The organism is Maribacter litopenaei (assembly GCF_025244665.1).
Classification (GTDB): Bacteria; Bacteroidota; Bacteroidia; order Flavobacteriales; family Flavobacteriaceae; genus Maribacter; species Maribacter litopenaei.
On sequence record NZ_CP104205.1, the window covers coordinates 173014 to 230191 of the forward strand.

Consider the following 57178-nt stretch of genomic DNA (forward strand, 5'->3'; position numbering starts at 1 on the left):
GGATCATCAGGCAATATGCAGGGTTTTCTACGGCCGAGGAAAGCAACGCATTTTATAGAAGAAACCTGGAGGCAGGACAAAAAGGCTTGTCGGTGGCCTTTGACCTTCCCACCCACCGAGGGTATGATAGTGATCACGAACGGGTCATGGGCGATGTTGGAAAGGCTGGGGTAGCCATCGATTCGGTGGAGGATATGAAGGTTTTGTTCGATGGCATTCCCTTGGATAAAATGTCGGTTTCCATGACTATGAACGGTGCCGTGATTCCCATTATGGCATTTTATATTGTGGCAGCCGAGGAGCAGGGCGTGTGTAAGGAGGAATTGGCGGGAACCATCCAAAACGATATCCTAAAGGAATTCATGGTTCGTAATACCTATATCTATCCTCCAGGTCCTTCCATGCGATTGGTGGCCGATATATTTGAATACACCAGCCAATACATGCCCAAATTCAACAGTATAAGTATTTACGGGTACCATATGCACGAGGCGGGAGCCCCTGCCCATATGGAATTGGCCTACACACTGGCAGATGGCTTGGAGTACATTCGTACAGGTCTCGGAGGCTGGTCTTAAAATTGACGATTTTGCACCAAGGCTTTCCTTTTTCGGGGGATTGGCATGAACCACTTTATGGAAATTGCCAAGTTAAGGGCCGGTCGCATGTTATGGGCTAAATTGGTAAAGAAGTTCAGCCCACAAAATATAAAGTCACTGATGTTACGGATCCATTGCCAAACCAGTGGTTGGAGTTTAACGGAGCAGGATCCTTTTAATAATGTGGCCCGGATCCACAATAGAGGCCATGGCTGCGGTATTTGGTGGAACTCAAAGTCTACATACCAATGCCTTGGATGAGGCGATTGCCCTACCTACCGATTTTTCCGCACGGATTGCTCGGGAAACCCAATTATTTCTCCAAGAGGAAACAAAAATCACTAGGGTGGTGGATCCTTGGGGAGGTAGTTATTATGTGGAGACACTCACGCATGAATTGGCACAAAGGGCTTGGGCCCTTATAGAAGAAGTGGAGGAACTCGGAGGAATGACAAAGGCCATTGAGGCAGGAATCCCAAAAATGCGCATTGAGGAAGCAGCGGCTAAAAAACAGGCCCGATTGGATAGTGGAACCGATGTACTGGTAGGGGTAAATAAATATCGATTGGCACAAGAAGATGAGCTGAGTATTTTGGAAGTGGATAATGAGAAGGTTCGGACGCAACAAATGACCCGACTTAAAAAATTGAAAGACCAGCGCTATGAAGGGGAAGTACAAGAAATTTTGACACGTATAACCCTCACCGCAAAAGATTCCCTTGAAGAAAACAAACAGCGCGATAATTTGCTAGCTTTAGCAGTAGAAGCTGCCAGGGCTAGGGCGACGTTAGGTGAAATCAGTACGGCACTTGAGAAGGCCTATGGCAGGCACACGGCAAAAACAAATACGATTACAGGAGTGTATTCCAAGGAAATCAAGCAAGACGATAGTTTTAAAAAGGCAGTCAAGTTAGCGGATCCAACTAGCGGAACAAGAAGGTCGTAGGCCGCGAATTATGGTGGCGAAAATGGGTCAGGATGGACATGACCGTGGAGCCAAGGTGGTGGCTACCGCGTATGCCGATTTAGGGTTTGATGTAGATATAGGACCTTTGTTTCAAACACCGGGCGAGGTCGCTAAGCAGGCTATAGAAAACGATGTGCATATTACGGGCATTTCCTCTTTGACGGCGGGGCATAAAACATTGGTGCCTAAAGTTATAGAAGAACTTAAATCCTATGGTAGGGAGGATATATTTGTAGTTGTTGGGGGTGTAATTCCAAAACAGGACTATGCATTCTTAAAGGAAAAAGGAGTTACCGCCATTTATGGGCCGGGAACTAAAATTAGTGAAGCCGCCATAGAGGTTTTAGAAATGTTACTTCACTGATTTTATAGTGGTATATACAAAAAGGAACCTATTTAGGATCCCTTTTTAATTTTGTATTTATTGGTTTAGGCAGTAGCGACTTCTTTCGATTTTTTGCCCTTCATCCGGAAGTATAACAAAGTGAATAGTACAATTAGTATGATTGGGAACATCATCATAGTTCCTATCGTAGCCTGTCCGGCTACCATTTCCAATTCATCACCCATTAAACCTTGCTCTGCTGCCATTTTCTGATCTGCATCGATCCACCCTCCAATAATAGGCTGAAAAATGGAAGAAGAAAACATTCCTACGGCACCAACGATTGACAATCCTAGAGCGCCACTTTTAGGGATTTTATCAGCTACGAAACCTAACATGTTCGGCGAGAAATAAGCAATTCCCAAAGCAAAGAAAATAGCAGCTACGTAGGCCATAGTTCCTGTTTGCGAGCTGAAAAGATATAGTCCTATAGTGGCCAATACGGCAGATCCCAACAATACCCCGGTTTGGTCAAATTGTTTTACCATATCACCACCAAAATATCGAGCGATGGCCATCAAACCTGAGGTTAATGCCAAAATTAACATAGGATGTGCACCACTTTTTGCGAGTATCAAGCCTACCCATTGGTTTGGACTAAATTCGGTAATGGCTGTCAATGCCATACAAATAATCATAAAAATAAACAGTGGCGTCAACATGGCCTTTAGGTTACCTGAAAGGGTTGCCGCTTCCTCTACCTTGGCTTTTGGCCAATCTTGTCCAAAGAATAAAAAGGCATAGATAACCGCGGGAATCAATAGCAACCAAACTTGACTTTGGCCTAAGATGCCCATGTTGGTCATCAGTCCGGAAAGCAAACTTCCAATGGCGATACCCCCTGGGAACCACATGTGGAACCTATTCAACATTTTACTCATTCTAGTACCTTGATAGGCATCCGCAATCATTGGGTTGCAAGCGGCTTCCGTACATCCGTTTCCTAATCCAATGAGCAAGTTGGCAACCAATAGCAAGCCATAGCTTCCGAGAGAAAATAAGAAGCAAAATACCAACGGTATGCGCAAAAAAGGCAAATTGCATGATGGCTTTTCCTCCTACCTTATGATAAATAAGACCACCAATAACCATGGAAATTGGGAAACCCAAAAACCACATGGAAGAAATAAGACCTGCTTCACCGGCGGTTAGTTCCAGTTCTGTTTTTAATTGATCCAAAATACCCGCCGCGATTGCAAAGGAAAACGCGGTAGTAATCAAAGCGAAACAACTGGCATAGAACAGTCTGTTTGCATTTACGTTTGAAGTTGCTGTTGAACTCGTCATATTTGTTGGTTTTGTTAATTTGTTTTTTTGGTTAGCACGCTAAACTAATAAAATTGCGATAATTTCCCTTGTTTTTTATGAAAATCATAGTTTAACGGTATCATTATATGAGATTATGAGGTTTTCAAAAGGTTTGTCTGAATTTTAAATAGTTGTAAAACAGGCTATATTCCTATTTGTAAACTACATTGTTAAAGTTTACCTTGGAGGAATATTGATTCTCTTTTATTCCATACATATGAAAAAAGTTTGGCCCCTAATTTTTTTATGGATTGTATTTGGTTGTAAAAATGAACAACCATCCGAAGTGGAAGCGGAACATTCCCCCAAGGATGAAAATTATGACCCGGAATCCAGCTTGAAAGAATTGGGCATTACATTAAGGCCTATAGGAAAACCTGTAGCCAACTATGTACATGCGGTGCGCACGGGTAATTTGTTGTTTCTTGCCGGAAAAGGTCCTAAACAGGCAAATGGAGAAAATGTAGTGGGCAAACTCGGGTTGGATTTGACCGTGGAAGAAGGTTATAATGCGGCTTGGGAAGCGGGCATCAATCAGTTGTCAGTACTTAAGGAGGAGCTCGGTGATTTGCGTAAGGTAAAGCGCATAGTCAATGTAAAAGGTATGGTCAATGCCTTACCGGAATTTACGGACCAATCCAAGGTCATCAATGGCTATTCGGATCTTATGGTACAAGTCTTTGGGGAAATGGGGAAGCACTCAAGAGCTGCCGTGGGCATGGGATCACTGCCAGGGAACATGGCCGTGGAGGTAGAAATGGTAGTTGAAATTCAGGATTATTAAATATTGGAATATGGTAAAGCGAAGTTTCTTTTGGATTTTGATGATTTGTATAGGGATTCCGGCATTTGCACAGGAAGTAACCTATACCCTAGAAGAGAATATTAATTATTATGAAGACCTAACCGAAACGCAAACGGACTATCAAAAGGAAAGATGTAAACTGGACGTATATTATCCTCAAGGGATGGAGAAGTTACCTGTAATAGTTTGGTTTCATGGAGGAGGTCCGGAGGCCGGTGAAAAACATATTCCGGACGGATTGAAGGAAAAGGAGGTTGTAATTGTAACTGTTAATTATCGCTTACATCCCAAAGTTCAACACCCGGTGTATATAGAGGACGCAGCTGCCGCCGTTGCCTGGACATTTAAGAATATTGACCAGTATGGTGGAGATAAGAACAAGATTTTCGTCACCGGTCATTCGGCGGGTGGATACTTGGCAAGTATGGTAGGCCTGGATACCAGCTATCTTTCCAAATATGATATTGATACCAATGATATCGCCGGACTAATTCCCTTTAGCGGGCATACCATCACCCATTTCACCATCCGTAAGGAAAATGGAATCCCGGGAACTCAGGCGATCGTGGATAAATACGCTCCGCTGTACCATGTTAGAAAAGATACACCTCCCATGTTGTTGATAACTGGAAACAGGGAAATGGAAATGCTTGGGAGGTATGAGGAGAACGCCTATTTCTATAGAATGATGAAGGTAGTTGGGCACGAAAACATAGAACTCATGGAATTGGATGGCTATGGTCACAATATGGTCTATCCTGCTGTACCACTTTTATTGAATTTCGTCAAGGAAAAATCCCAAGGGGAGTAGTTCGTTCAATGGAAATAGCAACGGTATATCCGCATAAAAGCGAATTGGGAGAGGGTCCTTTTGGGATGCACAGAAAAATGCCATTTGTTGGGTGGATATTCTAAATGGGCATATTCACGAATATGTTGTAGATGCGGATTCGTACAAACGATATGACACTCAAAAAATGGTTGGATGTGTTAGGATATGCAAGGATTGGAATTTTATTCGGCCACCACGGAAGGTATAGGGTTTTTGAATAGGGAATCGGGAGCGATAACCTATGTGCACCATCCTGAAAAGGGAATAACCGGAAATAGGTTCAACGATGGCACATGTGACCCCGCTGGGAGGTTTTGGATCGGCAGTATGGCGCTTTCAGAGGAAACGGGAGCAGGTTCGGTCTATATGTTCGAGAAGGGGAAAAGTAGCAAAAAAATTGACCATACGACCATTTCCAATGGATTGGCATGGAACGCAGATCATACGCTCCTATATTTTATAGACACGCCTACAAAATCAGTGGTCGCTTATGATTATCAACTTGAGAATGGTGCTATATCCAATGGCCGGACGGTAATTTCAATAGATGAAACAGAGGGATTTCCGAGACGGGATGACCATCGATTCTGAGGGTATGCTCTGGATTGCCCACTGGGGCGGATGGCAAGTGACCCGTTGGAACCCGGAAACTGGGGAATTATTGGCCCGAATTAAATTGCCGGTAGCGAAAATCACCTCGTGTACCTTTGGAGGAAAAGATTTAAAGGATTTGTATGTGACCTCAGCAAAAGTTGATTTGACCGAAGAAGAATTAAAGGAGCAACCATTGGCAGGGTCCTTATTTGTAATACGAAACACCGGGTATCAAGGTGTACCGGGATTTTTATATAAGAACTAAATAATTCATAATGAAACTAATACGATTTGGAAAGCAAGGAGCGGAGAAACCGGGCATGTTGGATAAACAGGGAAAAAGAAGGGATCTTTCCATTGAATTTTCAGACTGGAATCGTTCTTTTTTTCAAAATGGGGGACTTGAGAAACTTCGTGGGCTGAATCCTGAAAAGTATCCGAGAGGTAGATGCCAAGGAACGTCTAGGCTCCTGTGTTTCACGTCCTGGTAAGGTAATTTGTATTGGATTGAATTACTCGGACCATGCTGCCGAATCCGGTATGGCCATTCCCGACGAGCCCATCATTTTTCAAAAAGGAGCAAATACAGTGGTTGGGCCCAACGATGACATCCTGATCCCAAGAAACAGCCAAAAAACAGATTGGGAAGTGGAACTTGGCATTGTCATCGGGAAGGACGCTAGGTATCTGAATTCCATTGAGGATGCCAAAGAGTATATTGCGGGCTATTGTATTTCCCATGATGTATCTGAAAGGGCTTTTCAATTGGAAAAGGGTGGGCAGTGGACAAAGGGCAAGTCCTGTGACAACTTTAATCCCTTGGATTATTTTTGGCCACCCAGGATGAAATTGATGATGTACATAATCTAAAAATGAAGCTTTGGGTCAATGGGGATAAAATGCAGGATGGAAATACCAATACCATGATTTTTGATTGTTATTATGTGGTACATTACCTATCACAATTCATGACGTTGGAGGCAGGCGATTTGATTTCCACTGGAACACCCCCGGGAGTAGGTTTAGGAATGAAACCACCCGGATATCTTAAGGCCCGTGATACCGTGGTGTTGGAAATAGAACAGTTAGGTCGTCAAGAGCAAGTATGCCGAAACGCTTAATCGATAGTCAAAATTAAAATTGGGATGTTCAGTTTAAAAGGAAAGATTGCGGTCATAACGGGAGCTGGAAGTGGCATTGGAAGGGCTATTGCCACACTGTTAGCAGAACAGGGCGCCATAGTTCATGTCATAGAAGTCGACGAGGACGCCGCTAAGGAAACAGTGCGATTGGTCGGTGACTTAGGTGGTAAGGGTTTTTTGCACATTTGTGATGTGAGTAATCAATCGGCCGTCCTAGAAACCTTTAAAAAAATTGACAAGATTGATATTTTAATCAATAATGCGGGAATTGCGCATATTGGTACGGCGGAAAATACCAATGAAGCTGATTTCGACCGGATTTGTCAAATAAATATTAAAGGTGTTTATAATTGTCTTCATGCCTGCATTCCACAAATGAAAAAGCACGGCGGTGGTCGTATCTTGAACATGGCGAGTATTGCGGCAACAGTCGGGCTGCAAGATCGATTTGCCTATTCCATGTCCAAAGCGGCTGTTTTGAATATGACCTTAACCGTGGCCAAGGATTTTATAAAGGACAATATTACTTGTAATTCCATTTCACCTGCGAGGATCCATACGCCATTTGTAGATGGCTATTTGGCCAAAAACTTTCCGGACAATCAAAGGGAGATGTTTCAGAAATTATCGAATACACAACCTATTGGGAGAATGGCACAACCCAAGGAAATTGCTGGATTGGTATTGTATTTATGTAGCGATGAAGCCCAATTTATTACGGGTACTGACTATCCCATCGATGGAGGTTTTATTAAACTAAATAGTTAAGAATGAGACTCGAAAACAAAATTGCATTGGTAACGGGTGCCGGTAAAGGTATTGGCAGGGAAATAGCGGAAGGGTTTGCCGCCGAGGGCGCTACTGTAATAATTAACGATTTGCCGGGAACCGCCTATGCAGAGGTTGTAGTAGAGGAAATCATTAAAAATGGAGGCAAAGCCGAGTTATACGAAGGGGACATGTCTAAGGTGGCTGAAATTAGGAAAATGTTCGCCTATATCCGTCAGGAATATCGTCGTTTGGATGTTTTGGTCAACAACGCAGGTATTACGGGATGGAGCGATTTTTTTGATACCGATGAAGCCTTATTCGATAAGGTAATTAGCTTGAATATCAAAGGCACCCTATTTTGTTCCATTGAGGCGGCAAGGCTGATGAAGGAAAATGGGAACGGAGGTAGTATTATCAACATATCCTCTATCTGCTCCGTTCTAAGTGTAAAGAATCTTATTTGTTATTCCACAAGTAAAGGGGGCATAGAGGCGATGAGCAAACAAATGGCAGTGGAGCTGGCACCATATAACATTAGAGTAAACACATTTGGGCCGGCCCCATTAACACCCAGCGAAATTTGGAAGAGGACCCTGATTATAGGGAGAATTGGGGCCGAGTGGTGCCCATGAAACGTACAGGTGAACCCGAAGAAATGATCGGTCCAGCTATTTTTTTGGCCTCGGATGAGTCGAGCTATGTAACGGGCCAATTATTTTATGTAGATGGGGGATGGAGCGTACAGGGCAAATTTGCAGAAGACAGTATGGACAGCCAGTTGAAGAACAGTGGGTCCAAAAAGTAAAAGTTGAAAAACAAAAAGGGACGAATTGATGGTTCGTCCCTTTTAATTTCTGTAGCCTCGGCAAGAGATAACGTCGTTGTTCTTTAGTGGCTCATGTTGAAAATGCATACAGATGGCTATCGCTTTACAAACCTCAACAAAAAAAGGACTAGCAAGCTATCCTTTTTTTAGTTTCGGTTGTAACACCTTCGGTGAACTTATATGCATTTATTTGTAGCCTCGGCAAGAATCGAACTTGCATCTAAAGTTTAGGAAACTTCTATTCTATCCATTGAACTACGAGGCCATGTGGAAATATACAGCACTATGAAAATTTGGTAATAAGTTTTTGTCCTATCTCGGGATATTTAGCCAAGTTAATCAGGTAACGACGACTTTTCATCTTTTTGATATGGTTTTCAATTTTTCCAGCGACCAGAGAATCGGCGACAGCTAAAGTGAAAAAATATTCCCAAGGGATTTTTCCTTTGGTGAAGCCTATGTTACGTTCAATATCATTGTGAAATGCCAAGCGGCTTTCCAAATTTGCGGTCTTTCCTATGTAAAAAGTACCGTCTTTTATAGAACGAATAACATAAACAAAATACATTCCCTTTGGAATTTACTTAGTGATGTAATTTCAAAATTTCATTAGAACGTACCTGAGTTATGAAACTTCCCCCGATAGCTATCGGGGCTATCCATTGAACTACGAGGCCAAATAGGCTGGCAAAAATAGGGTTTTTTGTGAATTGTATGCAATAAGTATTATATCAATTTCTTCTAGACCAAATTTCATACATAGGTTCTCCCTTACTATTTTGCCCCGTATGATGCCAATCGTCTCCCTTAATTTCATAGTTGAATTGAAGACTGGCACCTACACGGTCGTTATCTCCGGAAAAAAACTCGATATTTTCAGTGTAAACCCCGTCCTTGGAAGTAAAACTACCTCCACCTGTTCCCGAAAACGCCATGGTTTCCGTTTGATAAGCAATCCATTGGAAACGGCCATCCATTAGAAATTTCAACGTTTTTCTTGGGTTTTCCTCACCCCGGCGGTCTTGCCCCGTGTCCGGACCTCTCGTTGCAAATAGCCATTGTCCGTCCAAAGCTTGTTCCATGGGTTCTTTTTTTTCAAAAGTCAGGTCATCATTCATTTGTAGTACGATGTTCTCCCCTTGTATCGAATAAGCCATTTCTATTGCTCTAAGACCATCCTTCTCAAAGTCGGAATTAAATTCGAGTTGCACAGTCAGCATTTTCCCATCCGTGGTATAGAACCCTCCAACCGTTTTTATAAACTCGGCGGGATTGGTTTTGTAGACCGTATGGGTCAGGTAACCTTTGTCAACTTTAAGTTCGTGACGTAGATCGTCCTCTCGGGAAATGTAGACTCCGGAAGAAATTTGGGCGTTCGTGGCGAGAATAGATAAGGTTAAAACGGTAAAACAGATGCTTTGTATAAATTTTCGTTGTTTCATCTTCATGATTTAATAGTCCATCTAATAATTTAAAATATTGAATATAAGTAGTTTGTAAAATTAAAACAACCTAAAAAAGCACTCTATTGATGTTTTTTTAACCCTTGAACGTATTTTAATTCAAAACCGTTGTTTTTTCATTTTTTTTGTTTTCATTTGTGCCCTAAAATAAGAGGAAAACTCTATTTAAGGCCCTGGCCTTTAGCTGAACATAATGCAATTTGTTTCTATGTTCGGATTTTTGGGAATTAGGAAGTCAAACCCAAAAATAGCTTATAAGATAAGCAGCCGAATTTTAAAGCTAACTTCCGATTTTAACCCCTCGATCGTGCAAAGTCAGCACATCTACTTCTTTATTCCTACCACACAGAAACAAATTCTTGTTTGATTAGAAAATACATTATGTTTTCTTAACATGAAAACAGCATTAATTTTTAAATATTAAAGCGTATTTTCAATCATCAAATACAATATCTTACATGAATACTAAATATATTGATCTAATAGATCAAACCTATTTTTTTCCCCAAGAGGAATTTACCCTTGAAGGAGACCACTTAAAATTTCACAACATCCCTCTGAACGACTTGGTAGAGGAGTACGGCAGCCCTTTGAAATTTACCTATTTACCTAAGATTTCAGAGAATATTGCACGGGCCAAGAACTGGTTTGTGAACGCCATAAAAAAGAACGACTATAAGGGCAAGTACCATTATTGCTATTGCACCAAGAGCTCACACTTTCAGCATGTTATGCATGAGGCACTGAAAAATGATATTCACATGGAAACTTCTTCCGCTTTTGATATCAACATTGTGGAACAGTTGAAGAAGGACGGAAAGTTGAGGGATGATGCCTATGTTATCTGTAACGGTTTTAAAAGGGAACAGTATATTGAGAATATTGCACGATTGATCAATAACGGACATGATAACTGTATCCCCATAATTGACAACTATGAAGAAATAGACTTGTTATCGGATAGCATCAAGAACACCTTTAAGGTAGGTATCCGTATTGCTTCGGAAGAAGAGCCAAAATTTGAATTTTATACTTCGAGATTGGGTATCGGGTATAAAAACATTGTCCCCTTTTACGAAAACCAGATCAAGGATAACGATAAGGTTGAACTTAAGATGTTGCACTTTTTCATCAATACCGGTATTCGCGATAATGCCTATTACTGGAACGAATTGGTAAAATGTCTTAAAGTGTACGTGCGACTTAAAAAGATCTGCCCTTCTCTCGGACAGTTTGAACATTGGTGGCGGTTTTCCCATTAAGAACTCCTTGGCCTTTGAATACGACTACCAGTACATGGTGGAAGAAATCCTAAACCAGATCAATATTGCCTGTGCGGAGGCAGAGGTGCCTGTTCCCAATATATTTACAGAGTTTGGAAGCTTTACCGTAGGAGAAAGTGGCGGGGCCATTTATGAGATTCTTTATCAGAAACAACAAAACGACCGGGAGAAATGGAATATGATAGATTCCTCCTTCATTACCACCTTGCCGGATACATGGGCCATCAACAAGCGCTTTATCATGTTACCCATTAACCGTTGGAACGATGAGTATGAAAGGGTTCTTTTGGGAGGGTTGACCTGTGATAGCGACGACTATTATAACAGTGAACAGAACATGAACGCCATTTATCTGCCCAAGTACAAGCGTGATAAACCTTTGTACATAGGATTCTTTAACACAGGTGCCTATCAGGAAACCATTGGTGGTTTTGGTGGCTTGCAACATTGCCTTATTCCCCAACCCAAGCACATCCTAATAGATAGGAATGATAAGGGAGAATTGATAACTACATTATATAGTCCACAACAGACCGCCGAAGATCTTTTGGAGATTTTAGGGTATGGGGACTATCAAAAAGAAAAAAGAAAAAATCGGCGAAGGCCAAGAAACAACTATCAAATTAATTTGTTCTAATTTTTAAATCAGATGAGTACATCAAAGAATTATGCAGGTATACCTGACAAATTCGCCCAATTGGAAACCGCTAAGGTTATTTTGATTCCATTCCTTATGAGGGTACCACAACTTGGGGCAAGGGAACGGTGAACGGACCCAAGGCCTTTTTGGAAGCTTCCGAAAATATGGAACGCTATGATATTGAGACCGATACCGAGGTGTACGAACAAGGTATATACTTGGCGGATGCTATAGAGGGTCATACCTCTCCTGAAGCTATGGTGAGCGCTGTTCATAAAACTACCAAAGATTATATAAAACGTAATAAGTTTGTAACCTTGGTGGGTGGGGAACATTCCATTTCCATTGGTACCATTCGTGCCTTTAACGAGTGTTTTGATGACTTAACTGTATTGCATATAGATGCCCATGCTGATGTAAGGGAATCCTACGCGGGTTCAAAATACAATCATGCCTGCGCCCTACATGAGGCAAGCCAAACCACCAATTTGGTTCAGGTAGGCATACGTTCTATGGATGCCATTGAAAAAACGATCATTGATGAGGAAAAGACCTTTTTCGCCCACGAAATGGTGGCCGATGAATATTGGATGGATAAGGTAATTGAGGCGATGACCGATAATGTTTTCATTACTTTTGACCTAGATGCCTTGGATCCTTCCATCATGCCTTCCACGGGAACCCCGGAACCCGGTGGTCTATTATGGTATGAGACATTGGAGTTTTTAAAGCAGGTTTTTGAGGAAAAGAATGTGGTTGGTTTTGATTTGATGGAGCTTTGCCCAAATCCTTCCGCTAAATCCTCGGATTTTGTGGCCGCAAAGTTGTATTATAAAATGTTGAGTTATAAGTTTATGGGACAGGACGCTGATGAGGAGTATGACAACACCTATGACGTGGACTATAAATCGGGTAACAGTTTAAAGTTTAATGATGACGAAGAATAAGGGAGCTATCTCCAATTTTATTGAAAAATACTATTTACACTTCAACGCCGCAGCCTTGGTGGATGCCGCCAAGGGGTATGAGGAGCAACTGAACAACGGGGCCAAGATGTTGGTCTCCTTGGCGGGAGCGATGAGTACAGCGGAGTTGGGAAAGATTTTTGCGGAAATGATCCGTCAGGACAAGGTGCAGATCATTTCCTGTACCGGTGCCAATCTTGAGGAGGATATCATGAATCTGGTGGCGCATTCACACTATAAACGCGTCCCAAATTATAGGGACCTAACCCCGCAAGAGGAGTGGGATTTGTTGGAAAAGGGTCTAAACAGGGTTACGGACACCTGTATTCCGAGAGGAAGAGGCCTTCCGTAGGTTGCAGAAGCATATCTTTAAGATTTGGAAGGATGCAGATGATAAGGGAGAACGCTACTTGCCACATGAATTTATGTACAAAATGTTGCTTTCGGGTGTGTTGGAAGAATACTATGAAATCGATTTGAAGGATTCATGGATGTATGCGGCTGCGGAGAAAAACCTACCTATTATTTGCCCAGGTTGGGAGGACAGTACCATGGGGAATATCTTTGCCTCGTATGTGCTAAAAGGGGAGTTGAAAGCCAGCACCATGAAATCGGGTATTGAATACATGACCTTTTTGGCGGACTGGTATACCGATAATTCAGAAAACGGTATCGGGTTCTTTCAAATTGGAGGAGGAATCGCGGGCGATTTCCCAATTTGTGTGATTCCTATGCTATATCAGGATATGGAGCGTACAGATACCCCTTTCTCGAGCTATTTCTGCCAGATCAGTGACAGTACCACCAGTTATGGTTCCTATTCCGGGGCCGTACCCAATGAAAAGATTACCTGGGGCAAGTTGGATATAGACACCCCAAAATTTATTATAGAAAGTGATGCGACCATTGTTGCACCTTTAATTTTTGCTTATCTTTTGGACTATTAATTATTTATGGACAAGAACGCACATTTAAAAAGAGTCATTGTAGATTTTAAGAAGTTGACCCCCGAAGTGTTGAAGCTTTTAGTGGAGCGATATCCTGATGGGTATGATGATCGTAACATCATCTCCTTCAAAAATGCCCAAGGCGAGCGCATAGAGGCCGTGGAGGTGTTGACGGAGGATACCAAATATTTGGTAAAGATCAGCGCCAAGTTGGAGTACACCATGGAAAACTATGATGAGGACGACTACGAGGATTTTGATGACGATGATCCGGATGCAATCATGGAACCGGATCCTAAGGATATGGTGGATGGGGACGAGGACGATGATTAGTATCAGGCCGTTGCTAGTATAAAGGAAGTCAATTACATAGACGATATTGGGTTTGGGTTTTTAGGATTCAAACCCATACTTTTTTATCCAACATAGTCTTTTGAATATCGGATATCCCCTTTAATGTTATGAAAGTAGAGGAAATTGAAAATATTGAACTGGAGTACCTAAGCCTTTCCGACTATAAGGAATTGAAAGAGGCAATGGTCACCTCCTATCTGAATGTTCACGATGCCGCCTGGACGGAAAAGGAAATAGATCGTTTGATCAAGAAGTTTCCGGAAGGCCAGGTAGTGATCAAGATCAACGGGAAGTTGGCCGGTTGCGCCCTTTCCATCATCGTGGATTATGCCAAGTTCGAAAACAGGCATACCTATAAAAAGGTCACCGGCAATTATACCTTCAATACCCATACGGACGAGGGAGATGTGCTCTATGGCATCGATGTGTTCATCGTACCTGGTTTTAGGGGCATGCGCCTGGGAAGACGATTGTACGATTACCGCAAGGAACTCTGTGAGAAACTAAATCTAAGGAGCATCGTTTTTGGAGGGCGTATGCCCAATTACCACAAATATGCGGATGCCCTTACGCCCAAACAGTATATAGAAAAGGTACGCCATAAGGAAATTGAAGATCCCGTCCTAAACTTTCAGATCAGTAACGATTTTCATCCCTCCAAGGTGATGAAAGGGTATTTGGAAGGGGATAAGGATTCCAACGACTTCGCCATTTTAATGGAGTGGGACAATATCTACTATCAAAAACCTACGGATGAGGTAACCACGGCAAAGACCATTGTTCGGTTGGGGCTGATCCAATGGCAGATGCGTCCGTATAAGGATATTGACGAACTGTTGCAGCAGGCCGAATACTTTATCGATTCGGTATCCGGATATCGGTCGGATTTTGCCCTGTTTCCGAGTTTTTCAATGCACCGTTGATGGCAGGTACCAATCATATGAGTACACCGGAAGCCATCAGGGAACTGGCAAAACATACCGAGGTATTGGTCCGGAAGTTTTCGGAATTTTCCATCACCTACAACATCAATATTATTGCGGGGAGTATGCCGGAGGTTATCGATGGTAAACTCTATAATGTAGGGTACCTGTGCCGTAGGGACGGTTCTTTGGAGCGTTATGAAAAATTGCACGTAACCCCGGACGAGGCCAAGGTGTGGGGTCTTCAGGGCGGTACCAAGCTTCAGGCTTTTGATACCGATTGTGGAAAGATCGGTGTACTTATCTGTTATGATGTAGAGTTCCCTGAACTTCCCCGTTTGTTGGCAGAGGAAGGGGTGGATATTCTGTTTGTTCCCTTCTTGACGGATACCCAAAACGGGTATTCCCGTGTGCGCAATTGTGCCCAGGCTAGGGCCATTGAGAATGAATGCTATGTGGCCATTGCAGGCAGTGTCGGGAATTTGCCCAACGTGCAGAATATGGATATCCAATTTGCACAGAGTATGGTGTTTACACCCTGTGATTTTTCTTTCCCCACAAACGGAATTAAGGCAGAGGCGACTCCCAATACGGAGATGATCCTCATTGCCAACGTGGACATCAGTCTGTTGCGGGAATTGAACCAGTTTGGAGCGGTGCGAAATCTTAGGGACCGCAGAACCGATATTTTTGAACTAAGAAAAAAATAACATTGGAAAATTTAAAGATCATAGGTAGCGAGGAATGGTGTGTGTTCAAGGACTTGGGCGTTCCGGCCATTAAGGCCAGGGTAGACTCCGGTGCCAAGACATCTTCCATACAGGCGACCAACCTAAAAATAGTGAACAAAGGGGCCCAGGAATGGGTAAAATTTGAGGTGAACCCGTTGCAGGAAAACCGTAGTATTGCCCTTACCTGCGAGGCCGGATTAATAGACCGCAGAATGGTAAAGAGTTCCAGTGGTATCTCCGAGGAGCGTCACGGTGGTGCGTACGCCCGTCACTTTGGGAGATAATACCTTTGAGATCGAGCTGACCTTGGCCAATAGGGATACCATGGAGTTTCGGATGTTGTTGGGCCGTGAGGCCTTGACGGACCGATACATCGTGAACCCGGCGGTCAACTATCAGGTTCAGGATTTTTCGGATGAGGAAATCAGTGAAAAGTACAAACCCTATTACAAGGAAAAAACGGGATTGAAGATCGGCTTGTTGGCGAGCAATCCCAATCTATACAGCAACAAACGGTTGATGGAAGCGGCCGAGGCCCGGGGCCATGAAATCGTGTTCTTGAACGTGGAACAGGCCTATATGAAATTGGATGCCCATTCCCCGGAGATCCGATATCGTGGGGGGAATATCCTAAAGGACTTTGATGCCGTTATTCCACGGATTAAACCTGCGGTGACCTTTTACGGCTGTGCGGTAATCCGCCAGTTTAATAATTTGGGGGTGTATTGCCGGAATTCCGCGGAATCCATCACCCAGTCTAGGGACAAGCTTTTTGCTTCCCAACTGTTCTCCAAGAACGATATCCATATCCCCATCACCGGTTTTGCCAAATCGCCCATGGATACCAAGGACTTGATCAAAATGGTGAACGGGGCACCCTTGATCATCAAATTGTTGGAAAGTACCCAAGGAAAGGGGGTGGTTTTGGCAGAGACCAATAAGGCCGCAGAGAGTGTGATCAATGCCTTTAAGAGTGTCAATACCAACATCTTGGTGCAGGAGTTCATCAAAGAGGCCAACGGGCAGGACATTCGTTGTTTTGTGGTCAACGGTAAAGTAGTGGCAAGTATGCAGCGCCAGGCGGAAAAAGGCGAGTTTAGGGCCAATATACACCAAGGAGGGAAGGCGTCGATGATCAAGATTACCCAAGAGGAAAAGAAATTGGCCTTAAAGGCCTCCAAGGCCTTGAATTTGGCTGTGGCAGGGGTGGATATCATCCGTTCCAATAAAGGGCCGTTGTTGTTGGAGGTAAACTCCTCCCCGGGTCCGGAAGGCATTGAAAACGCTACGGGCAAGGACATCGCCAACGAAATGATCAAGGCGATTGAAAGGAAGCTGAAGTTTAGTTAAGCACTACGTGTTGTAACCAACTATTTTTTGTGTTTGGAGTGGTGTAACCCGTTCAATGGATTCATTTATTTTATACATTTGGTTTCAATAAAACGATACCTATGTAGTTAAGGTTTTGCAAGTTAAAGCGTGTAATGGTTCACCCCAAGGGAGGTTGGCATCATTACACATCGAGCAAAAATTGATTACTAGTTATGTGTTGTTTTATGAATACTTTTCAAAGTCTCATCAAACATACTTTAAGGGATTGGACCACGAGGACTTTTACGAAAGCCCTAAGATGTGATGTAACCTTTTATCATTTCCTGTAGTCAAAAGCCCTTGCTCAATACGAGGGTATTACTTCAACAAACTTTTATAAAAACTATGAAAAAAATAAAATGGGTATGGATTGCCATACTATTTGTGACGACTGCCAACGCACAGTTTATCAAGGAAAAATCCGTAAATGCCCTGATCGGATACGGTTTAAGCTACCCCAATAATAGTTTGGGAGATGTCTACAATGACGGACTCTATCTCCAAGGCGAATTGGTACTAAAGGCCGCTTCCTGGGTATCCTTTAGGCCATACGCAGGCTTTATTTTCACCGGAAACCAAGGCAAGGATTTTAATGGGGATCCTACGGATGAAAGTGCCTCTTCCAAGGCATTGTTATTGGGAGGAAAGGCACGATTACGTGGACCCATTCCGTATGTGGCACCCTATTTGGAATTGGGTGTTGGAACATCCATAGGCAGCTTTAGGACAATGACCTATTTTGATGATTTTGATAAGACAGGGGTTATCTATCACATGCCTTTTTCCTTTGGCCTGGAGTTGGGGAAAAACCATAACGTGGATCTAGGATTTACGTACTACTTTCAACCAAATGTGGAACAAATGGTGGGTGCCTTTGCCGTGGGGTTGAACATCCCTTTGCGCTCTTAATAAAGCCATAAGCAACTAGTGGAAAGCATTCCTTACAACGGTGGGGAATGCTTTTTTGTTTCGGTTTCGCATTGTAATGATGAGCTGGACCTGTACAGGACTAAATATTCTTAGCAAAAAACCGACCCCGAAAATCCGTTTTTGGTAAAATCTTGGCACCGAATTTCATATTGTCATATTTCTTATCTGCGATTGATTTAAAAAACGGCAATGAGCCTATTTTTTGAATACATTTAGTTATAACAAAATGATAACTATGTAGTTAGGTTTGTTTTAAAGCGGAGATTTTAAGGGTGCACCCTGAGGGAGGCAGCACCCGTTAAAGTCGAACTAAAAGAATCGTTCACTAAAAAAAAAGCATCCTATGAAAGCATTTCAAAAACCCACACAGTACGGAGACAGCAAGCACCTATTTTTTCAACGACCCATTAACCGTTCCGTACGTGATATGGAAGGGAAGGACGATTGTTTCCTTTTTGGCATCCAATCTACCTTGAATACGTTTAAGAACCAGCACATGTACAGCTTTAAGGCTGCGAAATAAAGACAGATAAGCGAATCAAATAGAAAGGCCCTTCCTAGTGGAAGGGCTTTTTGTTTGGTTCTTTTTTAATTCAATCCACAAAAGCAGTACCAAAGAGCTATCGCAATTTGTATTAGCAATACGTTAAAATTCAAGGCTTTATTTGTAGGTACTGATTATTTGTAAGATTTTTAAGTCATATCCTTTCAAGTGCCAAAATGATATGATTCTACTGAAAAAATCTTCGAGTATAACAGTCTTTCTTTTTATCGCAATTTCCTTATCTAGTTTAATTTCCTGCGCTCAGAAAACTGACAAATACAATTTAGGTTTTGAAAAACAGGAGGACACTTCGCGTCTTTCAGACGGATGGATAAAATGGGGAGCATACGAATTAGCTATAGATACAGACGCCCGTTCAGGGAGAAGGTCGGGTAAGATTGCTTCCGGTTCGTCCGAAAAGGGTTTTGGCAGTATAGCCTATGAGATACCCGCTAATTATAAGGGTGAGAGTATCGAGTTGAAAGGTTACATGAAGATTAAAAATGTTTCCGACGGATTTGCAGGACTTTTACTGCGGGTAGATGGGAACGGAAGTACTCGGCCTTTGACAATATGCAAAGACGACAGATTACCGGTACAAGGGATTGGGAGCAGTATGTTATTACTCTGAATTACCCTGAGGATGCCCAAAAAATATTCGTGGCTGGTATTTTGGTAGGAAAGGGAGAAGCTTGGTTCGACGATTTTGTACTATCTATAGATGGAAAGGATGTGCAGAATCTCAAGGAGGTTGAATATAAACCTAGCAAGGCAGAGCTGGATAAAGAATTTATTGATGCTTCCCGCATTGAGCTTAGGGAACCATCACCAAGGCAGATCGAGAGCTTGGAATTGCTGGGTAGGGTTTGGGGTTTTCTTAAATACCATCACTCCGAAATTGCAAAGGGAAATTACAATTGGGATTTTGAACTCTTTCGATTTTTACCCACCTACTTAAAGGCGGCGGATAAGAATGAAAGGAATCGGCAATTAGTAGATTGGATAGCGTCTTTAGGCAAATTGGAAGACTGCACAAATTGTGAACCCACGAATGAAAGTGCATTTCTTAAGCGATTTGAAATGGATATATCAACAGGAAGAAGATTTAAAATCGGTCTTATTGGATGTATATAAAAACCGCTCACAGGGAAAACACTTTTACATTACCATGGCCGCCAATGTAGGTAATCCGGAATTTAAAAATGAGAACTCTTATTATGATATGCCTTATCCAGATGAAGGTTATAGGTTGTTGTCCTTGTATCGTTATTGGAACATGATCAACTACTTTTTTCCATATAGGCACCTGATGGACGAAAATTGGAACACCAAACTGGCCGAATACATTCCTGTCTTCCTAAATGCTAAAAATGAATTGGAATACGAGCTGGCCGCCCTTCAACTTATTGCAGAGATACAGGACACGCATGCCAATATTTATGGTGATATGGAGCAGTTAGATGCTTGGAGGGGAATCAATTATCCGCCTGTGCATGTGCGTTTTATTGAGAACAAATTGGTGGTGACGGACTATTACAATGAGGAGTACGCAAACAAGGACGGATTAAAAATTGGGGACGTAATTTCTGAAATCCAAGGAAAGCCCATTGACGAGATTGTAGCGGAAAAAACGAAATATTATCCCGCCTCCAACGTCCCTACGCGGTTACGGAATCTTTCTGAGGATATATTGCGTTCCAACAACAAGTATTTGGATATAACATTGATCTCGCCGGATAGGGAACCAAGGACACAAAGCTTGACCTTATATCCCAAGGATAGTCTAGATATTTTCAGATGGTACAAAAAAAGAGAGGGAAGTTCCTATAAGATCCTAAATGGCAATATCGGCTATGTAAACCTTCAAAACATTAAAGAATCAGATGTATCCAAAATAAAGGAGGAACTCAAGGATACCAAGGGGATAATAGTAGATATCAGGAATTACCCTGCCATCTTTGTTCCCTTTAGTCTTGGATCCTACTTTGTTTCCCAATCCACACCTTTCGTAAAATTTACTCAGGGCAATACGGATCATCCCGGTGAATTCACATTTACGGATATTTTGGAGATTCCCAATGACGGAGAAGCCTATGAGGGCAAATTGGTAGTATTGGTAAATGAGCTCACCCAAAGCATGGCAGAATATACGACCATGGCCTTAAAGGCAGGGGAAAACACCACGGTTTTGGGCAGTACTACGGCCGGGTCGGACGGCAATGTATCCACCATTCTTCTTCCTGGCGGACTTAGGACTATGATTTCCGGTATTGGAGTCTATTATCCTAATGGGGAAGAGACGCAAAGAGTTGGAATTGTTCCGGATGTAGAAGTAAAACCAACTATAGAAGGCATCCGCCAAGGAAGAGATGAGGTTTTAGAAAGGGCGATTCAAATCATATTAGAGGAATAAGTATAATAGAGGTCATATCAAGAAGAACTGAGTTCAAAAACGTTCTTTTAGTTCACCATAGCTACAAACCTCAAAAAATGAAACAACTACCGACTTTATGCCTCTTAATTTTTTTCAGCTGCAAACCCACGCCCAAAACCGAAGCAACATCTGATGCCGAAATTGACCCTACGGTCTACGAAATTTGGGAGGATTTTACCCAAGTAAATCTAGCATTTAAGGATGAAGAAATGCCTGAGTCTTGGTTTTTTCACGATAATCAAAAAGACGCCGATCGGTTGGCAAAACTGGTTATAGACGGGAAAAAGAGGGCATCATCCGGGCTTTACAAGTGGTATGAGGATGCAGGGGCAGATTTGCCTAAGGTGGGTACCAAGCATATCATCACCAATTTTAACGGTACGGCCCAGGCCATTATAGAAATCGTACAAGTGGATACGGTGCCTTTCAGTGAAATTTCAGTCGCTTATGCGTCTTTGGATATGGGTACGGATGTAGACCCCTTGGTAAAATGGAAAACCGCCCATGAGGCGTTTTTTAAAAGCACCTTGGAAGAAAACGGTCAGAAATTTGACGAGGATATGCTCGTGGTCTGTGAAACCTTTACAACCATTTGGCCAAAGAATCCATAACGGGTGCAAGCCTAAGAGGACTCCTTTTTTCGATTTCATCTTATTCTATAACGTTTATCTTTTGTTTCACTACCTTGGGTACGGAAACCACCTAGCCCATGCTCGCCCAATTTGAACAATTTTATCTGACCATAAAAAGCAACCGCTGGTATTGGTTGTTTTCCATTTTTTGTAGGGTGTCCCTGGCCTTTGCCTTTTTGGTGGCCGGGTGGGTCAAGATCATTGGGGAGCGCTTTGCCAGTGGCTTGTCCGTCATTCATCCCATGGGCGCCTATCCGGAGGCCCTACACCATACGGGTTATTATTACACCTTTATTGGGGTGGCACAGATCGTAGCCGCCATTTTATTGTTGATTCCCCGTACCGTGACCTTGGGAGCCTTGCTTTATTTCCCGATCATTGTCAATATCTGGTTGCTCTCCTATGCGGTACGTTTTGAGGGCCCTATGTCACAGCGCCCCTCATGGTGTGGGCCTGCCTCTTTTTGATCGTATGGAACTATGACCGGATGCGCTATTTGCTCCCCCTGAACCACTTTTCGGATTTGGGAATCCTCCAAAAACCGGAGAAATACAGTTGGAAGTTTCCCTATCTTTTTGCGGGTTTTGTGTTGTTGGTGATGGTGGGTACCGTAGTTTATGCCGAGTTTGGACATGAAGTGATGCCCCATAATTCGATCGGGGATTGTAAAAAGCAATTCACCAATGCCCCCAACCAAGAAGCAGGATATCAATTTTGCGAATGCATCCATACGGCCGGAAACGACTTGGATAGCTGTTTGGAAACCTATGAAGAAGCTGTAAAACAGTAGCTATGAAATTATCCGAAGAAGTAAAGCGATGTATGTCCAAAAGCGTGTTGTGCTGGTTGGCCACGGCATCCAGGGACAACCTGCCCAACGTTTCCCCAAAGGAAATCTTTGCCCTATACCAAGAGGATAGAATCATCGTGGCAAATATTGCCTCGCCCCGGACGGTAAAGAACATAAAGGAAAATCCGCAGGTATGCATCAGTTTTCCGGATATTTTGGTACAAAAAGGCTTTCAAGTAAAAGGCAGAGCTGAAATAATCAAGAAATCCAATCCCGATTTCCCAGCTATGGAAGGGATATTGACTCAAATGACCGAGGGGAAATTTCCTTTTGCGACCATCACGAAGATAACCGTGGATCAGATAAAACCCATCATTGCCCCAAGATATCTACTGTACCCGAAACTACGGAACAGGAACAGATAGAAAGCGCCAAAAGGATCTATGGCTTTTGATAGAAAAATGCCTTCTGTCGGTTTGAGTCTCGGCTAAAAATAAGTACCCATTTCAGGGTTTTACATTCAACTATTAATAAACCACCTTGATTCGTATCTTTAAGTACCGATCAAACCCGTTGTATATGAAACCAAGAATCCCTTTTTCCCATTATAAGCTGTTCCAGTTCCTTGTTGTTGCCATGTTTGCCCCTATGCTGTTACAGGCCCAAGAACAGGATTCCATCACCATTGTGGAAGATGGCTTTATTCAAAAAATGGACGATAAAATCGCCATGGACCTCTCCTTGAACAATGCCTTTGAGGTGTTTGAGGTACGTACGCCCAATCAGAAGTTGGTCATTCACCCCAATGCATCCACCAACCTCAGGTACAACCTCAATTACCGCTTTATTTCGCTGGGTTTCTCCATAGCTCCTGATTTTATTCCGGGCAACGGGGACGAGGATCAAAAAGGGGAGACCAAAAGCTTTAGCTTGGGAACGACCCTAATTTTTAAGCACAGTTTTTTCGAGGTCTCTTACGACAGGGTCAAAGGATATTATTTGGACAATACAGAGGATTTTACCACCCTAATTCCCGGAGACCCCTATATTCAGTTCCCGGATCTTAGATATAAGGGTTTTTCCCTTTCGGCAGGGTACTACAACAATTCCAGGTTTTCCTTTAAGAGCCTTACCTCACAAACGGAGAGGCAGTTAAAGAGCGCCGGTAGTTTTATGCCTACCTTCAACTTAAGGTATTATATTGTGGACGATACCTCGGGAACACCCGGTACGCAGAAGTCCAATAACTGGGAAACGAGCATCGATCCGGGATATGCCTATACGTTTGTGGCCAAGGAAAAATATTATCTCTCCCTGGGTACACAGGCCCATGTGGGGTATCTGCATACCAAACTTACCACCCGACTCAACACCGGGGAGAATATCAGCGATCAGAATAATTTTTTGTTCCGATGGGACGGAAGGGTAGGCGTGGGCTACAATGGCGACCGATTCTATTCCGGCCTGTACGGAACACTTTCGGGAACCCAATACAAACAAGAAAATACGACGGTGGTCAATCATGATACCAGGGTATTTTACCATCTCTTTTTGGGAATCCGTTTGGATGCTCCCGATTACCTGAAACGAAAGGTAGGCGCCTTTGAGGATAAGTACCTCAAATAATGCCAGTGAATCAAAACTATCCCTAAAATGGGGTTCCTAAAATACGGGAAGGTGGTATTTTTGCACTACTCCTTTTAAGTTGCCATGACGAACGAACAAAGCGCCATACGAACCACGTATTTCAGTATCATCGGGAATACGGGTCTCGCCTTAGTAAAGGGATTGGCCGGATTTTTTGGAAATTCCTACGCCCTTATTGCGGATGCCATTGAATCCACCACGGATATTTTTTCTTCCCTGTTGGTGTTGTTCGGTCTCACCTATGCCAAAAAACCTGCGGACGACAACCATCCCTATGGTCATGGAAAGATAGAGCCTTTGGTGACCTTTTTGGTGGTCGCATTTTTGGTAACTTCCGCCACGGTCATCGCCTATGAAAGCATAGAAAACATCCGTACGCCGCACAAAGTACCCAAACCATGAATCTTGATCGTACTGGGTGTCATCATTCTCTCGGAAGGAAGTGTCTTATAGGGTAGTACTTAAAAAGAGCAAACAGACACACAGTTCCTCGTTAAAGGCGGATGCCTGGCACCACCGTAGCGATGCCATTACTTCGGTCATGGCCTTTGTGGGTATTTCCATTGCCCTGATTTTTGGTAAAGGCTACGAAACGGCGGACGATTGGGCGGCACTATTGGCCTCAGGCTTTATTCTGTACAACAGTTACCTTATTTTTAGACCGGCCCTGGGTGAAATTATGGATGAACATCGGTATGACGACTTACTCGATACCATAAAGGAAGAGTCTGTAAAGGTGAAAGGAATCGTAGGAACCGAAAAATGTTATATCCGTAAGGCGGGTATGAAATACCATATCGATCTGCATGCCATGGTAAAGGCCGATATATCCGTTCGTGAAGGTCATGAAATAGCCCATCGGTTACAAGATCATCTCAAGGCGGTCATGCCCAATTTGGAACATGTATTGATCCATATAGAACCGGATGATTTGGCGATGAATGATTAATGTAAGGGGTATAGTCGTCCAAAGCTAGGATTTGGCTTCATTATCCATGGATATGGATACGTTTTAGGGGAGAAACCTGCCGAACTTTGTTAAAACAAAAACAATGACATTATGGGTACGAATAAAATTGCAGTAATTACAGGAGGAAGTAGGGGACTGGGCAAGGATATGGCCCTTCAGATCGCAAAGAAAGGTTTGGATGTGGTGATAACCTATCATACCAATAGGGGTGCGGCCGAGGACGTCGTAGCACAGGTTAAAAAATATGGGATAAAATCTTTTGCCCTGCAATTGGATACGAGCGATGTTTCCACCTTTGATGCCTTTTATGGCCGTTTGGAAGAAGGCCTCGAGGAAACCATGGATAGCACCCACTTCGACTTTCTCATCAACAATGCCGGTACGGGCATTTACAAACCTTTTTTGGAAACTACCGAGGAAGATTTCGACGAAATGATGAACGTCCATTTAAAAGGGGTGTACTTCCTGACCCAAAAAGCATTAAAATACTTGAACGATGGCGGAGGAATCATTAATATTTCCTCCGGATTGGCTCGATTTACCTTTCCCAAATCCTCGGCCTACGCGTCCATGAAGGGTGGCGTGGAGGTCTTTACCCGATACCTTGCCAAGGAATTGGGAGATAGAAAAATCAGGGCCAACGTAGTGGCGCCAGGTGCGGTAGCTACCGATTTTGGCAATGGGGAGAACAAGACCAACGAACAGAAGCGGAAAATGGTGTCCAGTGTTACGGCCTTGGGAAGAGTAGGGGAACCGGAAGACATTGGAGGATTGGTCGCTTTTTTATGTACGGAGGATGCCCGATGGATCAATGGTCAGCGTATTGAGGCATCTGGTGGCACCATGTTGTAACGGTATTTGTATTATTAGATTTGAATATTAGGATTTAAGATTCTCCAACATAGTTTGGGTGGTCAGGTCAGGATCAAATTCGGTTGCCATCCCCAATCCTTCTGTGCGTCGGAATCGTCAATGCTTTTAGGCCAGGAGTCGGCAATGGCCTGTCTAAAATCAGGCTCATAATCGATATTAAAATCGGGAAGGTGCTTTTGAATACTGCGGGCCATTTCCGCCGGGTCAAAACTCATTGCGGAAAGGTTATAGGCAGAGCGCACTTTAATGTTTTCGGCATCTGCTTCCATCAACTCCAAAGTGGCCCTTATGGCATCGTCCATAAACATCATGGGTAAAGAAGTATCCTCCTTCAAAAAACAGGTATAGCGCCCTTGGCTTAGGGCCTTGTGATAAATCTCAACGGCATAATCCGTTGTACCGCCACCGGGCATGGTCTTCCAGCTAATGAGTCCCGGATAGCGAAGACTGCGTACGTCCACGTTGAATTTCTTAAAGTAATACTCGCACCAACGTTCCCCGGATTGCTTACTGATACCGTATACCGTACTAGGTTCCATAATGGTATGTTGGGGTGTATGATCCTTGGGGGTATTGGGGCCAAAAACGGCGATACTTGAGGGCCAAAAGACCTTGTTTATCTTTTTCTCCTTGGCAAGGTTCAGTACGTTGAAAAGGGAGTTCATGTTGAGGTTCCAGGCACGCATGGGAAATTTTTCGGCTGTGGCACTGAGCATGGCGGCCATCAAATAGACCTCGGTGATATCATAGTAGGCCACCACTTCTTCCAAGGCATCATAATTGGTGGCGTCCAGGATTTCAAATGGCCCGGAATTCATCAAGCTATCACTGCCCTCACGGATATCACTGGCAATAACTCGGTTATTCCCGTAACGTTCCCGTAAGGTAAGGGTGAGTTCCGTTCCAATTTGTCCGCAGGCACCAATAATCAAGATGTATTTTTCCATTAAAAAAGAAGTTAAATGACCTATTGGGTAAAGATAACTTTTCTTAAAAGTTGTACCTTCGATCTATGCCAAAATTCCTGTATTTTCTCGTAATTCTGTTGCTTATGGGCTCCTGTAAGGAGGGAGTCCAAGAGACGGCTACCGTGTCGGAATCTAGTTTTGGGGCTATGGCCAATGCTATGCCCAAAGTGGTTTCAGTCAATGCCAAAGCAGAGGCTATTTTGTCCCAATGGAAGGAGTACTATTCCTTTCATCAGAGTTTTGAGCGTCTCTATACCATCGATTTTAGGGAAGATTTGGTCTTGGTCATCGAGGATTTGGTGGAAAAGCAAAAGGTATTGGAGGCAAGTGAATATCCTGCGGAGTTCAATATTCCACAAGTGAAGGGTAGACAAAAGGTGGTAAAAACGTATATACTTAAGACAAAGGGCGATCTGGAATATAGACTAAACCCTGAGAGTTCCATGAAGGAACTGATAACCGCTTACAATGCATTGAGGGAGCAATTCAATGTGACCGTAAACAATACTTTGCCTACAGAACTGATTGAAAATGAAGACATTTAGCTGTATACTTTTTCTTTTTGGTTGTATCCTATTGAAGGGACAGGAAGCAGAAAGAACTAACATAGATCAAACATTGGATGCTTGGCACAAAGCAGCTGCTGAGGCTAATTTTGATGCCTATTTTGGATTGATGACAGACGATGCCGTTTTTATAGGTACGGATGCCACTGAAAATTGGCAACTGCCCGAGTTCAAGGCCTATGCAAAGCCCCATTTTGATAAGGGAAGGGCTTGGAGTTTTACAGCTGTAGAACGCCATATTTATTTGGATGCTTCCGGAGAAGTTGCCTGGTTCGATGAACTTTTGGATACCCAAATGAAATTGTGCAGAGGATCCGGGGTTCGGAAAAGGTTAATGGTTCTTGGAAGATTGCCCACTATGTACTCTCCATTGCCGTACCCAATGATAATGTTGCGGAATTGATCAAGATAAAGGAGGCTACGGACAACGTTTTGTTGGAAGAACTGCGTAAAAATTAAAAAACCGTCCAAAAACATCAAAGTTCTTAAACGGTCTTTTCTTATTTCTTAAACCTTTTATTGCTTTGGTTCAGTAGCCGGCGCTTCTTTTCCGGAAGTCAGTGCCTGTTTGCTCAAACTTGCCAAATTAAAGTTAGGATCAATCGCCAGGGCTTCATCAATGATGGCTATGGCTGCATCTATATTTTCCTTATCGTTGTTATATTGAACCAGCCCCTTTAAATGAAGGAAGGCCGCTTTTAATGGAACCTCATAGGGCTGTTGGCGCTCATAAAAGGCATACCGCATGTCATCCTTGGCGTTTGCAATTCCATATTCAATGTTTGTTGATGCACCTGCGTTATCCCCCACTATAATCTTTAAGTCGGCCAATTCGTACGCCAAATAAGGATTTGGATTTCTTTGATACAGTACCTCGAATTGTTCCAAGGCTCTTTTTGGCTGGTTCAATGCCTTTAGGGAAATGGCCTTTACCTGTACTGCCAAGTCGGAATCGTTATCCACTTTTTCAATGCCTATGGTATTAAGTGCCTGTAAGTGCTGGTTGTCATTGGCGTATATATAGGCCAAGGTATCCATACGCTCTTTGGAAGGGGATAGTACATTCAAGTGGGTTAGGGCATTGATGACACCATCCACATCACCTTGCAATCTCATCTGGTTGTAAAACTGCTCATAATGCTTTTGCAGTTCACTTTTGGTCTGTGCCGTTCCATAAAGACCTACGGATAGCACTAGTACCATAACTAATTTTTTCATCACGTACTGATTTATTTTTTGGTGCGCTAAACTATTAAAATATTCCGAATGAACTTGTTAAGGAAAGCCTTAATTGCATGTAAAAGAAAAAGGACGCTCTTTTGGCGTCCTTTTTCTTTATGGTTTTAATGTCTTATACTAGGGAATAGACTTGCTCCTTTTGTCTAAAGTTCTTCAACAATTGCGCATAGAAACCAATACTTTTTCGATCCTTTTCAATACAGGAGCGCAAGAAACTCTTTAAGTTACCGAACAACAGATTGATATGTAGAATGGGCAAGTTGATATTTAGTTTGCCCGGGTTATAGGAATCATCGTCCATTAGGACATCCATTTCAATCCGATGTCGATGATAGTCGATCGAAACATCGGCTGCGTTGTAATATTTTTTTAAAAGTGCCACATGTAATTGTGTAAACTTTTCTGATTTTCGCTTTGCCCCACAACTCTGTGTGATCAAGCGCTCCAACTCCATGATAATCCGTTCGTTTAGCTTAGAATTTTTCATGATACATTGTTTTAAAGTTTACATAAAGTTATGCATTTCATCGATAACTATTTAAAAATCAATGATTTATTAACATGAATCACTCTATTATGTTGTGAAAACCAAAAAAAGTGTGGTAAACGATACTTAAATAGAGGTTAAAAAACTGTAATATTTAGTAATAAAAGGACTACAAGATGTAATTTTTTTAAAGTTGTTACTCGTATTCTCCATATATACCGGTGGTTCAAGGCCTTGTTCCATAGCCTTTTCGGTATAATAGGATTCCTTTGTCGGGTGTTCTGGGTAGACCGCATTGAGCAGAATTCCCCATGCATTTTTTTGGATGATATTGGTTATAATGCCAATGCAATCATCTAAGTGTATGAGGTTAATGGGCGCATTGCCCCCTGTAAGGTTGCGTCCTTCCGGATAACATGTTGACCGGATGTCTATCCGGACCAATGAGCCCGGCAAATCGAATAATGGTCGACTCAACATGGGAATTTTCCCGAATGAGCTTTTCCGTTTCCAACAATTGCTTACCAGCTTCCGAGCTTGGTATAGGAATGGTTTCCTCATTCACTTCCCCTTGATTTTCACCATACACAGAAGTGCTGCTCACAAATAGGATGTTATTTACTGAGGAAGACGCTATTTCATTCAGCAACAACTGAATTTTACGTACGTAGTTTTCTTTGGGTCCTTTGCCACGTAGTCTCGGTTGGAATATTTATGATAAGAAAATCTATGCCGTCTAAAAAGGCGGCTAGGTTGCCCTTGATTTCTGATTCGGAAATTTGAATCAAATAGGAATCAATGCCCAAATGGGTAAGACTATCCATTTTATCCTTGGAAGTAGTGGTTCCCTTAACCGTGAAACCTTGTTCCAAAAGGTTTTTTGCCAGGTGCAGTCCCAGCCATCCGCAACCCAAGACTCCAATTACCTTATTCAAACTTGATTTTTTGAATGGTTACTATCGCATCGTTCAAGACAAAGGGCATCGGGATATTATCTTCCGGCCTCTTAGGTACGGTAAACATGGGATTACTTAATAAATCATTACTGGCCTCGTAAAAGGTCAGTTCCAGTTTTTCTTCCGAAGGATATTCCAATTGAAGTTTTGTAATATCGTTTTCACTGATGTAGTGCGTAACCAGTTTACCATTTCTTCTTCCCTTCAAATAGTAATCGGTTAAAGGAATACCGTTTACCACTGCCTTTTCAATAGAGGTGGCATTAGTGAAAATTTCCAATCGGTTTACATTTCGTTGGGGAATTATTTGAAGCTGTATGAACCTCGAGGCACCTAAAATAGTATCCGAAAGTATCTCGATGACCGGTGGTGCTATTTCCTTTGTAGGGGCTTCCGCTATGTAACTAAATCCTGATCCGTACTTGCTACTAATGGTGTTTTCTGCCAAATCCTGGGGACGTTTTTTGGTCTCTCCTATATACTGTTGTGTCCAATCTGAAAGCACCTTTTCATAGGTGGCCCAATGACTTTGTTTTTTATCGACGTTCCATACATATAATAAACTAGTAGGTTTTGGACTATCGACGTTAAAATCGGAATTCATATGAGCCGATACAAAGAAGCCCGTAAACAGTAAGAAACTCAAAAAGGCCAAACCTCTTTTATTGCGGTATCTTAGGATTAGGGGTAGCAACAGGAAAAAAGGTCAATGTGGTGAACACAGTACTGGCCACCATCATTTTAAGTCCTAGGGCAATAGGAAAAAGCTGGATTAATGGGGCAAAAAGAAAAATAGCGGGTAGACCTAAGAAAAGCAATAAAAACCCATTGGGGTTTTTTTGATTAATGAGAATATATAGGGCGACCAAGCCCGCATATATGGGAATGACAAAAAATGCGGCACCGTTCAAATAAAGACATAGTAAGGTACAAATGACCAACCATAAAAATAGGGGAGCGACCAAGAGGTTGGGTGTTTTTACCACTTGAAACTTATGATAGGCGTAGAAACAGATGCTCAATGAGAAAAATACAAAAACTAAGATGTAGGCATGCCCATTATAGGTAAAGCCATGGAGCATATCCAAATACTCGGGTAAATCGATTTTAGAATGTCCCATGAGAAGTAACCCACCACCCCGTTGATAATCAGGGCCAGCAGCATAGGGACAAATCCCTTCAAAATATCCTTACCATTCAGAACCTTTTTTTGAATGCCTAAAACCAATAGCCCAACAAAAAAGGCAATTCCTAAAAAGAGCATGGGCCAGATCCATTCAAATGGATAGGATACCATTTTAAAAAATGGCATATTGAAATAAACGGATTCCTTTAGGCTTCGGACAGTACTCAAATCCAAATCACTAAAATGATTCAATAAAGCGGTAAGATAACTACCTTGATGGGCAAGGGTATTTTTGTCCAATCGTTCATAGGTGTCCTTTGCCGTATGATAGTCGAAATGGTCATCTATAAAGGCGAAATTAAACCCATCTATGTCTGCTTTTTCCCTAAAAACCGTTAAGTCCGTATCATTCGGGAGCAATTTATAAATACTGTAAGCAAGGGAGTTTGCTACGGGATATTCCGGTTTCGCTTTTGTGAACTCTTTTATTAAATTATAGTTTCCCCTATTGGTTTCCAATAACATAATTCCAGGACCTCCACTGCCGCGCGCCTCAAAATTAAGAACCAAGCCAACATCCTTGATCCAAGGGTGTTCCTTTACAAACAGGTCGGCCCCGTTCAAGCCCAGCTCCTCAGCATCCGAAATTAGGATGATAATATCGTTTTTTGGGGCTTCATTTTTTGCCAAAAAGGACCTTACACCCTCTAGAATGGTGGTGACCCCACTACCGGCATCGCTGGCCCCATAGGAAGAATGCGGACTGCTATCATAATGGCTTAACAAGAGCAGGGCCTTGCCCTCACCAGTACCTTTGATTCTTGCCAAAATATTGGTGGCTTTACTGAGATTTGCCCAATCACCGGCGGTATATCCCGTTTGCAGTTGGGTTTGCAGGCCCATTTTTTCCAATTGTGAAACGATGTAACTCCTCACCTTTTGATGTCCCGGGAACCCGACTCCATGTGGCTCCTTGGTAATTGCTTCTACATGCTCCAAGGCCCGGTCTGTAGAAAACAGACTTTCGTTTTTATCCATGTCAGGGGAATAGGAAGGCATTAAGGATGAGATGCTCCAGTAAACCGCGAATGTAAGTAGGAGCAGCGTAAGTACGGAGGAGGTCTTTTTCATTGGTTATCGGTTCTGTCTAAAATTATTAAATATTAAAGAGATGGCACCATTCATCTATTTTTTTTACCATATTAACTTTTTTTTAATATATTTATTAATCAACCACTAAATAAATCATCATGGGAATCAAAAGCTTTCAAGGAATTCGGAAGATTGTTAAAAAGGAATTTGAGGCCCCTATATTGGTGGCCGATTATATGACGACTAAATTGGTGACCTTTAGACCGGACCAATCCATTTTAGAGGTGATGGAGAAGTTTGCGAAGCATCATATTTCAGGGGATCCCGTGCTGGATGACAATGGATTTTTGGTAGGAATTATTTCTGAGGCCGATTGTATGAAACAGATTTCGGAGAGTCGTTATTTTAATCAACCTATTTTGGAAAAGAATGTGGAGAACTTCATGACCAAAAATGTGGAAACCATCCCACATGATATTTCAATCTTTGATGCCGCCGGTATTTTTGCACAGCATAACCGAAGAAGGCTTCCTGTCATGCGGAACGGTATATTGGTCGGACAGATAAGTAGAAAGGATATTGTAATTGCGGCCCTAAAATTGAGCGGCCACAACTGGAAATAATTTTTTAAACCAAGTTAGTTAACAAAGGTGCTTCCAATATGGGAGCATTTTTTTTAGGATCTATTGAATTTCGGTCGTCAATTGGTTCAATTCTGCCCACTCCGTCCAAGAACCATCATATAGTCTTAAACTCTCTTTGTAACCTATTGCGCCGGCCAATAAGATGATACTAGCCGTAATGCCGGAGCCACAACTGAAGACCAACTCATTGGAATCCTTGATTTTGTTTTTAAACAATTTATTGATTTCATCTCTAGACTTGTACTTTCCATTATTGAGTACATCTTCATATGGAATATTTACCGAGTGCGGAATGTTACCACTTTTTAGATGTTTTCTTGGTTCCGGTGCCGTTCCATTGAATCTTCCTTCCGATCGGGCATCTACGATTAAATATTTTTGTCGATCTACATTTTCCTTGACCTGATTAAATGTTACAACCAATTCTTTATTGTAGTTTGCTTGAAAGTTTCCTTTGGTAAGGGGTTTGGAATGTTTTGTTGATGTTTCAAATCCATTTTGGATCCAGTCAGGTAGCCCACCATCCAAAACTGCAATATGGGTATGTCCCATAATTTGGAACAACCACCAAACCCTCGGACTGGTATATATGCCTTTATTGTCAAAAACCACGATGTTGGAATCTTTGTTAATCCCAAGTTTTTGGCATTCAATCTCGAATTGTTGAGGTTGTGGAACAGTGTTGGGAAATGGGCTCGAGGTATCCGCAAAAGCATGTTCCAAATCAAACAACCTTGCGTGGGGGATAGTCCGTTCATTGAAAGTTGTACTTGCATCAAGGATTATGAGATTTGGCATTTCCATGTTTTCGTGCAGCCATTTTGACGAAACAATTTTTTCCATTTAATAGATGTTTTCTTTTATGAATTTATAGGATTTATTCTCGTTTTACGATCATGTAGTAATCATTGTCCAAGGGAAGGTATCCCAGGTCATACACAAAATAGTATGTGGTTCCTTTTTTTGTGGTATACAGATTGGTGATGTATTCAAAATCGAAACCTTTGTCCATCAATCGTGTTTTTGTAGTCTTGGTTTTACCGTCCGTAAGTTTAAATCCGTCCAAAACCCGGTAGTTTTTTCGTAAGCGGTTGTTGATGTTCCGCATCAGGTTTTTACTATCCTTATTGACTTTATTATTATACGCGTTTCGGCAATAATCATTGCAGAATTTTTTGTCTACCCTTCCCATGACCTCCGCGCCGCACTCCAAGCATTTTCGTTTCTCCATTTTATTGTCTTTTGTAATTGAATTGTACCTCTTCTTGGGTACCGTCTTCATTTCCAATCACGACATATAGGTTAACTTCTTGGTCAGAGACCCTTTCCAAGGTAAAGTCATCAAAATAAACTTTATCATCTTCTATTTTGACCAGTTTGAAATCGACCGTTTCATCCTTTTCTTCCCAGCCTCCAAGGTCACCATCAAAATGTTTTAGTTGAAACAACAAGGTCCCGTCCACTTCCTTTATATGTCCCAATTCGTAAAAATTGATACTTCCTTCCACGACGAGCTTAAAGGAAAACATCATAGAGCCTCCCAAAGGCGGACTCCATATTTCTTCTGTTATACCACCGAAGGCTTCCCCTTTCCAATGCCCGGTCATCCATTCCACCTGTTTGAGGTTGGCAATGGGCGAATCCATACCTTCTTCCCAAGAAACGGTATTTTGTGCTGAAATGGATAAACCCAATAGCAGAAAAATTAACAAGAACCATCTCATACCTAAGCAGTTTGCAACAAGGTACTAATTATCCGTTTACAAACGGCTAAAATTATTGCTCATAAAATTCAATAGGCAAATCGTCAGGGTCGGAAATGAAGGTGAACTTTTTTCCAGTGATTTCATCTATGCGAATGACTTCTATTTCTATATTGTTTTTGTTACAATGTGAGACTATTTCTTCAATGTTTTCAACCTTGAACGCCAAGTGTCTCAATCCACAAGATTCCGGTCTAGAAGTACGTTTTGGAGGATTAGGAAAAGAGAAGAGCTCAATGATATAGTCACCGTTTAAGGCCAAGTCCAGTTTATAGGATTCCCGCTCTTTTCTGTAGGTTTCATTTAAAATGGTCAGTCCAAGAAATTCGGTATAGAATTCCTTTGATTTTTCATATTCGGAACATATAATCGCAATATGGTGGACTTTGGAAAGCATTATGAAATCACCTTAATTTTATATTTGCCCAATAATCCCGGTAGGTTTTCCAAAGAAAACTGGCAATGGTACAAATCGTTCCGTTCCGGGTCTAATATGATATTTAATGAGGTACTGAAATCAGCTTGGGAAAGGTTGGTATTTTCAAATATGGCATTCTCGAGATTGCAACGTATGAATTCTGCCTGTGTTAGATTACAATCTGTAAAATCGGCCCCCAAGAGCCTTGAATCGACCAAACGGAGCCTTTTAAGTTCAAGCCCATAGAAGGAGCTATAATTAAGGGTACAGTCCAAGAAATTGAAATCCATGAGGAAATCGTTACAATCCTCGAACTTCATTCCCATCATTTTGCAATGCTCAAAAGAAACTTCCTTAAAAATGGTATTGACGATATTGGCATTGCTCAAATTACATTCCGAGAAAGGTACATTCCATAAAATTCTGATTGTCAAGGAAACCATCAGAAAAATTGCAGCCCTCAAACCTACAATTTTCATATTCCGCCTTTTTCAAGCGATTTTTTGAAAAATCCTGTGAAGTATAGGTTTGGTCACAAATAAAATCTGCCATGTGTTCCAGTGTTTATTCTTCCATGATGATAGCTGGTAACTCCAATGATCGGTACATTTGATTGTATCCTGCCATTGACTGTTGGATAATGGTCTGTTGTTCTTGTTTTAATCCGTTCCAAAGCCTTAATAAATCATTATATCTCTCCTTGGCCCCTTGGGTAACCTTGGGTTCCGCGACATCTATATATCCTTTAAGAGTCAAGAGTTGGGCGTTGAGTTGGTTCTTAAAGTTGATGACATCCTGAAAAGTCTTTTGTTTGGGTTGGATCAATTTTTCCTCCCAATCCGTAATTTGTTTTAAAATAGAGTCACCCTGTTTTAACAATTCAGACGCTATTTCATCTTCCTCCAATAAACTCTTGTAGTTCTTTAGCTGTTCTTTAGCCGAACGCATCGCATTGACAGCTTCGTGGATTTCTACGACCGTTTCATCAATGGTATTCAACATTTCTTGCTGTTCCGCATAGTCGGCAGGGGTCGACTTAACATTGGGGTTGGCCAAAATACTGACATTAGTTTCTGTGCTTGTGCTTGGTATGGAAAGACGAAGGGTGTAGGTTCCCGGGGCCACGGTAGATCCTTGATCACCTCCCAGGACGAATACATTGTCCACAGCCACAATGGGATCTCTTCTAAAATTCCAAGTGAATCGATTATAGCCTTTTTTTGAAGGTAACACCTCGGGCTTTGAGGGGCCTCCTGGCCAGGATTTAAAATTCTTTGGTTTTTGGTTGGTAATGGTACGGATTACCTTTCCCTGATACAGGACTTCCAATTTAAGTTCAGTAGAGTCCAGTTTTTCCTCCAAATAATAGTCGAAGGTTACGCCACTTTTTGGGTTGGAACCTTCACCGGGACCTGGGTTTTCGCTATAACCCCCAAAAAATAGATAAGTATCCTTAGGTTGAAAAATAGTAACGGACTGTTTTTCGGTCTTTATATTTTGTATGGCAGCTAAATCGTCCAATATCCAAAAGGCCCTACCGGCAGTGGCGGCAACAAGGTCGTTGTCATGAATGATGAGGTCGTTTATGGGTACTATGGGCAAGTTCAGCTGCAACGGTTGCCAATTTTGACCATCGTTAAGGGAAATGAACAGCCCCGTTTCGGTGCCGGCATACAAAAGACCTTTTTGTTTTGTGTCTTCCCGCACAACTCGGGTAAAGGTGTGCTCTCCAGTGATACCGTTCACGATTTTCGTCCAAGTATTTCCATAGTCCGTAGTCTTGAAAATATAAGAATGTAGGTCCATCGACTTGTAACGCATCACTACTACATAGGCGGTCGCTGGATCGTGAGGGGAAACCTCGATGCTGTTCACAATACCATCTGCTATCCCAGTTGGGGTTACATTCTTCCAGTTTTGGCCCCCATCCCTCGTTATGTGCAATAGACCGTCATCATTTCCGGCCCAAAGTACCCCTTCTTCATGTGGAGATTCTACCAAATAGGTGATGGTATTGTAATTTTCCCCCCCTGCAGCTTCATTGGTGAAGGGTGTTCCTCCGGCCCCATGTTTGTCCTTTTCGTTTTTGGTCAAGTCTCGGACTAATGGCGGTTCAACTAATACCCTCATCGGTCGATTTAAATACTACGTTACCTGCATGATAGATTGTTTTTCTATCATGTGGCGATGCAATAATGGGGGCGTTCCAGTTATATCGATATCCGGCATCCTCAGGAGCTATACTAAGTCCGAGTTCGGATACTCTTTTATGGGTTTGGATTCCTTGGTGGCTGCATCCCATTTGTCGATGTTGCCCTGATAAGTTCCACCGTAGATTAGTTTGGGGTCGTCCGGATCAAATGCCAAGAAGGCACTTTCTCCCCCGGCCACGGCATACCAATCTTTCCAGTCGATACCGGAATCATTGGTCCTGGATGCAATGGCGACCGTTGAATTATCCTGTTGTCCCCCATAGACATTGTAAGGAACCAAGTTATCGGTTATCACCCTGTAAAACTGGGCCGTTGTCTGATTTTCCTGCGTACTCCAACTTTTTCCGCCGTTGTTTGAGATATTGGCTCCACCGTCATTGGAGTTGATCATTTTTTGATTGTCATATGGATGGATCCATAAATGATGGTTGTCCCCATGGGGTGTGGAAACCGTGGAAAAGGTTTTGCCTCCATCGATGGATTTGGTTACCGGGGCATTCAGGACATACACCACGTTCTCGTTTTGAGGGTCGGCAACTATTTCAATATAATACCAAGCCCTGGCTATATTGATACTAGTCCTTATTGACCTGTATCCACTTTTTACCTGAATCGTCCGAACGGTACACACCACCTTTTTCACCCTCGGCTTCTATTACTGCAAATACTTTCTCCGGATTGGCGCGGGAAACCGATATACCTATTTTACCCATTTCTTCCGGTAGCCCTTCCTTTAATTGTTCCCAAGTTGTACCACCATCTGTGGATTTATAAATTCCGAATTTTTGCCGCCAGATTCCATGACCCATGGATATCTCCGGTGCTGCCACATGGCCGCATACAAAATCAATGGGTTTTTCATATCCATGGATAAGGAAGAAGCTCCTGTGTTATTATCCACAAAAAGCACATTTTCCCATGTAGCACCACCGTCCATACTTCTGTAAATACCCCTTTGGGCACTATATCCATATTGTGCACCTTGGGCCGCAACAAATACAATATTTGGATTTGTAGGATGGATAATTACATCCGAGATATGCCTAGTTTGGTCCAAACCAATATGGGTCCAGGTCTTTCCGGCATCGGTAGATTTGTAGACCCCGTCGCCCATGGAGGTCATCACCCCCCTTGCCGCATGTTCACCCATGCCAGCATACAAAATATTTGGATTGCTTTCGGCCACAGCAATGGCACCTACCGTACCGGTTTTCAAAAATCCGTCCGAAATATTCTTCCAAGTAAGGCCATCATCAGTAGTTTTGTAAATTCCACCACCCACGGTGCCCATATAATAGGTCATGGGTTGACCAACTACCCCAGTGGAGGCCACACTTCTTCCTCCTCTTGAGGGACCAATGTTTCGCCATTTTAATCCGGAAAACATGGAATCTTGAACTTTGACATAGTCCGATTGGTTTTTGTTTTTTCTTCGTTGGGACTCTAGCCCTAGGGGTAAAATACAAAGAAGGATAAGGAGGTAGTAAATTTTTTTCATCAGCGGTTTAGCTTGGTTAATTTGCATGAAGATAGTAAAATGAAATATACCATTCCAACCCTATGGACAGGTTTAAAAAGATTGACTTTACAACTTGTCAGGTTGGCCTAGTTGAGGCCAAGGTGCTTTTCGAATTTGGGGAAATGTAGCTATTCAATTTATAAATATTCCCAATATGGGCTGTTGAAATTGCCAAATTGATTTAAATGTGTTCCTAACTTCATTTTTAACTGTAAACTTAATAAGTTAGCCCGCCTTCAAGGGCTACTAACACATTACTTTTTGGGAGAAAGAATAAGTTTTGAAACGTTAAGGGAGTATTTTCCAAAGGGCCAAATCACCACCTACGAAAAAGACTATGTTATATGTGATGTGCACAAAAGGGTTAAAACCTTCAGATGGTTGTTGGAGGGGAGTATTGACTACTACATACCCGTTGAGAACCCGGACAACGATATTCGGTAAACAACAGTTCAGAGCCTTTTACCACCATTGGTCTAAATGGTTTTAGCGTAAGGAATCGGTATACGTATAAAGCTATCGTATCCTCATCTAAGGCATTATTCTATGAAGTTCCTTTAGAAGAATTGAAACACTATGTAGAACGGGATGCAAAAAACAATCTGCTGAAAGGTATTGGGGTAAAATTGTACCATCAGCTGAGGGCCGCGTTATTAAAACAAACGGAACTGTTGACTCCTGTTCGATTTCAACCTTTTTTGGAGGACAGGGAATTTTTTATTTCCCGGAAGCCGAACGGTCTGAAATAGTTTCCATCATGCGACGTTCCCCTTTTTTAGACCATTTTGGTGAAAAATACCTGAACAGATTGGCCAAATCCGCGGAACGACGCGAATATGAACCGGATGAAATCCTTTATGTTCAGGATCGACCCAGCAACGGGCTCTTTATACTTATCCATGGAGAGGTCGCCATAAAGCGTATAGAGCATAATATTGAGATACGCCAAAGATTCATAAAGAACTCCTGGATTTATTTTTGGATGGTCTTCCCTTTTGGGCGAAAAGGATATCTGTTCCGCAATTACGGCTACCAAGACCTCTGCTTATTTTATACCGCAATCCGAATTTTATCACTTATTTAATGAGGACAGCTGGTTTGAAAAGGAGTTTTTCAAGCTACTATTATGGTTGATGGGCAACCAGCTAAACGCGGCCTTTGTGCGTTATATTGGATTATTGGGTAAGTATAATATCCAGGCAGTCTATCAATTGATCAACAACAATAAATCTCGCATTGCCTTATCCTCGCCCTTACACCAAGTTCCACATTTATTGAAAAATATCAATACTAAACCCTTTGCCTACAAGGCCCTGTCCGATATCCTTTTAAGCGGCTCCGCCTTGGAAAGGCATTTGGCTTCTTTAAGTCTGGAACTTTTGGCCGAAGATAAAAAGGAACTGAACTTCATTAAGGGACTGCAACATATTTATGAAACCGTGGCCGAGAGAAACAGTCAGGATACAAAACAAAATAGAAAGGCCTGTGCGGAAATTACACTCAAGGTTTTCGATAAGGTACCCCACTTTATAGAGGGTTGGGAAAACCTACCGGAAGAATCCGGAAATATTTTTATCTATAACCATTTAGTCAATGATACTTATTACACGCTCAATAACAATTTTCAAATTACACTTGATTCCCATTTTTTGAGTGCGAGGGTGCTCTATAAAAAATATGGCGAACCGGGTATTAGGACGGTTCGGGTAGGAAAGGGCCAGGAATATGGACACCGGAACTACTATGATAATTTAGGATACATCAATGTATACACACAGGAATCGGAAGAGACCACTTTAGAGGAGAAAAGGACCTCAAGAAGTATTTTTTATTCACAAGCGACCAGATATTTACAGGAAAAGCACAATTTGATTATTAGTCCTGAAGGAACGTCCTACAGGACGGAGGATTCCCCTGGGCCTTTTAAACTAGGGTCCTTCAAATTGGCCTTGCATTCAGAACCCGAACCATATATTGTACCTGTGGTTATGGTTAATTTTGACCATAGGATTGGAAAATCCCTGTATTATTGTAAAATAAAGAAACCGTTTAAACTTAGTCAAGAAGTGCCATCCAAAAAAATCGAGGATTTAGTTCGTTTTGTCAACGAATTTCAAAAGAAATATAGTGGTTGGGTACAAGAGGCAATTACCCGGGCCGAACATCTCTTTAACGCACCCACCGATGCCGATGAACTTCAGGAACCACCGGAAATATGGCGTAATGAAATTAGGAGGCTCCGAAGAAGGGTGGAAAAGTTGACGGACCAAGAAAACCTTATCGCCTTTTACGGTAGTTCTTCCATACGACTGTGGGTGAATATGCAGCGTGATTTAACGCCCATGAACGTACTTAACCTAGGTTTTGGAGGTTCTAATTTTGCTTGGTGTACCCATTATTTTAATGAGGTCTTTACCGATATTGCGCCTCACAAAATTGTACTCTATGCCGGAGAGAACGATCTCAGTGAAGGAAAAACACCCCAAGAAGTTTTGGCCGACTGTAAGGAGCTAATTCACCTGATCTATGAGAAATATCCTGATGTAGAGCTAGCCTTGATCAGTCTAAAACCTAGTGTAGAAAGGGAAGCCTTGATTCCACAGATCATGGAAACCAACTTGTTACTGTCCAACTACATTATTACCGAACTTCACGCCCAGTATATAAATGTTTATGGGCAGATGATTACTACAGAAAATCGACCCATACCGGAGCTCTATATGTCAGATGGCCTGCATCTTAACAAGGCAGGCTATGCCATTTGGAGCAATACTATCAAAAAAGCCTTGCAGTCAGCAGATAATATGGAAATGAGAAAGCAGTTGTAGTTTCTCAATCTAACCCACCCTTGCGATTTGGACTTCGTTGGCTTGGCCATTCCCGTTGTTCGCCTGTTCTCGGATTAATACCCAAAACCGCTTTTTCACGTGAGGTCTTTTCCGGGTCTTCACAGGCCATATAGGTCAGGATGGCGGTCAAGATGGCATTGTTCCGCACATCGTCAAACACAATTTTATCATAGGTATCCAAGTTAGTGTGCCACGTATAGTTCCAATAGGCCCAACTTAACGAGCTCAATGAAAATGCAGGGGCTCCCGCAGCTACGAAAGAAGCATAATCCGAACCTCCTCCTCCGGGAGTTCCTGGAAACGTAGTTTCAATTTCGTTTTTATAGGCATCGGGAACGGCTTCCAGCCATCTACCTAAATAATCATAGGCATGTAAAAATCCTTGGCCGGAAATTCGAACCACTCTTCCGGTACCATTATCCTGGTTAAACAAAGCCTGAAGACCTTCTACAATCTTGGGGTTATCCTCTACAAAGGCTCGGGATCCGTTTAAACCTTGTTCCTCACTTCCCCAATGTCCAATTAGGATGGTTCTTTTCGGGTTTGGGTACACTTTCTTAAGAATCCTCGCGGCCTCCAGCATGGTAATGGTCCCTGTTCCATTATCCGTAGCACCTGTGGCTCCGTCCCATGAATCGAAATGTGCGGAAAGAATCACGTATTCATTGGGAAGTTCCGTACCTGGAATTGTGGCGATGGTATTAAAAGTTGGGACTTCTCCCAAATCTTTGGACTCAGCCATAATTTTAATTTGTGGTTTTTGGCCGTGCTCCACCATCCTGTATAGCATTCCGTAGTCCTCCAATGAAATGTCAACTACAGGGATTTCATCCGTTCCTGCGCTAAATATTTTATTTGCTCCAAAACCATTGAACCAACGGGATTGCGCAATGGCATCTGCTCCAGCTTGTTCCAAAGCCTTATTGATGGTTCTACTGGAATACCCTGTTTTCTCCATATTTTCACGCCAAGCCTTTTCCATGGCCTCTCTTTCCTCCTTCATCTTGGCAAAGGATTTTTCAGTAGCAAACTCTTCCCAATTGTCATCAGGTCGTCCTGTGGGTTGCATCATGCTCACCATGACAATTTTACCTTTTATATTTGGGAGCCATTGGGCAAATGCCAATGAATCAGTTATGGTAGGCAAAATGATTAATTCTGCGGTTACTCCTTTTTTACCGGCACTAGGACTCCAAGCCAGTTGAGTAGCGTGTAACGAAGCAACCCTTGGAGAAACCATGTCTACATGGGTTATTCCTCGTTGCCAACCTTTCCAAGTACCCCATTGCTGGTTTTCAGCATTTATTCCCCAACTTTTATAGGTGTTAACTGCCCAATCATGTGCGGATTTCATCTCCGGAGTACCTACCAATCTTGGTCCGTTCAAGTCCATCAATTGATAGGCCAATTCTTCCAATTGGGAGTTTTCAGTACCTTCTTTTTCGATAGCGGCCACAATTTCTTCTGTGGTTTGCGCCCAAGTATTTCCAATTAAAACAATGAATAATAATAAGGTGGAAAGTAGTTGTTTTTTCATTTTCTGCTGCTTTACGGATAAGGTTTCAAGTTAACGATTATACCCGAAAATAGAAGGCGGGAAAAGGAATTAATCCAACTTTTTATCTAGGCTAATCAAGGATTTTAGTAAAACATTGGCTCCATTGGCCATATCCTTGGCAGAAGTAAATTCTTTGGGGGAATGACTAATACCTCCCTTACTAGGAACAAAGATCATTGCGGTAGGTGCAATGATGGCCATGTCTTGTGCATCATGTCCAGCTCCACTGGGCATGAACTTGTAGGATAATCCCAAGGATTGGGCATTTTCGGCAATGATTTTTTGGAAATCGGAATCCATGATTGCCGGATCAGAGGTGGTATCCAAGGGAAGAAATTCCACTTTTACATTAGAAGATGCAGCTATTTCTTCGGTTTTGGTCTTTATAGCTTCAAAGACTTTTTGGATGACCTCGGAAGAAAGGTCTCTAATTTCCAAACTAGCGGTTACTTTGCCAGGTATCACATTGGGCGCTCCTGGTTCTGCCTTTATTCGGCCTACAGTACCTACTTGTGCTCCTTCAAAACTATTGGTTATTTCATTCACAGCTACAATAAACTTGGCTGCGGCCAATAAGGCATCTTGTCTTGAGTTCATTGGAGTGGTGCCCGCGTGATTTGCAAAACCAGTGAATTCTACATCCCACCATTTTAGGCCGACGATACCTTCTACCACTCCAATATCTACTTGCTCGGTATCCAAGATGCCACCCTGTTCTATATGAAGTTCCAAAAAGGCAGCTACATCTCCCTCTTTTCGTTCCACATCTTTAATTCGGGTAGTATCTCCACCCAAGCGCATAATGCCCTCGCCCATGGTGTAGCCCGTTGAATTTTTAACCCCGAGAGCACTTTTACCCAAATGTCCGGCAATTGCCCTACTGCCCATAACTCCACCTTCCTCGTTGGAGAAGATGATGACCTGAAAGGGGTGTTTCGTTTTGATGTTATTCTCGTTCAAGGTCTGTATGACCTCCAAAGCGGCCATGGAACCTACACATCCATCATAATTTCCTCCATTTGGTACTCGGTCAATGTGGGAACCAAATACAATAGGTTTTTTATCCTTTTTGGTACCTGCCCTCGTTCCCACGATATTGCCGGCAAAATCGGTATGGGTCTCCAATCCCATATTGGTAAGCTCGTTCACGACCCATTGGTGAGCTTCCAAATCAGCATCGCTAAAAGCAACACGTTCCGTTTCTCCATTGTCTTGAAGACCGAATTTAGCCAAATCAAAAATGCGCTGCTCCAACCGGTCTTGGTTGACCGATATCCGGGAATACCCGAATGTCAATGTGAAGGTGAAAAGCAGAGTGAATAGTAATTTTATGATTTGAGTTTTCATGAGGTCAGGTTTTAAAGGTCAAGTCCGTAGATTACACTTTAAGTTCATTTCTATTAAAAATACAGTTCTCTGCAGGTTTTTCACCACGAAGAATAGCTAAAGTGTTTTGTACGGTGAACATGCACATAAAATCATAAGTAGTCTTAGTTAAGCTACCTACATGGGCCGTGATATGCGTATTGGGTAATTTTATTAGTGGATCGTTTGGTGCCGGTGGTTCTTCCGAAAGTACATCGGCAGCGAACCCACCTAATCTGTTCGCATAAAGAGCTTCTGTTAAAGCAGTTTGGTCTATTATCTTGCCGCGCGCCGTATTGACCAACAAAGCTGAAGGCTTCATTTTGGCCAAAGCCTTGGCATCAATCAAATTTTCTGTGGACGCCGTTAAGGGAAGGTGAAGACTAATACAATCCGAAGTTTCCAAAACGGTGTCCAAATCTGTGAAGGAGTAGGGGACTTCTTCTTTTTTGGAACTCCAATACATCACTTCCATCCCCAAAGCATCGGCAATTTTGGCGACTTTTTTACCTATGTTTCCCATTCCCAAAATCCCCAAGGTTTTTCCATGTAATTCGTCTGCGACATAACTGCCCCGATCTAGCCATCGATCTTCCTTAACCATGGTAATGGCATGGTACAGATTCCGTTGCAATACCAATAACAGGGAAATGGTATGTTCTGCTATGGTATTGGCATTGGAATTAGGAGCGTTAACGACCTTAATACCTCTTTGTGTAGCAGCTTTCACATCAATATTATCCAGGCCCAGCCCACATCTAGAAATAACCTCTAAGTTGGGAAGTGAATCCATCAAAGTAGACCGAACCTGGCCTTTACCTCGGGTTATGATGGCATCTACCTCGCCGTTTGTGATATGTTTTTCAAGGGAAGCTTCATCAAAACCCGTTAAGATGTTCATATCCTTGGCCGACTTTAAAACCTGCATGGCTTCATCGGCTACGGTTTCCAATAAAAGGATGTTTTTGGGCATTTATTTATTGTGATATAAAGTGGCATCCTTGGTCTTGTATCCCCTAAAATCGTTGCGACCGGATACATAAATACCTTCTTTATATAACTCGTCCTCAAATATTTTTGGGTCTATCTTGTCCTTGTCATCCGGGTCGGAAGATATCTCCACCAAATTACCCGAAGAGTCCCGCACGAACATTTGAATAGCACCATCCGGCAGTTGCCTGACTTTTCCCCAGGGTTTTATGTCAATCACTCCCAGTTCCTTCATTCGAAAGAAGACGGAGTTGATATCGTCTACGGTTACGCACAGATGTCCTCGAAATGAATAGGTGTCTTCCCACTCAGTCAGATGCAATTGTTGTTCTTCGTTAAATTTAAAAAAGGCCGTAGGATAATCGAACAAAAAGGCGGGAATGGGTTCCGGACCCAACTCATGCTCATAAAATTCACAAGCTTCTTCTAAATTACTTACGACCAATGCAACGTGATTAATTTTTACTGCTTTTGCCATGGTTTTTATTGTTTAAATTCTTTTACGAAATCCCAATTTGGGGTTAAACCCAATCCTGGTTTATCCGGAGCACCTATCATGCCATTTTCGTCCACACTAATTTGTTCCGCAACCAAGTCATACATCATAGGGTTTCCTCCTAATGAAAATTCTATGACGTTGGCCGAAGGGGAAGCGAAGGCCACCGAGAGCCCGGCCATAAAGGAAAAGGCCGAACCCCAACAATGAGGGGCCAATTCCAACTGATAGGAATGCGCCAGCTGGGATACCCGCATTGCCTCTGTAATTCCACCAATGATGGCACAATCTGGTTGTAGCACATCAAGGGCTCTTTCCGCTATCATATCCCTGATGTCAAAGGCCGTATATTCACTTTCACCGGCAGCTATGGGAATATCCGTATGCGAGCGTACTTCTGCAGTTCCAATTTTATTATCGGGACTAATGGGCTCCTCGAACCAATATAGGTTGCAATCGGCCACCCCTCGGCAAAATTGTTTTGCTTCCGGAACACTAAAAGTGCCATGGGCATCCGTCATTAATTTTATATCATCCCCTAAAGCTTCTCGGGCCGCTTTTACCCTCTCTACGCTTGCTTTAACGGTTTGATCCATAATACCTACACGCATTTTGACACCCGTAAACCCTTTGGCGGTATAACTTTTTAATTGCTCCCCAATGGCGTCTACTTTTGCCCATCCACCGCTGGCATACGCAGCCATTTTATCTCGACAACTTCCACCCAATAATTCCACAACAGGAACACCCAAGGCTTTTCCTTTTATATCCCATAGAGCGGTATCTATTCCACTAAGTGCAGAAATGGTGAGTCCCCTTCTGCCCAAAATAGGAAATTTACGTCCCCTCGAAAGGGAATAGTGATCCCGGGTACCGTTATAGACTACTTCCCAAATACGGGATATATTCCGGGCATCCTGTCCTATCAATTGGGGTTTCAATTCGTTTTCTACGCAACTCACAATACTGGCACAAGATCCTGAGGAACCTACGGCCGCCTTTGCCTCTCCAAATCCCTGTAGTCCGGTATCCGTAGTCACCACAACTAAGGTCATATCAAAATTGGTCAATAGACCATAATCACTAAAATGCTGTTTTTCCTTTGGGATTGGACAACGTAACCAAAATGCTTCTATGTTGGCTATTTTCACACGTTTAAATTTTATTAATTATTTGATTAATAAGATAATTATAAAATTGAGAACGTGTGTAACCACTCGATGCACTCGTTCTCACCTTAAGATATTTTAAAACTGTCCTTTTTAAAGGAATTTTTAAAAATCTTAATGTTCGTTTCATCTTATCAATTGGGTTAAGGTTTCCATGGATTTTTGGGTCAGCATGGTATAGAATTCGTCCGTAATGGCAGAACTTCCATGATCTTCCAAAAATTTCTTTTGTTCCGGCGTCAAACCTTCTGGATTGTTCTCTATGGAATTGGGAAAGGGATTTGCCGGCGTTCTGTCCAATGGGGCACAAAATTCAACAGAAAGTACCCTGTCGTAGTTAATTTCATTGAGCGTTCCAATAATTTTCTTCCAGTTCAAATGACCCATTCCCGGTGCCATACGATTATTGTCCGCCACATGGAAATTGACCAATCGGCTACCCACTTTTTTCATGGTTTCAAACATATCCACCTCCTCAATGTTCATGTGAAAGGTATCCAAACACACCCCGCAATTGGGCCCGACAGCCTCTGCGAGTGCCAATGCCTGTCCCCCTCTGTTTATAAAATAAGTTTCAAAACGGTTAATAGGTTCAATGCCTATTTGCAGTCCCAAATCCTCTGTATATGCGTAAATTTCCTTAACACCTTCTACGGCCCATTCCCATTCCTGTTCAGGCGTGGCGTCCGGAATAATTTTCCCGACGGTGGCAGGTACAAGAGAAATCACAGAACCCCCTAAATCGGCAACCATTTTCGCTACGTCCTTTACATATTGAACGGACATTTTTCGTTGCGCAGGGTCTTTTGCCAATAGATTCCGTTCCTCCAACATCAAGGTGACCGAACCCCAGCATTGAATGCCATGGTCGTCCATGATGGGTTTTATTTTTTTGGTATCATAGTTTTCCGGGGTGCCCTGGATTTCCAAACGGGTATATCCCAACTTGGCAATACGGCCCAAGGTGTGTTCCAGGGATTCTGCCCGCATCCAATTATGTATGGCTAATTCCATAAGTATGCTTTGTTTTTATCTTGGTTATCCAATGAATTCTATTTTTCGATGGGACCCATCGCAAAAGGGTTTATTTTCCGAAGCCCCGCATCTACAAAATCCCGTGGTTCCTTCCTTTTGAACTGTTTCACCGGAAGCCAATTGAATCTGCAGTTTACCGGAAACGCGCAAGGATCCATTTGCAAGGACGGAAATATCGGTTTTATGTCCTTCTTCGGTTTTTTCAGATGCCTCCTTTGTACTACCCTTCATATAGAAGGTCAATGCTCCGGATGGACATGCCTCGATTTGTGATTTCAAAGCCTCTATACTCGCATTTTCCGGTTTAATCCATGGTTTTCCATTAGGTTCGTATACCTCAGGGAGGGTTTTTACACAAACCTCGGAATGAATGCATTTTTTTGGTTTCCACACCACGGTCAGTTCTCCGTTGGTGTATTCCTTCACGATTTCTTTATCCATAAAATTCAATTATTCTATATTGACGCCTTTCATAACCAACTTTTTCCATTCGGGATGTTTTTTTAGGTACATCGCTACGAAGGGACACAGGGGAACAAGGGTCAAATCCTGTCGTTCTACGTCTTCCATTACTTTTAAGACGAGCGATGAACCAATGCCCTTACCTTCCAAGGTTGTTGGTACCTCAGTATGTGTCAAGTAGATTTTATCCTTTGCCTTGATGTATTCAACAAAGGCCGTGGAACCTTCCACGGTTACTTCGTATCTTTTTTTGTCCGGATTATCGGTCACAATTAAATCCATAGGGAGAGTTCCATTAGAAGCTTTTAAGATAGGAAAAAGGATTTAATCTATCATGAGGCAAAATCCGATTTTAATCAAATGTAAAAACAAAATTGAGTTATACCGTAAGTAGTTGAAAATAAATAATATAAAAGTTTACAAACGACTGTAAACGATAACAAACGATAATAAGTGTTTTTGAACCGAGTATCGAATTGTAGTAGAAATAAGTTTGTCTCGTCGAACAAAAGCAGTTCGATAGTATTAACTGTTTAACGCTAAAAATTAAAATTATGAACGCACTTAAAAACAAAGTACAGTTGATTGGAAACTTGGGTCAGGACTCGAGAAATCGTAACCATGGAAAATGGCACCAAACTGGCCAAATTTTCGCTGGCCACAACAGAGAGTTATAAAAATGCCAAGGGAGAGAAAGTAGACGATACCCAATGGCATAATATCGTAGCTTGGGGAAAGACGGCTGAAATTGTAGAAAACTATTTGACAAAAGGAAAACAGGTAGCTGTTGAGGGTAAATTAACCCATCGCTCGTACGAGACAAAGGAGGGGGACAAACGATACATCACAGAAGTACGCTGTAATGAGCTTTTGATGTTGGGAAAGTAATTTGATTTAAATTTTGATATGCCCCGATACTCTTTTTAGAATTCGGGGCTTTTTAGTTGGATGAGGCCTAGCTAACGAAGTTTACGAAGGTACTTTTCCACCTTTTCTCTATCGGGAACAGTAGTAATTTCCATTTCCAAGGCCTTTTCTAAGTATCCTTTGGCCACTAAATCGTAGCCCTGGTTGTAATTATATAAACCTGCCAAATAATAGCCTTCCCAAAAATGGGGGTTTAACAAAACCAAATCCTTTAATTTGGATTGTTCCAAATGGGCTTCTTTAGAGATGGCCTCCTCGATCTCATCTCGTAATATCCTGTAGCGTTCATAATTCTTATAAGCATCGCTCTGCAAAAAGGGATCTTTGGCAATGTTGTGCTCCGTTTTTGCTATTGGGTTATCTATGCCTTCAGTCAAATTAAAAACTTCTTTCAGGTCATAGGCCACAAATTCGCCCAACTGATAGGGATTGCTGGATACCCAAACCAGTAAGTCCTCCGGTTGAAAGACAATACCGTGATGTGCCAGTAATTGGTTCAATGCCTTTTCATTGCCATATCCTATTTTTTCCTCGTCCAGGCCCTCTTTGTCGCGCAATATAGAGACAACGTCTTTTGGGCGTATTTTGGGTGTTTCTTCCAACAGCTCTTCCATACGCTCATACCGGTATTGGGAATGGCTTTCTACAATATGTTTTTGGTTTTTTTTGTCGTTCGCATAGGCGGCACTTTGAAAATGATTAGCGCATATCAATTTATTGGTGTTTTCAACCTCATAGACCCCAAAATTTTTGGGCGAGACTTCAATAATGGCTGCCTTCTTATCCTTGGCGCTTCCCACAAAAATGGATTCAGAGACAAAAACCTCCCTTTTCTTGGCAATGGCAATGGCTTCCTCAATGTTAGAAGCGTATTGTAAAATCTCACGGGTTACCAAAGAGACCGGGGTTTTCGCAATTAAGGGAAACTGTGACTTTCCTGCATTAATGGTGACCGTTACCCCTTGATCGTTCATCCCGGATACTACGCCTATCATACCGCCCCATGTTACCGACATAAACTTGTGACCTTGATCCGGCTCGACAAAAGCGATGATTTTATTCTTGGCGAAGGCGTCACCGGCATAAAAGTCAAAATTTCTACCGATCAACAGCTTACCATTTTCAGTTTGGTCACCCCAAGCGGCAAAGGAGCTACAACCCACCAACGCCAAATCCTGAAGGGCATGGCCAATATCATGGGCACCATGAAAGTACATGACCCGTTGATAGGGTTTGGCAATGTAGTCATAGTTTGGAGAGGCAAATTGGGAAATGCCATAAAGCTCCGCTTTGTACTGCTCGTCAATGTTGAGGTACATTTTGCGGTTGAACCAGGCCAAAAATTTACGTAGCAAATTTTGATATCCTTTGGAGGGCACCAGTTCATCAATCTTCCGTACAAAAATGTCCTCTTGTTCATTAAACAATTCTTGTGTGAGACTGCCGGTTTTTAGGCCCAATTCTAATGGATTTCCACTTACGCGTAGTTCCCAAAGTCCTTGACGGTTTTTTCTCAGGAAATTGTCAGCAATGGTAAAGGTGGAGTCATTTATTTTTTTTCTTTCTCGGAATGTCTGTTTCATAATCAGCTACTTCGGTTGTTCCTTTAAGGATTTTGCTACTCCGCAAGAAGCAAGCATGATAGTACAAACCCCTATGAAAGTAAATCGTTTTAATTTTTTAAAGCTTCTCAATTATGAAAGGTTCACAAGGTTCTTATGTGTTTTTTCTATGGCTCTCCGATTTTTATAATCCAACCACTTTTGTCCCCAATGTTTTCACGGTAAAATTGTCGAAATGACGCATAATCATCACATTATAAAGCATGTTGGTAAATTTTTTAGGACTTCTAGGTAGGGCTCTAAGGGTCATGGAAAAGCCGCCATCCGGATATTTGATATAATGCCAATAGCCGCTGGGCATAAATAGTGCATCTCCATGTTCCATGTTGGCAGTGATTCCCTCTGCATATTGTAATGCCGGATATTTTTCAAAGTCGGGATTATCCATATCGATGGACTCTAAATTATGAATGGAAAACGGAACGCGATACAGAAACTTTGTCTGCTCCGGTGAAAATAGGGTTACATGTTTATGTCCGTCAAAATGAAAATGCATACTATCCGGCAAATCAATATCATAATGCATAAAAACCTTGGATTGCCCGCCACCAAAAAAGAGGGCAGGCAGTTTTTTAAAGAACTTTAGTCCGATGTCCGGATATTCAAAGTCGTTCACTAAATCGGGCATTTTCTTCAATATTTCGTAAAAGAAAATCCGTATATCCGTAGGCTTTGTTTTTAATAGTTCAATATAATCTGCCAATTTCATTTCTTCCACCGGAGCATAAACGCTCTGTTTATCCTTGGCCGGTTCGTTGTTGTATAAGGGAACTATTTGGTCGCCTGCCTTACCTTGTATGTAATCCAGGATCCATTTATCATAGGCAGGCCAATCTTTCGTAAGACCTTTTAGAAGTACCGGTCTTTGAGGTTTGTAGTACTGATCTATAAAATCTTCCTTGGAAATGGTTTCCAAAACGGTAATTGGTGTCGTCTTGAATGTTCCCATTATACGGTAATTTTTTTGTTGGACTTATTCGAAAGTGCATCGGTTATCTTATTGATCAAATAAGAACCTCCCAAGATTTCAGAACAAGTAACCACACCACTGATGGTTACGCCGAGAATACCGTGCATGTTCAAGCTTTGGCCCGTCAAATAAAGATTTTCAATCTTTGTGCGTGGCGATATAAAGGATTTTAGAGGGTCGTTGACATCTTTTACGTATCCATACATTGATCCCTGATGGTTTCCTATATAATCCCTATAGGATAGGGGGTGGAGGCGTACACGGATTGGATGCATTCCCTGATATTTGGAAATTTTTTCTCCAATTCCCTTAAGAAAAGCTCTGTTTTATAGGATTTAAATTCCTCATAGCTTTTACCACGGTCACTTGTTTGTGCAACCGTATTAAAGGTATTTTCCCATTCTTTTACCTCCTCATACCGCATGTAGGTAATGGCCGTGAGTTGCTCTCCCCATTCATCCTGATTTTTTCTGACCCCCATAGAAACCATATAGGTCTCGGGCCAGGTCTCCTCTGTATACTTATGTGCATCCCAAACTTTTCGGTAATCCTTAAAATGATAATAGTTCTTGTTGAGGTATTTAAAAGTTTTAGGTTTCAGTACAATATGTATGCTAAAGGCCGAAATGATACTTTCCATATCCTGAATACGTCGATTGTAGGATTTTCTAAAATGTTCCTCACCGATCATTCTCAAGGTATGTTTTGGTTCAATATTGGAAATGAAAATATCGCCAGTTACTTTTCTACCATCTTTTATGGTGACCGATTCCAGTTTTCGGTCAACACAGGTCATATGGGTTACCTCACTGTGCTTGTATACTTCCCCGCCATTTTCCTTCAATCTTCTAACCAATAATTTGGTAATCTGGCTGCCCCCATCGGCACATCTGTAGGCGCTTTCTATATAGGAGTTTATGGAAAGGGCATGTACGTACAATGGTGTTTTGTCCGGGTCGCCCGCGTACAACAAATTGGATCCTGCCAAGACCGCCCGTAGCTTTTCATTTTGTGTGATGCTGTCAATGTAATCCTTTGCCGATTGTTGGAACAATTCCGGATCGTTGCCATAGGGTTTTCCTTCCTCCAAATTGTAAAGCGGAAACTTGTGGCATATTTCCCTAAGTTTCTTGCAATAGCTCTCAATTGCCTTTCTTTCCTGCGGAAATTGTTTTGCCAATTGGTCTATGAAGTTGTCATAGCCTTGGGCATGTGGGTAGGCCACTTCATCATTATCAAATGTGATAATGTCAAAGCCATCCCGGTTCATTTTTTTAAGATGTAGACCCTCCAATATGCCCGGATAATCAAAATAGCGATATAGATTTTGCCCTGGTGCCAGCCCACCTATGTAGTGAACCCCTGTATCAAAAATGGTACGGTCCCGAACAAAGGTCTGTAGATTACCCCCAAATTGATTGTTCTTTTCGAGAACGCAAACACTGAGTCCCTCACGGGCCATGATATTGGCGGCCACCAGTCCGCCCATACCGCTACCAATGATTACGACATCGTATTTTTCTTTCAACTCGTAGGTTTTTTGTTCAGTACAATAAAATTATCATTTTGTGCATTAACCAAAAAATCTGAGGGTAAAACTTCGGCATACTTCAACAGTTTGCCCTGTTTTAAGAGAAAAATGGTCTCAAATTTCGCAAATAAAGATTCTGAAAAGGAGAATGTATCCAAATCGTAAATTAGGATGTCCGCCTCGTTTGCTACCGCATCCTCCGGGGTGTCGTACAGGTTTATTTTACTATAATTATTGTATAGAAAGTTCTGACTTAAGCTTTGCTTTGCATTACTATCTGTTAAGTAGGTGTGCAATTTTCGGTCTATGGAATCGAGGGACAATAATAGGTCTAATTGCCCAGGGTCTTTGGAAAGGTGGATAATGGTGGCATCTGCTGGAATTATATTTAACAACTCATGATAGGCCGAACCGTTATTGGCTAAATCCAATTTTACATTTGTATATAGGGCATCCCCTTTAAATTGATAATTCTCCAATAATGTTTTGTTCCAATAATCAGTAGTCTCCAGGTCATTGCACAGTTTTCTGAACTCCTTCCTAAAATATGCGCCCAGCTTTTTTGCTTGTTGGGAATAATTTTCCCCGTATGTACCATCCTTATAGGCAATTCGGGGTAAAATTTTGACGGTGATACTTCCGTCCCTAATGACGAAACTTCCCTTTGGCAACACTTCCGAATTACCATGGATCAAGACCGGGATAATATCCAATTGAAATTTTTCCGCCAAGTAAAAAGCACCTTTATGAAACCTTTTTATCTTGTTGGAAGTGGAACGGGTGCCCTCAGGGAAGGCGATGATGGAAAAACCTTGTTTAAGTTTTTCGCCCAAGTATTCTTCTCCGTTTTCCACACCTCCCGAAACCGGATATGCACCCGCCAGTTTGGCTGCCTTTCCAAAAATAGGGGAATTATATACCCAATCGTTTACCGAGAAAAATAATCTTTGGGTGCAGCATCCCGATACATAGAATATCCAAAAAGGAGGTGTGGTTGGCTATGAGCATGGCCGGTTTTTCAAATCTCTCCTTGTTTGGGTTTAATACGCGCTTCTTTACAAAGGGATTGGTATATAATACCGATTTCATCAATTTGGAAACCGCCCTATGAAAACCAAGGTTCTCTCTTTTGGGTTGTGACGGATTGAATAGTGTAACTATCCATGCATATAGGGAAAATAGGAGTCCTCCTAGTCCAAAATAGGCAAAGGAAAGTACGGAATGAATAAAATACCGAAGTGAAATAGGTCTTTTGTTCTTGTTCCCAATAAACAAGCGAAAAAGTAACGGTTGAATAGTGAACGCCACTAGTGCCGCAGAGAAAATACCGATCAAGGATACTCTCGAAATGGCAAAAAGTGCCGGATGTTTCGCGAATATCATCACGCCGACACTGGCAATGGTCGTGATTACGGAAAGAATTATGGAGGTTTTATGCGTCGGCAGGGTTGAAATGCCGGTTTGGTGCTCCGTAAGCAATCCATTAGTGATAAAAATGCTATAATCCACTCCTAACCCAAAAATAAAACTACAAATAATGATGTTGAAAATATTGAATTCAATACCTAAGAGACCCATAATTCCAACAGTCAGGAACCATGTCATGAAAATGGGAATGGCAGTGACCAACGTGAGGGACAGACTTCTGTAAAAAAGCGCTAAAATCACCACCACGGTAACTAGCGACAACCAAAGCAATAGATTAAAGTCTTCCTTCAAGGTACCCAGGAAGGATTCGTTTACTTCCTTTCTATTGATTAGGAGGGTATTTTGATGTTGGGCGAAATGATTCTTAATTTCCAAATACTGGTCCTCGTTCAGCTTAATCAATGAGGTGGCGGTTGTTCCTGTACTATCGGTGACTACATAGTCGTCAATGTTTAAGGCGTGGAAATTGGCAAAGTCGGAAATCCCCAAGTGTTTAAAATCACCATCCAGCCAATCATAAAAATTTTGAAAGCTGCCAGCCTTGAACCCTAAATCTTCAGCACTTGCGTCTACCTGTTTCTTTAGGGAGTCATTCCTAGTGCTTGACCAAAAGTTTTGCCATTGAGCTATTGCATCATTTTGGGTCTTGTTTGATTTGATCAAACTGGATGCAGAGGTAAAATTAACAAGACGACTCTCTTTCTTAAGCTGTTGTAGCTCCTCGTAAATAGCATCGTTACGGTGTAACACTTTTTCTTGCTCTGTTCCATAGGTGGAGAGATAGACTGATTTTGATTCTAAATCTGTTAGCGACTCCAACTTTTTTCGGCTGTAGTCAATTGTTCAGATTCGTAATTGAGTTTGGCGATATCCTGATCAAACCGAACCTTGTTATAATAAAATACACTAAGGATAAGACCCAATACGATGGCACCAATAACCCATTTATTTTTATGGAATTCAAAGGCGGCCAGTTTCTCCAAAATTGTTGGTCGATTTTCCTTATGACCTTCAAAGGAATATACCTGAGGAATGAACAACAAGGAAAAAATGGCCGCACCTACCACACTTATAGAAGCAAAAATACCCAAATCCTGAAGGGCTTGGGATTTCAAAAATAATAGGCATAAAAAAGCGGAAGCGGTCGTAAGGCTGCTCATTAAAATGGAAGGGGCTACTTCTCGATACATTAATTGAAGTGCTTCGCCTTTTCTTATATGGGTTAATATATGAAGGGCATAATCCAAGGTCACCCCCAATAAAATGGCCCCAATACCCAAAGAAACCGCAGAGAGGAAGTCTCGGGAAACTGCCAATATGGCCAAGGCCAAAAGTGCCCCAAAAAGTGTAGGTACAAAAAGAATTAGAGGGAGGGCAATCCTTTTGTAGAAAACAATAAGCAGTACCGGAAGAATTGCCATGGCTATACTGACAGTAAATAGAATATCGTTTTTTACTTGTTGGGCGTTGGCCACTGCAACCATTGCTGCACCAAAGAAGGAACTATTAATGTTCTCTCCGTACGATGCATTCAATTTTTCCTGAATGGTATAAAGCCCTTCCACCAAAGGTCTGTTTTCTACCGTGGCGCTCGATGGATGTACCGGTGTGAGGAACAACAGGATATTGGTTTCCTCTTTATTCAATAAAAAGCCATTCTTTATGATGAAATCCTCTGCCACTCCAATTTTTTGAAGTTTTTTTAGGGCAATAAAGGATAGCCCCAAAGGATCTTTAAGAATGTTTTTTTTGGCAATGATACCGGATGGAGATACCAGCGTGCGATAATTGAGTTCCATTTGAGCTTGGATGCTATCGCTTGAAAGTTTCTGTTCGATGACCTCGTAATCCGTATCATTTAAAAAAACGGGAAGATTGTTATAGACCAAGTCCAGCGTGTTCAGAACTTGGGCATCCGCGACCTGACCTTGTATGTTTTTAAGGTATTCCGGAACATCCTTTTGAAGACTGTCCACAAAATCTGACGCATATTGAGTCAGATCTTCCACTGAACTCGATTCCCCTCTTTCAATGTTTACTATGATCTTGTCGGTAAAGG

General features: G+C 42.1%; 56 protein-coding genes, 1 tRNA gene and 14 pseudogenes (2 of these 71 running past the window's edge). 34 read left to right on the plus strand and 37 right to left on the minus strand.

The genetic code is table 11. The features are described 5' to 3' along the window. Together NYZ99_RS00940 and NYZ99_RS00945 are read left to right on the plus strand one after the other, a co-directional pair. Nucleotides 1-860: pseudogene (locus NYZ99_RS00940) on the plus strand (methylmalonyl-CoA mutase family protein) (it extends 220 nt beyond the left edge of the window). After that, nucleotides 808-1930: pseudogene (locus tag NYZ99_RS00945) on the plus strand (methylmalonyl-CoA mutase family protein). The pseudogenes NYZ99_RS00940 and NYZ99_RS00945 overlap by 53 nt, the downstream one beginning before the upstream one ends. Before the next feature lie 65 nt (nucleotides 1931-1995). Here NYZ99_RS00945 and NYZ99_RS00955 read toward each other — a convergent pair. Beyond that, a complete protein-coding gene (locus tag NYZ99_RS00955) occupies nucleotides 1996-2910 on the minus strand; it encodes an MFS transporter (protein ID WP_260573087.1) in 915 nt (304 codons plus the stop codon). Then, complete coding sequence (locus NYZ99_RS00960; RefSeq protein ID WP_260573089.1) at nucleotides 2834-3238, minus strand: MFS transporter; 405 nt, start codon at nucleotides 3236-3238, stop codon at nucleotides 2834-2836. The genes NYZ99_RS00955 and NYZ99_RS00960 overlap by 77 nt, the downstream gene beginning before the upstream one ends. 238 nt (nucleotides 3239-3476) lie before the next feature. Here NYZ99_RS00960 and NYZ99_RS00965 point away from each other — a divergent pair, with 238 nt between their 5' ends. The 8 genes and pseudogenes from NYZ99_RS00965 (at nucleotide 3477) to NYZ99_RS00995 (ending at nucleotide 8208) form a co-directional block, all read left to right on the plus strand. Further along, nucleotides 3477-4043 carry a RidA family protein gene (locus NYZ99_RS00965; protein ID WP_260573090.1) on the plus strand — a complete coding sequence of 189 codons (567 nt, stop codon included), beginning with the start codon at nucleotides 3477-3479 and terminating at the stop codon, nucleotides 4041-4043. Between the two features lie 10 nt (nucleotides 4044-4053). Continuing rightward, nucleotides 4054-4875, plus strand: coding sequence for an alpha/beta hydrolase (locus NYZ99_RS00970; RefSeq protein WP_260573091.1), 822 nt, complete (start codon nucleotides 4054-4056; stop codon nucleotides 4873-4875). 91 nt (nucleotides 4876-4966) lie between these two features. Continuing rightward, nucleotides 4967-5487 (plus strand): annotated as a pseudogene (locus NYZ99_RS00975) (SMP-30/gluconolactonase/LRE family protein). Beyond that, nucleotides 5444-5755 (plus strand): SMP-30/gluconolactonase/LRE family protein, encoded by a 312-nt coding sequence (locus NYZ99_RS00980; RefSeq protein WP_260573093.1) that lies wholly within the window; start codon nucleotides 5444-5446, stop codon nucleotides 5753-5755. Before NYZ99_RS00975 ends, NYZ99_RS00980 begins: the two are co-directional and overlap by 44 nt. A 10-nt stretch (nucleotides 5756-5765) precedes the next feature. Next, nucleotides 5766-5981 (plus strand): hypothetical protein, encoded by a 216-nt coding sequence (locus NYZ99_RS20895; protein ID WP_338039212.1) that lies wholly within the window; start codon nucleotides 5766-5768, stop codon nucleotides 5979-5981. A gap of 49 nt (nucleotides 5982-6030) precedes the next feature. Continuing rightward, a pseudogene (locus NYZ99_RS00985) lies at nucleotides 6031-6611 on the plus strand (fumarylacetoacetate hydrolase family protein). Nucleotides 6612-6635: 24 nt separating this feature from the next. Continuing rightward, a complete protein-coding gene (locus NYZ99_RS00990) occupies nucleotides 6636-7400 on the plus strand; it encodes an SDR family NAD(P)-dependent oxidoreductase (protein ID WP_260573094.1) in 765 nt (254 codons plus the stop codon). Nucleotides 7401-7402: 2 nt separating this feature from the next. Continuing rightward, nucleotides 7403-8208: pseudogene (locus NYZ99_RS00995) on the plus strand (SDR family NAD(P)-dependent oxidoreductase). 214 nt (nucleotides 8209-8422) lie between these two features. Here NYZ99_RS00995 and NYZ99_RS01005 read toward each other — a convergent pair. The 3 genes from NYZ99_RS01005 to NYZ99_RS01015 form a co-directional block, all read right to left on the minus strand. Next, a tRNA-Arg gene (locus tag NYZ99_RS01005) sits at nucleotides 8423-8494 on the minus strand. A gap of 18 nt (nucleotides 8495-8512) precedes the next feature. Further along, nucleotides 8513-8797: a GIY-YIG nuclease family protein gene (locus tag NYZ99_RS01010; protein WP_260573097.1), complete on the minus strand. Its 285-nt coding sequence runs from the start codon at nucleotides 8795-8797 to the stop codon at nucleotides 8513-8515. Between the two features lie 163 nt (nucleotides 8798-8960). Further along, nucleotides 8961-9671, minus strand: coding sequence for a DUF4488 domain-containing protein (locus NYZ99_RS01015; protein ID WP_260573098.1), 711 nt, complete (start codon nucleotides 9669-9671; stop codon nucleotides 8961-8963). A 479-nt stretch (nucleotides 9672-10150) separates the two neighbouring features. Here NYZ99_RS01015 and NYZ99_RS01020 point away from each other — a divergent pair. The 18 genes and pseudogenes from NYZ99_RS01020 to NYZ99_RS01105 all read left to right on the plus strand — a co-directional run bounded on the left by NYZ99_RS01020 (nucleotide 10151) and on the right by NYZ99_RS01105 (nucleotide 25705). Beyond that, a pseudogene (locus NYZ99_RS01020) lies at nucleotides 10151-11612 on the plus strand (arginine decarboxylase). A 12-nt stretch (nucleotides 11613-11624) separates the two neighbouring features. After that, nucleotides 11625-12562 (plus strand): annotated as a pseudogene (gene speB / locus NYZ99_RS01025) (agmatinase). Then, nucleotides 12549-13527, plus strand: a pseudogene (locus NYZ99_RS01030) (deoxyhypusine synthase family protein). Before speB ends, NYZ99_RS01030 begins: the two co-directional pseudogenes overlap by 14 nt. Before the next feature lie 6 nt (nucleotides 13528-13533). Next, complete coding sequence (locus NYZ99_RS01035) at nucleotides 13534-13860, plus strand: hypothetical protein (protein WP_260573099.1); 327 nt, start codon at nucleotides 13534-13536, stop codon at nucleotides 13858-13860. 128 nt (nucleotides 13861-13988) lie between these two features. Beyond that, a pseudogene (locus NYZ99_RS01040) lies at nucleotides 13989-15514 on the plus strand (bifunctional GNAT family N-acetyltransferase/carbon-nitrogen hydrolase family protein). A gap of 2 nt (nucleotides 15515-15516) precedes the next feature. Continuing rightward, nucleotides 15517-16885: pseudogene (rimK, locus tag NYZ99_RS01045) on the plus strand (30S ribosomal protein S6--L-glutamate ligase). Nucleotides 16886-17251: 366 nt separating this feature from the next. Next, complete coding sequence (locus NYZ99_RS01050; protein WP_260573100.1) at nucleotides 17252-17815, plus strand: hypothetical protein; 564 nt, start codon at nucleotides 17252-17254, stop codon at nucleotides 17813-17815. A 364-nt stretch (nucleotides 17816-18179) separates the two neighbouring features. After that, the gene (locus NYZ99_RS01055; protein WP_260573101.1) at nucleotides 18180-18359 is read left to right on the plus strand and encodes a hypothetical protein; all 180 of its coding nucleotides are present in this window, start codon (nucleotides 18180-18182) and stop codon (nucleotides 18357-18359) included. A 202-nt stretch (nucleotides 18360-18561) separates the two neighbouring features. Then, on the plus strand, nucleotides 18562-19011 hold the full coding sequence (locus NYZ99_RS01060) for a hypothetical protein (protein WP_260573102.1): 450 nt from the start codon (nucleotides 18562-18564) through the stop codon (nucleotides 19009-19011). Continuing rightward, nucleotides 18954-19514: a hypothetical protein gene (locus NYZ99_RS01065; protein ID WP_260573103.1), complete on the plus strand. Its 561-nt coding sequence runs from the start codon at nucleotides 18954-18956 to the stop codon at nucleotides 19512-19514. The genes NYZ99_RS01060 and NYZ99_RS01065 overlap by 58 nt, the downstream gene beginning before the upstream one ends. Further along, entirely contained in the window at nucleotides 19432-20793 is a 1362-nt protein-coding gene (locus NYZ99_RS01070) for a S41 family peptidase (RefSeq protein ID WP_260573104.1), read from the plus strand. The genes NYZ99_RS01065 and NYZ99_RS01070 overlap by 83 nt, the downstream gene beginning before the upstream one ends. Before the next feature lie 77 nt (nucleotides 20794-20870). Further along, the gene (locus NYZ99_RS01075) at nucleotides 20871-21425 is read left to right on the plus strand and encodes an ASCH domain-containing protein (RefSeq protein WP_260573105.1); all 555 of its coding nucleotides are present in this window, start codon (nucleotides 20871-20873) and stop codon (nucleotides 21423-21425) included. A gap of 98 nt (nucleotides 21426-21523) precedes the next feature. Next, complete coding sequence (locus tag NYZ99_RS01080) at nucleotides 21524-21913, plus strand: DoxX family membrane protein (RefSeq protein WP_260573106.1); 390 nt, start codon at nucleotides 21524-21526, stop codon at nucleotides 21911-21913. Nucleotides 21914-21933: 20 nt separating this feature from the next. Then, nucleotides 21934-22236, plus strand: a complete 303-nt coding sequence (locus NYZ99_RS01085) for a hypothetical protein (protein WP_260573107.1) — start codon at nucleotides 21934-21936, stop codon at nucleotides 22234-22236. Between the two features lie 2 nt (nucleotides 22237-22238). Continuing rightward, on the plus strand, nucleotides 22239-22661 hold the full coding sequence (locus NYZ99_RS01090; RefSeq protein ID WP_260573108.1) for a pyridoxamine 5'-phosphate oxidase family protein: 423 nt from the start codon (nucleotides 22239-22241) through the stop codon (nucleotides 22659-22661). 154 nt (nucleotides 22662-22815) lie between these two features. Beyond that, complete coding sequence (locus tag NYZ99_RS01095; RefSeq protein ID WP_260573109.1) at nucleotides 22816-23862, plus strand: DUF4421 domain-containing protein; 1047 nt, start codon at nucleotides 22816-22818, stop codon at nucleotides 23860-23862. 84 nt (nucleotides 23863-23946) lie between these two features. Continuing rightward, nucleotides 23947-24832 (plus strand): annotated as a pseudogene (locus NYZ99_RS01100) (cation diffusion facilitator family transporter). Between the two features lie 111 nt (nucleotides 24833-24943). Further along, complete coding sequence (locus tag NYZ99_RS01105) at nucleotides 24944-25705, plus strand: SDR family oxidoreductase (RefSeq protein ID WP_260573110.1); 762 nt, start codon at nucleotides 24944-24946, stop codon at nucleotides 25703-25705. Nucleotides 25706-25732: 27 nt separating this feature from the next. Here the strand turns inward: NYZ99_RS01105 and NYZ99_RS01110 are convergent. Next, nucleotides 25733-26673: pseudogene (locus tag NYZ99_RS01110) on the minus strand (NAD-dependent epimerase/dehydratase family protein). Between the two features lie 65 nt (nucleotides 26674-26738). Here NYZ99_RS01110 and NYZ99_RS01115 point away from each other — a divergent pair. Both NYZ99_RS01115 and NYZ99_RS01120 read left to right on the plus strand, forming a co-directional pair. After that, on the plus strand, nucleotides 26739-27239 hold the full coding sequence (locus NYZ99_RS01115; protein ID WP_260573111.1) for a hypothetical protein: 501 nt from the start codon (nucleotides 26739-26741) through the stop codon (nucleotides 27237-27239). Beyond that, nucleotides 27226-27719, plus strand: a pseudogene (locus NYZ99_RS01120) (nuclear transport factor 2 family protein). Before NYZ99_RS01115 ends, NYZ99_RS01120 begins: the two are co-directional and overlap by 14 nt. A gap of 57 nt (nucleotides 27720-27776) precedes the next feature. Here the strand turns inward: NYZ99_RS01120 and NYZ99_RS01125 are convergent. From NYZ99_RS01125 to NYZ99_RS20910, 7 genes are all read right to left on the minus strand, one after another. Beyond that, nucleotides 27777-28478, minus strand: coding sequence for a hypothetical protein (locus NYZ99_RS01125; RefSeq protein ID WP_260573112.1), 702 nt, complete (start codon nucleotides 28476-28478; stop codon nucleotides 27777-27779). A gap of 133 nt (nucleotides 28479-28611) precedes the next feature. Continuing rightward, complete coding sequence (locus NYZ99_RS01130; protein ID WP_260573113.1) at nucleotides 28612-28986, minus strand: hypothetical protein; 375 nt, start codon at nucleotides 28984-28986, stop codon at nucleotides 28612-28614. Nucleotides 28987-29356: 370 nt separating this feature from the next. After that, nucleotides 29357-29635 carry a Rossmann-fold NAD(P)-binding domain-containing protein gene (locus tag NYZ99_RS01135; RefSeq protein ID WP_260573115.1) on the minus strand — a complete coding sequence of 93 codons (279 nt, stop codon included), beginning with the start codon at nucleotides 29633-29635 and terminating at the stop codon, nucleotides 29357-29359. A 10-nt stretch (nucleotides 29636-29645) separates the two neighbouring features. Next, a complete protein-coding gene (locus NYZ99_RS01140; protein ID WP_260573116.1) occupies nucleotides 29646-29921 on the minus strand; it encodes an NAD(P)-binding domain-containing protein in 276 nt (91 codons plus the stop codon). Continuing rightward, nucleotides 29914-30588 (minus strand): hypothetical protein, encoded by a 675-nt coding sequence (locus NYZ99_RS20900; protein ID WP_338039213.1) that lies wholly within the window; start codon nucleotides 30586-30588, stop codon nucleotides 29914-29916. The genes NYZ99_RS01140 and NYZ99_RS20900 overlap by 8 nt, the downstream gene beginning before the upstream one ends. A 16-nt stretch (nucleotides 30589-30604) precedes the next feature. Beyond that, a complete protein-coding gene (locus tag NYZ99_RS20905) occupies nucleotides 30605-31024 on the minus strand; it encodes a hypothetical protein (RefSeq protein ID WP_338039214.1) in 420 nt (139 codons plus the stop codon). Next, complete coding sequence (locus NYZ99_RS20910; RefSeq protein WP_338039215.1) at nucleotides 30982-32199, minus strand: M28 family peptidase; 1218 nt, start codon at nucleotides 32197-32199, stop codon at nucleotides 30982-30984. Before NYZ99_RS20910 ends, NYZ99_RS20905 begins: the two co-directional genes overlap by 43 nt. Nucleotides 32200-32318: 119 nt before the next feature. Here NYZ99_RS20910 and NYZ99_RS01150 point away from each other — a divergent pair, with 119 nt between their 5' ends. Further along, nucleotides 32319-32783, plus strand: a complete 465-nt coding sequence (locus tag NYZ99_RS01150) for a CBS domain-containing protein (protein WP_260573117.1) — start codon at nucleotides 32319-32321, stop codon at nucleotides 32781-32783. 60 nt (nucleotides 32784-32843) lie between these two features. On the opposite strand, the gene NYZ99_RS01155 is transcribed toward NYZ99_RS01150, so the two are convergent. The 8 genes from NYZ99_RS01155 to NYZ99_RS01190 all read right to left on the minus strand — a co-directional run bounded on the left by NYZ99_RS01155 (nucleotide 32844) and on the right by NYZ99_RS01190 (nucleotide 38696). Beyond that, nucleotides 32844-33647, minus strand: coding sequence for a sulfurtransferase (locus tag NYZ99_RS01155; RefSeq protein WP_260573119.1), 804 nt, complete (start codon nucleotides 33645-33647; stop codon nucleotides 32844-32846). Between the two features lie 34 nt (nucleotides 33648-33681). Beyond that, the gene (locus NYZ99_RS01160) at nucleotides 33682-34035 is read right to left on the minus strand and encodes a hypothetical protein (protein ID WP_260573120.1); all 354 of its coding nucleotides are present in this window, start codon (nucleotides 34033-34035) and stop codon (nucleotides 33682-33684) included. Between the two features lies 1 nt (nucleotide 34036). After that, nucleotides 34037-34528 (minus strand): DUF6265 family protein, encoded by a 492-nt coding sequence (locus tag NYZ99_RS01165; protein WP_260573121.1) that lies wholly within the window; start codon nucleotides 34526-34528, stop codon nucleotides 34037-34039. A gap of 52 nt (nucleotides 34529-34580) precedes the next feature. After that, nucleotides 34581-34964: an SMU1112c/YaeR family gloxylase I-like metalloprotein gene (gloA2, locus tag NYZ99_RS01170; RefSeq protein WP_260573122.1), complete on the minus strand. Its 384-nt coding sequence runs from the start codon at nucleotides 34962-34964 to the stop codon at nucleotides 34581-34583. Next, entirely contained in the window at nucleotides 34964-35464 is a 501-nt protein-coding gene (locus tag NYZ99_RS01175) for a pentapeptide repeat-containing protein (protein ID WP_260573123.1), read from the minus strand. The genes gloA2 and NYZ99_RS01175 overlap by 1 nt, the downstream gene beginning before the upstream one ends. A gap of 85 nt (nucleotides 35465-35549) precedes the next feature. Then, nucleotides 35550-37115 (minus strand): hypothetical protein, encoded by a 1566-nt coding sequence (locus tag NYZ99_RS01180; RefSeq protein ID WP_260573124.1) that lies wholly within the window; start codon nucleotides 37113-37115, stop codon nucleotides 35550-35552. Between the two features lie 108 nt (nucleotides 37116-37223). Beyond that, complete coding sequence (locus NYZ99_RS01185; RefSeq protein ID WP_260573125.1) at nucleotides 37224-37841, minus strand: WD40/YVTN/BNR-like repeat-containing protein; 618 nt, start codon at nucleotides 37839-37841, stop codon at nucleotides 37224-37226. Between the two features lie 90 nt (nucleotides 37842-37931). Next, a complete protein-coding gene (locus tag NYZ99_RS01190) occupies nucleotides 37932-38696 on the minus strand; it encodes a WD40/YVTN/BNR-like repeat-containing protein (RefSeq protein ID WP_260573126.1) in 765 nt (254 codons plus the stop codon). 282 nt (nucleotides 38697-38978) lie between these two features. Between NYZ99_RS01190 and NYZ99_RS01195 the strand changes: the two genes are divergently transcribed. Next, nucleotides 38979-39161 carry a hypothetical protein gene (locus NYZ99_RS01195; protein WP_260573128.1) on the plus strand — a complete coding sequence of 61 codons (183 nt, stop codon included), beginning with the start codon at nucleotides 38979-38981 and terminating at the stop codon, nucleotides 39159-39161. Nucleotides 39162-39492: 331 nt separating this feature from the next. On the opposite strand, the gene NYZ99_RS01200 is transcribed toward NYZ99_RS01195, so the two are convergent. After that, entirely contained in the window at nucleotides 39493-39753 is a 261-nt protein-coding gene (locus NYZ99_RS01200) for a hypothetical protein (RefSeq protein ID WP_260573129.1), read from the minus strand. A 97-nt stretch (nucleotides 39754-39850) separates the two neighbouring features. Between NYZ99_RS01200 and NYZ99_RS01205 the strand changes: the two genes are divergently transcribed. Beyond that, nucleotides 39851-41545: a GDSL-type esterase/lipase family protein gene (locus NYZ99_RS01205; RefSeq protein WP_260573131.1), complete on the plus strand. Its 1695-nt coding sequence runs from the start codon at nucleotides 39851-39853 to the stop codon at nucleotides 41543-41545. A gap of 4 nt (nucleotides 41546-41549) precedes the next feature. Here NYZ99_RS01205 and NYZ99_RS01210 read toward each other — a convergent pair whose 3' ends face one another. From NYZ99_RS01210 to NYZ99_RS01245, 8 genes are all read right to left on the minus strand, one after another. Next, a complete protein-coding gene (locus NYZ99_RS01210) occupies nucleotides 41550-43103 on the minus strand; it encodes a M20/M25/M40 family metallo-hydrolase (protein ID WP_260573132.1) in 1554 nt (517 codons plus the stop codon). Between the two features lie 69 nt (nucleotides 43104-43172). After that, entirely contained in the window at nucleotides 43173-44471 is a 1299-nt protein-coding gene (locus tag NYZ99_RS01215) for a Zn-dependent hydrolase (RefSeq protein ID WP_260573134.1), read from the minus strand. Between the two features lie 31 nt (nucleotides 44472-44502). After that, nucleotides 44503-45462, minus strand: a complete 960-nt coding sequence (locus tag NYZ99_RS01220) for a 2-hydroxyacid dehydrogenase (RefSeq protein WP_260573135.1) — start codon at nucleotides 45460-45462, stop codon at nucleotides 44503-44505. After that, complete coding sequence (locus NYZ99_RS01225; RefSeq protein WP_260573136.1) at nucleotides 45463-45957, minus strand: VOC family protein; 495 nt, start codon at nucleotides 45955-45957, stop codon at nucleotides 45463-45465. A 5-nt stretch (nucleotides 45958-45962) separates the two neighbouring features. Beyond that, on the minus strand, nucleotides 45963-47126 hold the full coding sequence (locus NYZ99_RS01230; protein WP_260573137.1) for a mandelate racemase/muconate lactonizing enzyme family protein: 1164 nt from the start codon (nucleotides 47124-47126) through the stop codon (nucleotides 45963-45965). A gap of 144 nt (nucleotides 47127-47270) precedes the next feature. Continuing rightward, nucleotides 47271-48158 carry a sugar phosphate isomerase/epimerase family protein gene (locus NYZ99_RS01235; RefSeq protein WP_260573138.1) on the minus strand — a complete coding sequence of 296 codons (888 nt, stop codon included), beginning with the start codon at nucleotides 48156-48158 and terminating at the stop codon, nucleotides 47271-47273. Between the two features lie 24 nt (nucleotides 48159-48182). Continuing rightward, nucleotides 48183-48620, minus strand: coding sequence for a (4Fe-4S)-binding protein (locus tag NYZ99_RS01240; RefSeq protein WP_260573139.1), 438 nt, complete (start codon nucleotides 48618-48620; stop codon nucleotides 48183-48185). Between the two features lie 9 nt (nucleotides 48621-48629). Further along, the gene (locus NYZ99_RS01245; protein ID WP_260573140.1) at nucleotides 48630-48923 is read right to left on the minus strand and encodes a GNAT family N-acetyltransferase; all 294 of its coding nucleotides are present in this window, start codon (nucleotides 48921-48923) and stop codon (nucleotides 48630-48632) included. Between the two features lie 272 nt (nucleotides 48924-49195). On the opposite strand from NYZ99_RS01245, the pseudogene NYZ99_RS01250 reads away from it, so the two are divergent. Further along, nucleotides 49196-49529 (plus strand): annotated as a pseudogene (locus tag NYZ99_RS01250) (single-stranded DNA-binding protein). A 71-nt stretch (nucleotides 49530-49600) separates the two neighbouring features. On the opposite strand, the gene NYZ99_RS01255 reads toward NYZ99_RS01250, so the two are convergent. The 7 genes from NYZ99_RS01255 to NYZ99_RS01280 all read right to left on the minus strand — a co-directional run. Next, nucleotides 49601-51151, minus strand: coding sequence for a C45 family autoproteolytic acyltransferase/hydrolase (locus NYZ99_RS01255; RefSeq protein ID WP_338039216.1), 1551 nt, complete (start codon nucleotides 51149-51151; stop codon nucleotides 49601-49603). Nucleotides 51152-51314: 163 nt separating this feature from the next. Continuing rightward, a complete protein-coding gene (locus NYZ99_RS01260) occupies nucleotides 51315-52139 on the minus strand; it encodes a cupin-like domain-containing protein (RefSeq protein ID WP_338039217.1) in 825 nt (274 codons plus the stop codon). After that, the gene (locus tag NYZ99_RS20915; protein WP_338039489.1) at nucleotides 52139-52435 is read right to left on the minus strand and encodes a hypothetical protein; all 297 of its coding nucleotides are present in this window, start codon (nucleotides 52433-52435) and stop codon (nucleotides 52139-52141) included. Before NYZ99_RS20915 ends, NYZ99_RS01260 begins: the two co-directional genes overlap by 1 nt. After that, a complete protein-coding gene (locus NYZ99_RS01265; protein ID WP_338039218.1) occupies nucleotides 52384-53688 on the minus strand; it encodes a phytoene desaturase family protein in 1305 nt (434 codons plus the stop codon). The genes NYZ99_RS20915 and NYZ99_RS01265 overlap by 52 nt, the downstream gene beginning before the upstream one ends. Continuing rightward, the gene (locus NYZ99_RS01270; protein ID WP_260575305.1) at nucleotides 53685-54668 is read right to left on the minus strand and encodes a lysophospholipid acyltransferase family protein; all 984 of its coding nucleotides are present in this window, start codon (nucleotides 54666-54668) and stop codon (nucleotides 53685-53687) included. The genes NYZ99_RS01265 and NYZ99_RS01270 overlap by 4 nt, the downstream gene beginning before the upstream one ends. Further along, entirely contained in the window at nucleotides 54604-55938 is a 1335-nt protein-coding gene (locus NYZ99_RS01275) for an MMPL family transporter (RefSeq protein WP_260573141.1), read from the minus strand. The genes NYZ99_RS01270 and NYZ99_RS01275 overlap by 65 nt, the downstream gene beginning before the upstream one ends. Beyond that, nucleotides 55926-57178: the 3' portion of an MMPL family transporter gene (locus NYZ99_RS01280; protein ID WP_260573142.1), read on the minus strand. 190 nt of this gene lie beyond the right edge of the window; 1253 of the gene's 1443 nt are visible here — the last part of the coding sequence; the start codon falls outside the window, past its right edge; the stop codon is at nucleotides 55926-55928. The genes NYZ99_RS01275 and NYZ99_RS01280 overlap by 13 nt, the downstream gene beginning before the upstream one ends.

Bases quoted from the DNA above. Each gene is read 5' to 3' on its own strand.
- NYZ99_RS01175 (WP_260573123.1), bottom strand. From the start codon at position 35,464: ATGAAAATTGTAGGTTTGAGGGCTGCAATTTTTCTGATGGTTTCCTTG.
- gloA2 (WP_260573122.1), bottom strand. From the start codon at position 34,964: ATGCTTTCCAAAGTCCACCATATTGCGATTATATGTTCCGAATATGAA.
- NYZ99_RS01160 (WP_260573120.1), bottom strand. From the start codon at position 34,035: ATGGAGAAACGAAAATGCTTGGAGTGCGGCGCGGAGGTCATGGGAAGG.
- NYZ99_RS01260 (WP_338039217.1), bottom strand. From the start codon at position 52,139: ATGGGAACATTCAAGACGACACCAATTACCGTTTTGGAAACCATTTCC.
- NYZ99_RS00965 (WP_260573090.1), top strand. From the start codon at position 3,477: ATGAAAAAAGTTTGGCCCCTAATTTTTTTATGGATTGTATTTGGTTGT.
- NYZ99_RS01115 (WP_260573111.1), top strand. From the start codon at position 26,739: ATGCCAAAATTCCTGTATTTTCTCGTAATTCTGTTGCTTATGGGCTCC.
- NYZ99_RS00970 (WP_260573091.1), top strand. From the start codon at position 4,054: ATGGTAAAGCGAAGTTTCTTTTGGATTTTGATGATTTGTATAGGGATT.
- NYZ99_RS01155 (WP_260573119.1), bottom strand. From the start codon at position 33,647: ATGGAAAAAATTGTTTCGTCAAAATGGCTGCACGAAAACATGGAAATG.
- NYZ99_RS01240 (WP_260573139.1), bottom strand. From the start codon at position 48,620: ATGGATAAAGAAATCGTGAAGGAATACACCAACGGAGAACTGACCGTG.
- NYZ99_RS01090 (WP_260573108.1), top strand. From the start codon at position 22,239: ATGAAATTATCCGAAGAAGTAAAGCGATGTATGTCCAAAAGCGTGTTG.
- NYZ99_RS01055 (WP_260573101.1), top strand. From the start codon at position 18,180: ATGAAAGCATTTCAAAAACCCACACAGTACGGAGACAGCAAGCACCTA.
- NYZ99_RS01215 (WP_260573134.1), bottom strand. From the start codon at position 44,471: ATGAAAACTCAAATCATAAAATTACTATTCACTCTGCTTTTCACCTTC.
- NYZ99_RS01225 (WP_260573136.1), bottom strand. From the start codon at position 45,957: ATGGCAAAAGCAGTAAAAATTAATCACGTTGCATTGGTCGTAAGTAAT.
- NYZ99_RS01125 (WP_260573112.1), bottom strand. From the start codon at position 28,478: ATGAAAAAATTAGTTATGGTACTAGTGCTATCCGTAGGTCTTTATGGA.
- NYZ99_RS01245 (WP_260573140.1), bottom strand. From the start codon at position 48,923: ATGGATTTAATTGTGACCGATAATCCGGACAAAAAAAGATACGAAGTA.
- NYZ99_RS01255 (WP_338039216.1), bottom strand. From the start codon at position 51,151: ATGAAACAGACATTCCGAGAAAGAAAAAAAATAAATGACTCCACCTTT.
- NYZ99_RS01150 (WP_260573117.1), top strand. From the start codon at position 32,319: ATGGGAATCAAAAGCTTTCAAGGAATTCGGAAGATTGTTAAAAAGGAA.
- NYZ99_RS00960 (WP_260573089.1), bottom strand. From the start codon at position 3,238: ATGACGAGTTCAACAGCAACTTCAAACGTAAATGCAAACAGACTGTTC.
- NYZ99_RS01035 (WP_260573099.1), top strand. From the start codon at position 13,534: ATGGACAAGAACGCACATTTAAAAAGAGTCATTGTAGATTTTAAGAAG.
- NYZ99_RS00980 (WP_260573093.1), top strand. From the start codon at position 5,444: ATGAAACAGAGGGATTTCCGAGACGGGATGACCATCGATTCTGAGGGT.
- NYZ99_RS01075 (WP_260573105.1), top strand. From the start codon at position 20,871: ATGAAACAACTACCGACTTTATGCCTCTTAATTTTTTTCAGCTGCAAA.
- NYZ99_RS00990 (WP_260573094.1), top strand. From the start codon at position 6,636: ATGTTCAGTTTAAAAGGAAAGATTGCGGTCATAACGGGAGCTGGAAGT.
- NYZ99_RS01165 (WP_260573121.1), bottom strand. From the start codon at position 34,528: ATGAGATGGTTCTTGTTAATTTTTCTGCTATTGGGTTTATCCATTTCA.
- NYZ99_RS20895 (WP_338039212.1), top strand. From the start codon at position 5,766: ATGAAACTAATACGATTTGGAAAGCAAGGAGCGGAGAAACCGGGCATG.
- NYZ99_RS01010 (WP_260573097.1), bottom strand. From the start codon at position 8,797: ATGTATTTTGTTTATGTTATTCGTTCTATAAAAGACGGTACTTTTTAC.
- NYZ99_RS01050 (WP_260573100.1), top strand. From the start codon at position 17,252: ATGAAAAAAATAAAATGGGTATGGATTGCCATACTATTTGTGACGACT.
- NYZ99_RS01235 (WP_260573138.1), bottom strand. From the start codon at position 48,158: ATGGAATTAGCCATACATAATTGGATGCGGGCAGAATCCCTGGAACAC.
- NYZ99_RS01065 (WP_260573103.1), top strand. From the start codon at position 18,954: ATGCAAAGACGACAGATTACCGGTACAAGGGATTGGGAGCAGTATGTT.
- NYZ99_RS01105 (WP_260573110.1), top strand. From the start codon at position 24,944: ATGGGTACGAATAAAATTGCAGTAATTACAGGAGGAAGTAGGGGACTG.
- NYZ99_RS01190 (WP_260573126.1), bottom strand. From the start codon at position 38,696: ATGAAAAAAATTTACTACCTCCTTATCCTTCTTTGTATTTTACCCCTA.
- NYZ99_RS20905 (WP_338039214.1), bottom strand. From the start codon at position 31,024: ATGCTCCATGGCTTTACCTATAATGGGCATGCCTACATCTTAGTTTTT.
- NYZ99_RS01095 (WP_260573109.1), top strand. From the start codon at position 22,816: ATGAAACCAAGAATCCCTTTTTCCCATTATAAGCTGTTCCAGTTCCTT.
- NYZ99_RS20915 (WP_338039489.1), bottom strand. From the start codon at position 52,435: ATGCATCCAATCCGTGTACGCCTCCACCCCCTATCCTATAGGGATTAT.
- NYZ99_RS01205 (WP_260573131.1), top strand. From the start codon at position 39,851: ATGGGCAACCAGCTAAACGCGGCCTTTGTGCGTTATATTGGATTATTG.
- NYZ99_RS01130 (WP_260573113.1), bottom strand. From the start codon at position 28,986: ATGAAAAATTCTAAGCTAAACGAACGGATTATCATGGAGTTGGAGCGC.
- NYZ99_RS01085 (WP_260573107.1), top strand. From the start codon at position 21,934: ATGCGCTATTTGCTCCCCCTGAACCACTTTTCGGATTTGGGAATCCTC.
- NYZ99_RS01220 (WP_260573135.1), bottom strand. From the start codon at position 45,462: ATGCCCAAAAACATCCTTTTATTGGAAACCGTAGCCGATGAAGCCATG.
- NYZ99_RS01180 (WP_260573124.1), bottom strand. From the start codon at position 37,115: ATGAGGGTATTAGTTGAACCGCCATTAGTCCGAGACTTGACCAAAAAC.
- NYZ99_RS01060 (WP_260573102.1), top strand. From the start codon at position 18,562: ATGATTCTACTGAAAAAATCTTCGAGTATAACAGTCTTTCTTTTTATC.
- NYZ99_RS01210 (WP_260573132.1), bottom strand. From the start codon at position 43,103: ATGAAAAAACAACTACTTTCCACCTTATTATTATTCATTGTTTTAATT.
- NYZ99_RS01015 (WP_260573098.1), bottom strand. From the start codon at position 9,671: ATGAAACAACGAAAATTTATACAAAGCATCTGTTTTACCGTTTTAACC.
- NYZ99_RS20910 (WP_338039215.1), bottom strand. From the start codon at position 32,199: ATGAAAAAGACCTCCTCCGTACTTACGCTGCTCCTACTTACATTCGCG.
- NYZ99_RS01070 (WP_260573104.1), top strand. From the start codon at position 19,432: ATGAAAGTGCATTTCTTAAGCGATTTGAAATGGATATATCAACAGGAA.
- NYZ99_RS01080 (WP_260573106.1), top strand. From the start codon at position 21,524: ATGCTCGCCCAATTTGAACAATTTTATCTGACCATAAAAAGCAACCGC.